General features: G+C 52.6%; 54 protein-coding genes, 2 tRNA genes, 1 other RNA gene and 1 other annotated feature (2 of these 58 only partly in view). Of the genes, 30 read left to right on the forward strand and 27 right to left on the reverse strand.

Features of this window, described 5'->3' with window-relative positions; genetic code table 11:
• From rluB to rnm, 3 genes are all read right to left on the reverse strand, one after another.
• On the reverse strand, positions 1-781 hold the 5' portion of the coding sequence (gene rluB, locus ACLHV9_RS13280) for a 23S rRNA pseudouridine(2605) synthase RluB (RefSeq protein ID WP_008502809.1). Its footprint begins 95 nt before the window's first position; 781 of the gene's 876 nt are visible here — the first part of the coding sequence; the start codon lies at positions 779-781; the stop codon falls past the left edge of the window.
• 96 nt (positions 782-877) lie between these two features.
• The gene (locus tag ACLHV9_RS13285) at positions 878-1,498 is read right to left on the reverse strand and encodes an L-threonylcarbamoyladenylate synthase (RefSeq protein ID WP_003856793.1); all 621 of its coding nucleotides are present in this window, start codon (positions 1,496-1,498) and stop codon (positions 878-880) included.
• Positions 1,495-2,388: an RNase RNM gene (gene rnm / locus ACLHV9_RS13290; RefSeq protein ID WP_407220632.1), complete on the reverse strand. Its 894-nt coding sequence runs from the start codon at positions 2,386-2,388 to the stop codon at positions 1,495-1,497. The genes ACLHV9_RS13285 and rnm overlap by 4 nt, the downstream gene beginning before the upstream one ends.
• A 127-nt stretch (positions 2,389-2,515) precedes the next feature.
• Between rnm and trpL the strand changes: the two genes are divergently transcribed.
• The 11 genes from trpL to uspF all read left to right on the forward strand — a co-directional run bounded on the left by trpL (position 2,516) and on the right by uspF (position 13,254).
• Positions 2,516-2,560 carry a trp operon leader peptide gene (gene trpL / locus ACLHV9_RS13295; RefSeq protein WP_106993556.1) on the forward strand — a complete coding sequence of 15 codons (45 nt, stop codon included), beginning with the start codon at positions 2,516-2,518 and terminating at the stop codon, positions 2,558-2,560.
• Positions 2,537-2,631 (forward strand) — a sequence feature (Trp leader region). (Overlaps the previous gene by 24 nt.)
• A 23-nt stretch (positions 2,632-2,654) precedes the next feature.
• Entirely contained in the window at positions 2,655-4,217 is a 1,563-nt protein-coding gene (locus ACLHV9_RS13300; RefSeq protein WP_407220634.1) for an anthranilate synthase component 1, read from the forward strand.
• The gene (gene trpD / locus ACLHV9_RS13305; RefSeq protein ID WP_028018794.1) at positions 4,217-5,812 is read left to right on the forward strand and encodes a bifunctional anthranilate synthase glutamate amidotransferase component TrpG/anthranilate phosphoribosyltransferase TrpD; all 1,596 of its coding nucleotides are present in this window, start codon (positions 4,217-4,219) and stop codon (positions 5,810-5,812) included. The genes ACLHV9_RS13300 and trpD overlap by 1 nt, the downstream gene beginning before the upstream one ends.
• Before the next feature lie 3 nt (positions 5,813-5,815).
• Positions 5,816-7,174 (forward strand): bifunctional indole-3-glycerol-phosphate synthase TrpC/phosphoribosylanthranilate isomerase TrpF, encoded by a 1,359-nt coding sequence (gene trpCF / locus ACLHV9_RS13310; RefSeq protein WP_129323444.1) that lies wholly within the window; start codon positions 5,816-5,818, stop codon positions 7,172-7,174.
• 10 nt (positions 7,175-7,184) lie between these two features.
• Complete coding sequence (gene trpB, locus ACLHV9_RS13315; RefSeq protein WP_049006888.1) at positions 7,185-8,378, forward strand: tryptophan synthase subunit beta; 1,194 nt, start codon at positions 7,185-7,187, stop codon at positions 8,376-8,378.
• Entirely contained in the window at positions 8,378-9,187 is an 810-nt protein-coding gene (gene trpA / locus ACLHV9_RS13320) for a tryptophan synthase subunit alpha (protein WP_407220637.1), read from the forward strand. The genes trpB and trpA overlap by 1 nt, the downstream gene beginning before the upstream one ends.
• 220 nt (positions 9,188-9,407) lie before the next feature.
• A complete protein-coding gene (locus tag ACLHV9_RS13325; RefSeq protein ID WP_128347583.1) occupies positions 9,408-10,283 on the forward strand; it encodes a transcriptional regulator in 876 nt (291 codons plus the stop codon).
• A gap of 74 nt (positions 10,284-10,357) precedes the next feature.
• Positions 10,358-11,017 carry a DUF1345 domain-containing protein gene (locus ACLHV9_RS13330; protein ID WP_407220639.1) on the forward strand — a complete coding sequence of 220 codons (660 nt, stop codon included), beginning with the start codon at positions 10,358-10,360 and terminating at the stop codon, positions 11,015-11,017.
• 220 nt (positions 11,018-11,237) lie between these two features.
• Positions 11,238-12,449, forward strand: a complete 1,212-nt coding sequence (gene yedE, locus ACLHV9_RS13335; RefSeq protein ID WP_028018788.1) for a selenium metabolism membrane protein YedE/FdhT — start codon at positions 11,238-11,240, stop codon at positions 12,447-12,449.
• Positions 12,446-12,679, forward strand: a complete 234-nt coding sequence (gene yedF / locus ACLHV9_RS13340; RefSeq protein WP_003856774.1) for a sulfurtransferase-like selenium metabolism protein YedF — start codon at positions 12,446-12,448, stop codon at positions 12,677-12,679. The genes yedE and yedF overlap by 4 nt, the downstream gene beginning before the upstream one ends.
• Positions 12,680-12,819: 140 nt before the next feature.
• Positions 12,820-13,254, forward strand: coding sequence for a universal stress protein UspF (gene uspF, locus ACLHV9_RS13345; RefSeq protein WP_028018787.1), 435 nt, complete (start codon positions 12,820-12,822; stop codon positions 13,252-13,254).
• Positions 13,255-13,307: 53 nt separating this feature from the next.
• On the opposite strand, the gene ompW is transcribed toward uspF, so the two are convergent.
• Positions 13,308-13,940 (reverse strand): outer membrane protein OmpW, encoded by a 633-nt coding sequence (ompW, locus tag ACLHV9_RS13350; RefSeq protein WP_028018786.1) that lies wholly within the window; start codon positions 13,938-13,940, stop codon positions 13,308-13,310.
• Between the two features lie 282 nt (positions 13,941-14,222).
• Between ompW and ACLHV9_RS13355 the strand changes: the two genes are divergently transcribed.
• The 4 genes from ACLHV9_RS13355 to yciA all read left to right on the forward strand — a co-directional run bounded on the left by ACLHV9_RS13355 (position 14,223) and on the right by yciA (position 16,493).
• On the forward strand, positions 14,223-14,627 hold the full coding sequence (locus ACLHV9_RS13355; RefSeq protein WP_028018785.1) for a YkgJ family cysteine cluster protein: 405 nt from the start codon (positions 14,223-14,225) through the stop codon (positions 14,625-14,627).
• A 25-nt stretch (positions 14,628-14,652) separates the two neighbouring features.
• Positions 14,653-15,396, forward strand: coding sequence for a YciC family protein (locus tag ACLHV9_RS13360; RefSeq protein WP_108089765.1), 744 nt, complete (start codon positions 14,653-14,655; stop codon positions 15,394-15,396).
• 57 nt (positions 15,397-15,453) lie between these two features.
• Entirely contained in the window at positions 15,454-15,993 is a 540-nt protein-coding gene (locus ACLHV9_RS13365) for a septation protein A (protein WP_028018783.1), read from the forward strand.
• Between the two features lie 104 nt (positions 15,994-16,097).
• Positions 16,098-16,493 (forward strand): acyl-CoA thioester hydrolase YciA, encoded by a 396-nt coding sequence (gene yciA / locus ACLHV9_RS13370; protein ID WP_008502796.1) that lies wholly within the window; start codon positions 16,098-16,100, stop codon positions 16,491-16,493.
• Between the two features lie 38 nt (positions 16,494-16,531).
• Here yciA and tonB read toward each other — a convergent pair whose 3' ends face one another.
• Entirely contained in the window at positions 16,532-17,254 is a 723-nt protein-coding gene (gene tonB, locus ACLHV9_RS13375; protein WP_108089764.1) for a TonB system transport protein TonB, read from the reverse strand.
• A 220-nt stretch (positions 17,255-17,474) separates the two neighbouring features.
• Here tonB and ACLHV9_RS13380 point away from each other — a divergent pair, with 220 nt between their 5' ends.
• On the forward strand, positions 17,475-17,771 hold the full coding sequence (locus tag ACLHV9_RS13380) for a YciI family protein (RefSeq protein WP_028018781.1): 297 nt from the start codon (positions 17,475-17,477) through the stop codon (positions 17,769-17,771).
• A 33-nt stretch (positions 17,772-17,804) separates the two neighbouring features.
• Here the strand turns inward: ACLHV9_RS13380 and ACLHV9_RS13385 are convergent, their stop codons facing one another.
• The 3 genes from ACLHV9_RS13385 to ACLHV9_RS13395 form a co-directional block, all read right to left on the reverse strand.
• On the reverse strand, positions 17,805-18,758 hold the full coding sequence (locus ACLHV9_RS13385) for a helix-turn-helix domain-containing GNAT family N-acetyltransferase (protein WP_028018780.1): 954 nt from the start codon (positions 18,756-18,758) through the stop codon (positions 17,805-17,807).
• Between the two features lie 98 nt (positions 18,759-18,856).
• On the reverse strand, positions 18,857-19,492 hold the full coding sequence (gene leuE / locus ACLHV9_RS13390; protein ID WP_028018779.1) for a leucine efflux protein LeuE: 636 nt from the start codon (positions 19,490-19,492) through the stop codon (positions 18,857-18,859).
• A 107-nt stretch (positions 19,493-19,599) separates the two neighbouring features.
• Positions 19,600-19,773 carry a YciY family protein gene (locus tag ACLHV9_RS13395; protein ID WP_021240326.1) on the reverse strand — a complete coding sequence of 58 codons (174 nt, stop codon included), beginning with the start codon at positions 19,771-19,773 and terminating at the stop codon, positions 19,600-19,602.
• Positions 19,774-19,917: 144 nt separating this feature from the next.
• Between ACLHV9_RS13395 and cls the strand changes: the two genes are divergently transcribed.
• A complete protein-coding gene (cls, locus tag ACLHV9_RS13400; RefSeq protein WP_028018778.1) occupies positions 19,918-21,378 on the forward strand; it encodes a cardiolipin synthase in 1,461 nt (486 codons plus the stop codon).
• 33 nt (positions 21,379-21,411) lie between these two features.
• The gene (locus ACLHV9_RS13405) at positions 21,412-21,741 is read left to right on the forward strand and encodes an HI1450 family dsDNA-mimic protein (RefSeq protein ID WP_006810881.1); all 330 of its coding nucleotides are present in this window, start codon (positions 21,412-21,414) and stop codon (positions 21,739-21,741) included.
• A gap of 31 nt (positions 21,742-21,772) precedes the next feature.
• On the opposite strand, the gene ACLHV9_RS13410 is transcribed toward ACLHV9_RS13405, so the two are convergent.
• The 7 genes from ACLHV9_RS13410 to ACLHV9_RS13440 all read right to left on the reverse strand — a co-directional run bounded on the left by ACLHV9_RS13410 (position 21,773) and on the right by ACLHV9_RS13440 (position 29,659).
• A complete protein-coding gene (locus tag ACLHV9_RS13410; protein ID WP_176691058.1) occupies positions 21,773-22,642 on the reverse strand; it encodes an ion transporter in 870 nt (289 codons plus the stop codon).
• A 14-nt stretch (positions 22,643-22,656) separates the two neighbouring features.
• Positions 22,657-23,661 carry a murein tripeptide/oligopeptide ABC transporter ATP-binding protein OppF gene (gene oppF / locus ACLHV9_RS13415; protein WP_028018776.1) on the reverse strand — a complete coding sequence of 335 codons (1,005 nt, stop codon included), beginning with the start codon at positions 23,659-23,661 and terminating at the stop codon, positions 22,657-22,659.
• The gene (locus tag ACLHV9_RS13420) at positions 23,658-24,671 is read right to left on the reverse strand and encodes an ABC transporter ATP-binding protein (protein WP_028018775.1); all 1,014 of its coding nucleotides are present in this window, start codon (positions 24,669-24,671) and stop codon (positions 23,658-23,660) included. The genes oppF and ACLHV9_RS13420 overlap by 4 nt, the downstream gene beginning before the upstream one ends.
• 11 nt (positions 24,672-24,682) lie before the next feature.
• Positions 24,683-25,591 (reverse strand): oligopeptide ABC transporter permease OppC, encoded by a 909-nt coding sequence (oppC, locus tag ACLHV9_RS13425; protein ID WP_108089739.1) that lies wholly within the window; start codon positions 25,589-25,591, stop codon positions 24,683-24,685.
• 12 nt (positions 25,592-25,603) lie between these two features.
• On the reverse strand, positions 25,604-26,524 hold the full coding sequence (gene oppB, locus ACLHV9_RS13430; protein WP_028018773.1) for an oligopeptide ABC transporter permease OppB: 921 nt from the start codon (positions 26,522-26,524) through the stop codon (positions 25,604-25,606).
• An 84-nt stretch (positions 26,525-26,608) separates the two neighbouring features.
• Positions 26,609-28,240: an oligopeptide ABC transporter substrate-binding protein OppA gene (gene oppA / locus ACLHV9_RS13435; RefSeq protein ID WP_407220642.1), complete on the reverse strand. Its 1,632-nt coding sequence runs from the start codon at positions 28,238-28,240 to the stop codon at positions 26,609-26,611.
• A 771-nt stretch (positions 28,241-29,011) separates the two neighbouring features.
• On the reverse strand, positions 29,012-29,659 hold the full coding sequence (locus ACLHV9_RS13440; RefSeq protein WP_021240330.1) for a YchE family NAAT transporter: 648 nt from the start codon (positions 29,657-29,659) through the stop codon (positions 29,012-29,014).
• A gap of 477 nt (positions 29,660-30,136) precedes the next feature.
• Between ACLHV9_RS13440 and adhE the strand changes: the two genes are divergently transcribed.
• Entirely contained in the window at positions 30,137-32,815 is a 2,679-nt protein-coding gene (gene adhE, locus ACLHV9_RS13445) for a bifunctional acetaldehyde-CoA/alcohol dehydrogenase (RefSeq protein WP_028018771.1), read from the forward strand.
• A gap of 64 nt (positions 32,816-32,879) precedes the next feature.
• Here the strand turns inward: adhE and tdk are convergent, their stop codons facing one another.
• On the reverse strand, positions 32,880-33,494 hold the full coding sequence (gene tdk, locus ACLHV9_RS13450) for a thymidine kinase (protein ID WP_049006865.1): 615 nt from the start codon (positions 33,492-33,494) through the stop codon (positions 32,880-32,882).
• A gap of 223 nt (positions 33,495-33,717) precedes the next feature.
• A protein-coding gene (locus ACLHV9_RS13455; RefSeq protein WP_370610343.1) for an IS1-like element IS1A family transposase occupies positions 33,718-34,414 on the reverse strand; the annotation gives its coding sequence in 2 pieces (ribosomal slippage) (positions 33,718-34,162 and positions 34,161-34,414; 699 coding nt in all).
• Between the two features lie 406 nt (positions 34,415-34,820).
• Here ACLHV9_RS13455 and hns point away from each other — a divergent pair.
• Complete coding sequence (gene hns, locus ACLHV9_RS13460) at positions 34,821-35,234, forward strand: histone-like nucleoid-structuring protein H-NS (RefSeq protein ID WP_008502781.1); 414 nt, start codon at positions 34,821-34,823, stop codon at positions 35,232-35,234.
• 199 nt (positions 35,235-35,433) lie between these two features.
• On the opposite strand, the gene galU is transcribed toward hns, so the two are convergent.
• The 3 genes from galU to rssA all read right to left on the reverse strand — a co-directional run bounded on the left by galU (position 35,434) and on the right by rssA (position 38,550).
• Positions 35,434-36,342 (reverse strand): UTP--glucose-1-phosphate uridylyltransferase GalU, encoded by a 909-nt coding sequence (gene galU, locus ACLHV9_RS13465; RefSeq protein ID WP_108089737.1) that lies wholly within the window; start codon positions 36,340-36,342, stop codon positions 35,434-35,436.
• Positions 36,343-36,542: 200 nt separating this feature from the next.
• Complete coding sequence (gene rssB, locus ACLHV9_RS13470) at positions 36,543-37,556, reverse strand: two-component system response regulator RssB (protein WP_028018768.1); 1,014 nt, start codon at positions 37,554-37,556, stop codon at positions 36,543-36,545.
• 91 nt (positions 37,557-37,647) lie between these two features.
• Positions 37,648-38,550: a patatin-like phospholipase RssA gene (rssA, locus tag ACLHV9_RS13475; RefSeq protein ID WP_108089736.1), complete on the reverse strand. Its 903-nt coding sequence runs from the start codon at positions 38,548-38,550 to the stop codon at positions 37,648-37,650.
• A gap of 114 nt (positions 38,551-38,664) precedes the next feature.
• On the opposite strand from rssA, the gene ACLHV9_RS13480 reads away from it, so the two are divergent.
• From ACLHV9_RS13480 to ACLHV9_RS13500, 5 genes are all read left to right on the forward strand, one after another.
• The gene (locus ACLHV9_RS13480) at positions 38,665-39,123 is read left to right on the forward strand and encodes a YchJ family protein (RefSeq protein ID WP_128347578.1); all 459 of its coding nucleotides are present in this window, start codon (positions 38,665-38,667) and stop codon (positions 39,121-39,123) included.
• A gap of 48 nt (positions 39,124-39,171) precedes the next feature.
• A complete protein-coding gene (gene purU / locus ACLHV9_RS13485) occupies positions 39,172-40,014 on the forward strand; it encodes a formyltetrahydrofolate deformylase (protein ID WP_023335983.1) in 843 nt (280 codons plus the stop codon).
• Positions 40,015-40,171: 157 nt separating this feature from the next.
• A tRNA-Tyr gene (locus ACLHV9_RS13490) sits at positions 40,172-40,256 on the forward strand.
• A gap of 35 nt (positions 40,257-40,291) precedes the next feature.
• Positions 40,292-40,376: transfer RNA gene (locus tag ACLHV9_RS13495), tRNA-Tyr, on the forward strand.
• Positions 40,377-40,421: 45 nt separating this feature from the next.
• Positions 40,422-40,552, forward strand: a non-coding RNA gene (locus ACLHV9_RS13500) — RtT sRNA.
• Positions 40,553-40,603: 51 nt separating this feature from the next.
• Here ACLHV9_RS13500 and ACLHV9_RS13505 read toward each other — a convergent pair.
• Entirely contained in the window at positions 40,604-41,047 is a 444-nt protein-coding gene (locus tag ACLHV9_RS13505; protein WP_028018764.1) for an Lrp/AsnC family transcriptional regulator, read from the reverse strand.
• Positions 41,048-41,155: 108 nt separating this feature from the next.
• Here ACLHV9_RS13505 and ACLHV9_RS13510 point away from each other — a divergent pair, with 108 nt between their 5' ends.
• Complete coding sequence (locus tag ACLHV9_RS13510) at positions 41,156-42,052, forward strand: DMT family transporter (protein ID WP_407221185.1); 897 nt, start codon at positions 41,156-41,158, stop codon at positions 42,050-42,052.
• Here the strand turns inward: ACLHV9_RS13510 and narI are convergent.
• The 5 genes from narI to ACLHV9_RS13535 form a co-directional block, all read right to left on the reverse strand.
• Positions 42,049-42,726, reverse strand: coding sequence for a respiratory nitrate reductase subunit gamma (gene narI / locus ACLHV9_RS13515; protein ID WP_108089734.1), 678 nt, complete (start codon positions 42,724-42,726; stop codon positions 42,049-42,051). The genes ACLHV9_RS13510 and narI overlap by 4 nt on opposite strands.
• Positions 42,726-43,436 (reverse strand): nitrate reductase molybdenum cofactor assembly chaperone, encoded by a 711-nt coding sequence (narJ, locus tag ACLHV9_RS13520; RefSeq protein WP_028018761.1) that lies wholly within the window; start codon positions 43,434-43,436, stop codon positions 42,726-42,728. Before narJ ends, narI begins: the two co-directional genes overlap by 1 nt.
• Entirely contained in the window at positions 43,433-44,968 is a 1,536-nt protein-coding gene (narH, locus tag ACLHV9_RS13525; protein WP_028018760.1) for a nitrate reductase subunit beta, read from the reverse strand. Before narH ends, narJ begins: the two co-directional genes overlap by 4 nt.
• Positions 44,965-48,708: a nitrate reductase subunit alpha gene (locus ACLHV9_RS13530; protein ID WP_410375980.1), complete on the reverse strand. Its 3,744-nt coding sequence runs from the start codon at positions 48,706-48,708 to the stop codon at positions 44,965-44,967. The genes narH and ACLHV9_RS13530 overlap by 4 nt, the downstream gene beginning before the upstream one ends.
• A 380-nt stretch (positions 48,709-49,088) precedes the next feature.
• Positions 49,089-50,486 (reverse strand): NarK family nitrate/nitrite MFS transporter, encoded by a 1,398-nt coding sequence (locus ACLHV9_RS13535; protein ID WP_049005094.1) that lies wholly within the window; start codon positions 50,484-50,486, stop codon positions 49,089-49,091.
• Positions 50,487-50,795: 309 nt separating this feature from the next.
• Here ACLHV9_RS13535 and narX point away from each other — a divergent pair, with 309 nt between their 5' ends.
• Positions 50,796-52,592 (forward strand): nitrate/nitrite two-component system sensor histidine kinase NarX, encoded by a 1,797-nt coding sequence (gene narX / locus ACLHV9_RS13540; protein ID WP_407220646.1) that lies wholly within the window; start codon positions 50,796-50,798, stop codon positions 52,590-52,592.
• A complete protein-coding gene (gene narL, locus ACLHV9_RS13545) occupies positions 52,585-53,235 on the forward strand; it encodes a two-component system response regulator NarL (protein ID WP_028018756.1) in 651 nt (216 codons plus the stop codon). The genes narX and narL overlap by 8 nt, the downstream gene beginning before the upstream one ends.
• Before the next feature lie 3 nt (positions 53,236-53,238).
• Here the strand turns inward: narL and ACLHV9_RS13550 are convergent, their stop codons facing one another.
• The gene (locus ACLHV9_RS13550; protein ID WP_407220647.1) at positions 53,239-54,645 is read right to left on the reverse strand and encodes a YchO/YchP family invasin; all 1,407 of its coding nucleotides are present in this window, start codon (positions 54,643-54,645) and stop codon (positions 53,239-53,241) included.
• A gap of 177 nt (positions 54,646-54,822) precedes the next feature.
• Between ACLHV9_RS13550 and ACLHV9_RS13555 the strand changes: the two genes are divergently transcribed.
• Both ACLHV9_RS13555 and ACLHV9_RS13560 read left to right on the forward strand, forming a co-directional pair.
• Entirely contained in the window at positions 54,823-55,176 is a 354-nt protein-coding gene (locus ACLHV9_RS13555) for a DsrE/DsrF/TusD sulfur relay family protein (RefSeq protein WP_049005091.1), read from the forward strand.
• A 106-nt stretch (positions 55,177-55,282) separates the two neighbouring features.
• Positions 55,283-56,597 carry the 5' portion of a methyl-accepting chemotaxis protein gene (locus ACLHV9_RS13560; RefSeq protein ID WP_410375981.1) on the forward strand. Its footprint extends 470 nt past the window's final position, so 1,315 of the gene's 1,785 nt are visible here — the first part of the coding sequence; it begins with the start codon at positions 55,283-55,285; its stop codon lies beyond the right edge, outside the window.

Genomic DNA, 56,597 nt, shown 5'->3' on the forward strand with positions numbered 1-56,597 from the left:
GACGATCTTTCTCTACTGCCACTTTAGAGGTGGTTTCTGGCGTCAGACCAACCAGCTCGCGCAGATAGTTAGTTTGCGTCAGATCCAGTTCGGTATAACCGCCACGCGGCAGACCTTTTGGCAGCAGAATGTCGCCGTAACGGACGCGGATCAAGCGGCTCACCTGAACGCCGACGGCTTCCCACAGACGACGTACTTCGCGGTTACGGCCCTCGGTCAGCGTTACGTTGTACCACTGGTTAATACCTTCACCACCGGTAAATTTGATGGTTTTGAACGCAGCAGGACCGTCTTCCAGCTGAACGCCGCGCGACAGATCGCGCAGTTTATTCTCATCAACCTGACCAAAGACGCGCACAGCGTATTCACGTTCCACTTCACGGCTTGGGTGCATCAGACGGTTTGCCAGTTCACCATCGGTGGTAAACAGCAGCAGACCGCAGGTATTCACGTCCAGACGACCTACTGCAATCCAGCGAGCGCCACGCAGTTTAGGCAGACGGTCAAACACCGTCGGGCGACCTTCCGGGTCGTTGCGGGTACACAGTTCGCCTTCCGGCTTGTAGTAAGCCAGCACGCGGCAAATCTGTTCAGCGGACTCTTTTACGGAGATAAGATGACCGTCAATACGGATCTTCAGCCCCGGTACAATTTCTACGCGGTCGCCCAGCGTGGCGATTTTACCGTCCACACTCACGCGGCCCGCTTCAATAATGGCTTCGATTTCACGGCGTGAACCGTGGCCGGCGCGCGCCAGCACTTTCTGTAACTTCTCGCTCATTGAGCTTCCTCAGGTGTCGCCTTCACAGGCGTCGAATCAGGTCAAAACAGGGTCGGGCCCTGCTTTGATGGCCGCGTAGTATATCTGCTTATACCTTTACAAGAAAGGCTTTACATCGCCCACGCCTTCACGAATCACTTCCGGGGCGTCTTCGGTTAAGTCGACGACGGTGGTCGGCTGCTGGCCGAGATAGCCGCCGTGAATAATCAGCTCGACCACCTTCTCGAGACGATCTTTGATCTCTTCCGGATCGGATTCGGTAAACTCGCTCCCCGGCAGCATCAGCGAGGTCGAGAGCATCGGTTCGCCGAGGGTTTCCAGCAGCGCCTGCGCAATCGGGTTCGACGGTACGCGCATGCCGATGGTTTTACGTTTCTCCTGCAGCAGACGACGCGGTACTTCCTTCGTGCCCTTCAGGATAAAGGTGTAGTTACCCGGCGTATTGTTCTTAATCAGGCGAAACGCCACGTTATCCACATAAGCATAGGTCGACAACTCAGAGAGATCGCGACACATCAGGGTAAAGTTATGGCCGTCCGGCAGCTGGCGAATACGGCAAATGCGTTCCATCGCCCCTTTGTCTTCAATTTTGCAGCCCAGCGCATAGCCAGAATCGGTCGGATAGACAATGACACCGCCTTTGCGAACGATCTCTACGGCCTGGTTAATCAGGCGTGGCTGCGGGTTATCCGGATGGATATAGAAAAATTGACTCATACTTCCCTCTCTTCAATTTGCTGCGGCTGTTCCCAGAGCTGCCAGACGGGTTCAACACCTGCGGGTAGCCAGAGCTTGCGCCCCAGTTCGATCCAGGCGCAAGGCTGATGGAAATCAGACCCTTGTGACCCAAGCAGGCCGAACTGACGGGCATAAGTTGCGAGCTGCGCGCGCTCATTGGGCGCCTGCTGACACTGGGCGACTTCCATCGCCTCACCACCGCATTCGGCAAAGTGTGCCAGCAGTCTTTTCAGCCATTTAGCAGAAAGATTATATCGCCCCGGATGGGCCAGCACGGCCTTGCCACCAGAATGATGAATCACATCAATAGCTTGTTTTATTGTACACCACTGTGGCGGAACGTATCCGGTTTTCCCGCGAGCAAGATACTTTTTAAAAACATCCGCCATTGTCGTCGCTTTGCCTGCTTCAACCAGAAAGCGGGCGAAATGACCGCGCGTGACCGCCCCGCCGTTCGCCAGCTTTTGAGCACCTTCCAGCGCGTCTGGGATATGCGCCTTTTCCAGACGTTCACCAATCATCTCTGCGCGCTGGTTGCGGCGCGTTTTTTGTTCTTGCAAAAAGGCCCGAAGTGCCGGATGGTCTATATCGATATTCAGGCCAACAATATGAATTTCATGGTTTTCCCAGACGGTGGAGATTTCGACACCGGACACCAGATTAAGCGCCAGCCCGCTGCGGGCGATTTCGGCGCGAGCCGCCGGAATGGCATCTGTCGTATCGTGATCGGTTATCGCCAGCGTACCGACGCGCATTTCAACGGCACGATGAACCAGGTCCTCGGGTGTCAGCAGGCCATCAGAGGCCTGTGTATGGCTGTGTAAATCATAAATAATCGCGTAGGTGGTATCGCTCAAAGCACTTCCCATAGCAGGTTGGAGACATCCGAAACCGCCATGATACCGACTTAACGTGAAATTCTGAAATCAAGGGTTGACAACTTGCCACTGAACTAGTTAACTAGTACGCAAGTTCACACGAGAAAGGTATCTGAAAATGACAGCACATTTCACTCTGCACGGTTGGTGGCGCACTTCCTGATCATCGGGCAGTGTCACGCGTCTGCGAAATGCAAACAGATACCCAGCCCGCTACTAAGCGGGCTTTTTTGAACAGAATAAATGAGAACAACATCATGCAAACAGCCAAACCACACCTCGAACTGCTAACCTGCGAGGCGGCCTATCGCCACAACCCCACCGCGCTGTTTCATCAGGTGTGCGGTGCTCGCCCGGCAACGTTGCTGCTGGAATCTGCGGATATCGACAGCAAAGACGATCTCAAGAGCCTGCTGCTGGTTGACAGCGCGTTGCGCATTACCGCTTTAGGTGACACCGTCACCATTAAGGCACTGTCAGAAAATGGCGCGTCGTTGCTGCCGCTGTTGGATGCCGCCCTGCCTGCCGCAATTGAAAATGAACGTCATCCGGAAATGCGGGTTCTGCATTTCCCGCCGGTCAGCCAGTTGCTGGATGAAGACGCGCGTCTCTGTTCTCTGTCCGTTTTCGATGCTTTCCGCCTGCTGCAAAACCTGGTGTCCGTACCTGAAAATGAGCGTGAGGCGATGTTCTTCGGCGGGCTGTTTGCGTATGACCTGGTAGCGGGTTTTGAAGATTTGCCGGAAACAGAACAAGGCAACCGCTGCCCTGACTACTGCTTCTACCTTGCGGAAACCTTGCTGGTGATCGACCATCAGAAAAAATATACCCGCATTCAGGCGAGCCTGTTCACGCCGTCTGTGTCTGAGAAACACCGCCTTGAACACCGCATCTCGCAGCTGCAGCAGCAAATGACAGAAGCACCGCCTGCGCTTCCGGTGCAGCGCGTGGAGAAGATGGCGTGCGACGTCAACCAGACTGACGATCAGTACGGCGCCGTTGTTCGCCAGATGCAAAAAGCGATTCGTGCCGGTGAAATTTTCCAGGTTGTCCCTTCCCGTCGCTTCTCTCTGCCCTGCCCGTCTCCGCTGGCGGCCTACGACGTGCTGAAGAAAAGCAACCCGAGTCCGTACATGTTCTTTATGCAGGACAACGATTTCACCCTGTTTGGCGCGTCACCAGAAAGCTCACTGAAATACGATGCCACCAGCCGCCAGATTGAGATCTACCCCATTGCCGGGACGCGTCCGCGCGGTCGTCGTGCTGATGGTTCACTGGATCGCGATCTCGACAGCCGCATCGAACTCGAAATGCGTACCGACCACAAGGAGCTTTCCGAGCACCTGATGCTGGTCGATCTGGCGCGTAACGACCTGGCACGCATTTGTACTCCGGGTAGCCGTTACGTCGCTGACCTCACCAAAGTCGACCGTTATTCATTTGTGATGCACCTGGTTTCCCGAGTGGTCGGTGAACTGCGCAGCGACCTCGACGTGCTGCACGCCTATCGCGCCTGCATGAACATGGGAACCCTGAGCGGTGCGCCAAAAGTCCGCGCCATGCAGTTGATTGCCGGTGCCGAAGGCCGTCGTCGCGGTAGTTACGGCGGTGCGGTGGGTTACTTCACCGCCCACGGCGATCTTGATACCTGTATCGTAATCCGTTCTGCCTATGTCGAAGACGGTATTGCCACCGTCCAGGCGGGCGCAGGCATTGTTCTTGATTCTGTTCCGCAGTCTGAAGCTGACGAAACACGCAGTAAAGCGCGTGCGGTACTTCGCGCCATTGCTACCGCACACCATGCACAGGAGATTTTCTGATGGCTGACATTCTGCTGCTCGATAATATCGACTCCTTTACTTATAACCTTGCAGATCAGCTACGTGCGAATGGTCATAACGTCGTTATCTACCGCAACCACGTGCCGGCACAGACGCTGATTGACCGACTGGCCACCATGCAAAACCCAGTGTTGATGCTCTCACCAGGACCTGGTGCCCCGAGTGAAGCTGGATGTATGCCAGAACTGCTGACGCGTATGCGCGGAAAGCTGCCGATTATCGGTATCTGTCTCGGCCACCAGGCCATTGTGGAAGCCTATGGCGGCTACGTCGGCCAGGCGGGCGAAATTCTGCACGGTAAAGCGTCCAGCATCGAACATGACGGTCAGGCGATGTTTGCCGGGTTGCCTAACCCACTCCCGGTGGCGCGCTACCACTCGCTGGTGGGGAGCAATATTCCAGCCGGACTGACCATTAATGCCTCGTTTGAAGGGATGGTGATGGCGGTGCGTCATGATGCGGATCGCGTCTGCGGTATGCAGTTCCACCCGGAATCGATTCTGACCTCTAACGGAGCCCGTCTGCTGGAACAAACTCTCGACTGGGCATTACAGAAGCTGGAACAGACTAATACCCTGCAGCCGATTCTGGAAAAACTGTACCAGGCGCAGACCCTGAGCCAGCAGGAAAGCCACCAGCTCTTCTCCGCCGTGGTTCGCGGCGAGCTGAAACCTGAACAGCTTGCTGCTGCACTGGTGAGCATGAAAGTGCGCGGTGAAAGCCCGCAGGAGATCGCCGGTGCCGCCACGGCCCTGCTGGAAAATGCCGCTCCGTTCCCGCGCCCGGACTATCCGTTTGCCGATATTGTTGGCACCGGCGGTGACGGCAGCAACAGCATCAACATCTCCACAGCCAGCGCCTTCGTGGCGGCGGCGTGTGGTTTGAAAGTCGCGAAACACGGTAACCGCAGCGTTTCCAGCCGGTCAGGCTCTTCCGATTTGCTCGCCGCATTCGGTATTAATCTCGATATGAACGCCGAGCGTTCCCGTGAAGCGCTGGATGACCTGGGTGTCTGTTTCCTGTTTGCGCCGAAGTACCACACCGGTTTCCGCCACGCGATGCCGGTTCGTCAGCAGCTCAAAACCCGTACGCTGTTTAACGTACTGGGGCCACTTATCAACCCGGCTCATCCGCCGCTGGCGCTGATTGGTGTCTATAGCCCTGAACTGGTGCTGCCGATTGCTGAGACACTGCGTGTTCTGGGATATCAACGTGCCGCCGTGGTCCACAGTGGAGGAATGGATGAGGTGTCGCTGCATGCGCCAACGCTGGTAGCCGAACTGCGCGACGGCGAGATCCTGAGCTATCAGCTGGAAGCCGCCGACTTCGGTTTAGCACCGTATCACCAGGAAGCGCTGGCAGGCGGTACGCCGGAAGAAAACCGTGACATTCTGACGCGCTTATTACAAGGTAAAGGAGAGGTCGCTCATGAGGCCGCCGTTGCTGCCAACGTCGCCATGCTGATGCGTTTGCACGGTGAGGAAGACCTGAAGGCCAACGTTCAAAAAGTTCTGGATGTACTGCGCTCTGGTGCAGCTTACGATCGCGTTACCGCACTTGCGGCAAGAGGGTAAAGAATGCAGACCGTTTTAGCGAAAATCGTTGCCGATAAGGCCATCTGGGTGGAAGCACGCAAGCAACAACAGCCGCTTGCCAGTTTCCAGAATGACGTCGTTCCAAGTAGCCGTCGTTTCTATGATGCCCTGCAGGGTGCACGCACTGCGTTTATCCTTGAGTGCAAAAAGGCGTCCCCGTCTAAAGGCGTTATCCGTGACGATTTCGACCCAGCGCGTATCGCTGGTATTTATAAGCATCATGCGTCCGCCATTTCTGTGCTGACGGATGAGAAATATTTCCAGGGCAGCTTTGATTTTCTGCCCATCGTCAGCGGCATCGCACCACAGCCGATTCTGTGCAAAGACTTTATTATCGACCCGTATCAAATCTGGCTGGCGCGCTTTTACCAGGCTGACGCCTGCCTGCTGATGCTCTCGGTGCTAGACGACGAACAGTATCGCCAGCTTTCTGCCGTGGCACACAGTCTGAACATGGGCGTGCTGACAGAAGTCAGTAATGAAGAAGAACTGGAACGCGCGATTGCGCTGGAAGCCAGAGTGGTCGGCATTAACAACCGCGATCTTCGCGACCTGTCGATCGACCTCAACCGCACCCGCCAGCTCGCGCCGCGTCTGGGCTCCGGTGTGACGGTGATCAGCGAGTCCGGTATTAACAGCTACGCGCAGGTACGTGAGTTGAGCCACTTCGCCAACGGTTTCCTGATTGGCTCCGCCATGATGGAACATGACGACCTCAACGCTGCGGTGCGCCGGGTGTTGCTGGGTGAAAACAAAGTGTGCGGTTTGACCCGCGAACAGGATGCCCGGGCTGCGTATGACGCGGGGGCGATTTACGGCGGGCTGATTTTTGTCGATTCATCTCCACGAGTTGTCAGCGTAGAACAGGCACGCGAGGTGATAGCGGCAGCGCCGCTCAGCTATGTCGGCGTTTTCCGCAATGCGGATATCACGGACGTGGCGGCAAAAGCCGACGCTTTATCCCTGAGCGCGGTCCAGCTCCACGGTGATGAAGATCAGGCGTATATAGACGCTCTGCGTACCGCGCTGGCACCGCAGGTGCAGATCTGGAAAGCACAGACCGTAGGCGACACCCTGCCAGCGCGTAATCTTAATCATGTTGATAAATACGTGCTGGATAACGGCCAGGGCGGCACCGGTCAGCGTTTTGACTGGTCGCTGCTGAATGGTGAAAAGCTGGATAACGTCCTGCTGGCGGGCGGATTAAGTCCGGATAACTGCGTGGAAGCCGCGAAAACGGGCTGCGCAGGCCTCGATTTCAATTCAGGCGTAGAGTCGCAACCGGGTATCAAAGATGCCAGCAAGCTGGCCTCGGTATTTAAAACTCTGCGTGCATATTAAGGAAGAGAAGATGACGACATTACTAAACCCTTATTTTGGTGAGTTCGGTGGGATGTACGTCCCGCAAATCCTGATGCCCGCTCTGCGCCAGCTGGAAGAGGCGTTTGTCAGCGCGCAGAAGGATCCGGCATTTCAGGCTGAATTTACCGACCTGCTGAAAAACTACGCTGGTCGTCCAACGGCACTGACCAAGTGTCGCAACCTGACCGAAGGCACCAAAACCACGCTGTACCTTAAGCGCGAAGATTTGCTGCACGGCGGCGCACACAAAACTAACCAGGTGTTGGGTCAGGCGCTGCTCGCCAAACGTATGGGTAAAACCGAAATCATCGCCGAGACCGGCGCGGGTCAACACGGTGTGGCATCGGCACTGGCCAGTGCCCTGCTCGGCCTGAAATGCCGCATTTATATGGGCGCAAAAGACGTTGAACGTCAGTCGCCGAACGTGTTCCGTATGCGCCTGATGGGTGCAGAAGTGATCCCGGTTCACAGTGGTTCAGCCACGCTGAAAGATGCCTGTAACGAAGCGCTGCGCGACTGGTCTGGCAGCTATGAAACCGCGCACTATATGCTCGGTACCGCTGCGGGTCCTCACCCGTTCCCGACTATCGTACGTGAATTCCAGCGCATGATTGGTGAAGAGACCAAAGCGCAGATCCTTGAAAAAGAGGGTCGTCTGCCGGATGCGGTGATCGCCTGCGTCGGCGGTGGATCTAACGCTATCGGCATGTTTGCCGATTTCATCGACGACACCCGCGTTGGCCTGATTGGCGTTGAGCCTGCTGGTCATGGAATTGAAACGGGTGAGCATGGTGCGCCACTGAAGCATGGCCGCGTTGGGATCTACTTCGGTATGAAGTCCCCGATGATGCAGACCGACGAAGGCCAGATTGAAGAATCATACTCTATCTCAGCGGGCCTGGATTTCCCGTCGGTTGGGCCACAGCATGCGTACCTGAACAGCATTGGTCGTGCGGATTATGTTTCCATTACCGATGATGAAGCGCTGGAAGCATTTAAAACATTGTGTCGTAGCGAAGGGATTATCCCGGCGCTGGAGTCTTCTCACGCACTGGCACACGCGCTGAAAATGATGAAAGAAAACCCGGAGAAAGAGCAGCTGCTGGTGGTTAACCTTTCCGGTCGCGGTGACAAAGATATCTTCACCGTTCACGATATTCTGAAAGCACGAGGGGAAATCTGATGGAACGCTACGATAACGCATTTGCAGAACTGAAATCCCGCCAGGAAGGCGCGTTCGTTCCCTTCGTTACCCTGGGCGACCCGGGCCCGGAACAGTCGCTGAAGATTATTGATGCCCTGATTGAAGCCGGTGCCGATGCGCTGGAGCTGGGTATCCCGTTCTCTGACCCGCTGGCGGATGGCCCAACCATTCAGAATGCGACGCTGCGCGCCTTTGCGGCGGGCATAACGCCAACCCAGTGCTTTGAGATGCTGGCCGCCATTCGACAGAAACACCCGACAATCCCAATCGGCCTGCTAATGTACGCCAACCTGGTGTTTAACCGCGGGATCGATGAGTTCTATGCCGAGTGCGCACGCGTAGGTGTTGATTCTGTACTGGTGGCGGATGTGCCGGTTGAGGAATCTGCACCGTTCCGCCAGGCAGCAATGCGCCACAACGTTGCCCCGATTTTCATCTGCCCACCGAATGCTGATGACGAGCTGCTGCGCCAGATTGCCTCTTACGGTCGCGGGTATACCTACCTGCTCTCCCGTGCGGGCGTGACCGGTGCCGAAAATAAAGCCGCACTGCCGCTGCATCATCTGGTAGAAAAGCTGGCTGAATACCATGCCGCACCGCCGCTGCAGGGATTCGGGATTTCCTCTCCTGAACAGGTCTCGGCAGCGATTGAAGCAAAAGCAGCAGGGGCGATTTCCGGCTCGGCTATTGTCAAAATCATCGAGAAGAACGTTGATAAGCCCGAGCAGATGCTGGCCGAACTGAAAACATTCGTAAGCGCAATGAAAGCCGCAACCCGAAGAGCATAACCCCTTCGCCGTCTGGCAACTCCGCCAGACGGTTCCCTTCTTCTTTTTATACTCCCTCTTCACTTTACAGCATTAATATCAACTGCAATAAATAGCAAACTAATAATTAATTACCCACTTCACTAAACAGGCAGTCAACAATATCGTTTTGTCGATTTACTTATTATAAGGAAAGTATAATGTATGCGCATGTTTGCTATTGTAATAATATTTTGACAACATGTTGAGAAATTTCATTTTTGGCTGGGAAGAGTGTGACCTGAGTATTTACCGTCAGGCATATGCTACTTATGGCGGTAGTGTATGCACACATCCGGATGTGCTAACTTACCTTTCGAGCAAACGAAATAAAGAAATCAAGTTCTTTTGCAGAAAAAAAGATGGCATTGTCGTTTCATCAATTTACTCTATTAATGGGTCACTGAATCTCTACTCAAAATCACATCCTTTTGTTTTTGAGGATATAATTTTACCCAGCGCCACCCATTCAAAATCCTTTCTTCCCGTCAGGACGAAAAAACTTTCACCACTACAGAAAAGTTCATTCATCAACTCCTTCAGCAGTAAAATGCTGAATGATGAGATATGTCACATGAAACCGCTATTTTCTACAAAAACGGTTAGAAAAAGAAATGGGGAAAGGAGTCGTTTTCTCAAGCTTGGAGGTGAAATACTGGATGTGAACAATCTTTCCACTGACGAGATTTGCGACAGTTACATAGACTTGTTTAATGTTCGCTGGCGCGGCAAAGTATCGCCCTACCCAAGAGAAAATCTACTGGATGCCATTAATAGCTTGAGACATATGATTTTTGGATCCGCACTCGCAATCAATAAGAAAATCATAGCCATTGATTTAATATTTAAAACCGAATGCCCCGGGTGGATTTACTTCGACGACATCAATGGAGGATACGACCCTCAATACAATAATATTGGTGCGGGAAGCATCTTGCTTTGGGAAAATTATAATCGAGCCAGAGAACTGTGTGAGCAGAATGAGAAAAAAATCATTTTCTCTCTTGGGAAATACTTCAGCGGAATGGAGTATAAAAAACAGTGGTGCAACATTAGTCCATTGAGGTGTGTATTTTAATTACGTTTTGATGAAAAACCTCACGCTCACCTACTATAGTTAATCTATTGTCCCTTCACAAACACACTCACATTATGCTCTTTTCTGTCAGATCTTATTTTCACGGGCGCATGCGGTTAATGCTCGCCATTTTGGCCGGAGTAACCTGCTTTGTAGCCCTTCCCCCTGATCTGGGATATCTGCAACGGTTGCTGATAGGCTGGAATGTGCTGGCGTGGCTATATCTGTGCTTTATGTGGTTTCGTATGTTACGTACTGATGTGCGGGATATTCCGCATATAGCCAAAATGCAGGATGAGAGCGCGGGGCTGGTGCTGGGCATGGTGATATTCGGCTGCCTGGCCAGCATTCTGGCGATCCTGATTGAGCTAACCTCACTCAAGCACCTCACCGGATCGCCGCGCGTGCTGCATCTGCTGTTGACGGGCACCACGCTGGCCGTTTCCTGGGCCTTACTGCCCACCTCATTTGCGATGCATTACGCTCATCACCATTACCTGCACCGAACTAAAGACGTCATACCCATGATTTTTCCAGAAAAACCGGAGGAACCCGGTTACTGGGATTTTCTTTATTTTTCTTTCACCATCGCGGTAGCGTCACAAACTGCCGATGTGGCGACCGGTACCACCGACATGCGGCAAATTACGTTGCTCCAGTCGGTGATTTCTTTTGTTTTCAATCTGGCGATTCTGGGTCTGTCAGTAAACGTTGGAGCCGGGCTACTGAGCTAAACCCATCTGAATTTCCGCATCGAAGAAACAACTCAGTATAACCGGTGTTCAGTGCTATCTCTGTTCCGAAGTCGTGCTGCCGTTGGGTGAGCAGCACGGTTTAATGATTGAGGTCATAAAAACAGGCAGTATTTTGGAGAGCAGTTTTGGAGAAACAAAAAACGTTATATATTCCAGTCCGTTAAATCAACATACTCCTTCTGAGTTCAGAGGCTTTCTCATGTCATGGCAATACTTTAAACAGACTTACCTGGTTAAGTTCTGGTCACCTGTACCGGCCGTTATCGCGGCGGGGATCCTTTCTACCTACTATTTCGGCATTACCGGCACCTTCTGGGCCGTCACCGGCGAGTTCACGCGCTGGGGTGGACAACTGCTACAACTGGCTGGGGTACATACCGAAGAGTGGGGTTACTTTAAACTCATTCATCTGGACGGCACACCGCTCACCCGCATCGATGGGATGATGATCATGGGTATGTTCGGCGGATGTTTAGCTGCGGCGCTATGGGCAAATAACGTCAAGCTGAGGCTGCCTAAAAGCCGAATCCGTATTCTGCAGGCGATTGTCGGCGGCATGATTGCCGGCTTCGGCGCGCGTCTGGCGATGGGGTGCAACCTTGCCGCCTTCTTCACTGGTATTCCTCAGTTTTCACTGCATGCCTGGTTCTTTGCCGTCGCCACGGCTATCGGCTCTTACTTTGGCGCAAAATTTACCCTTCTCCCGCTGTTCCGTATTCCGGTCAAAATGGTCAAGGTGAGTGCAGCTTCTCCACTGACGCAAAAGCCCTCTCAGGCCCGTCGCCGCTTCCGCCTGGGTATGTTGGTCTTTTTCGCCATGCTGGCGTGGGCGCTGTGTACAGCCCTGAACCAGCCGAAACTCGGTCTGGCGATGCTGTTTGGCGTGGGTTTTGGCCTTCTCATTGAACGCGCACAGATCTGCTTTACTTCGGCGTTTCGCGATATGTGGATCACCGGCCGCACGATGATGGCGAAAGCGATTATCGCCGGGATGGCGGTCAGTGCCATCGGCATCTTCAGCTATGTCCAGTTAGGTGTCGAACCGAAAATCATGTGGGCAGGTCCTAACGCGGTGATTGGCGGTCTGCTGTTTGGCTTCGGGATCGTGCTGGCTGGCGGGTGTGAAACCGGCTGGATGTACCGCGCCGTTGAGGGTCAGGTGCATTACTGGTGGGTGGGTCTGGGAAATGTTATCGGCTCGACGATACTGGCTTACTTCTGGGACGACCTCTCCCCTGTGCTTGCCACCAACTGGGACAAGGTGAACCTGCTGAGCACCTTCGGCCCCCTCGGCGGTCTGCTGGTCACTTATGGTCTGCTGCTGGTAGCCTTTTTACTGGTTGTCGCACAGGAAAAACGTTTCTTCCGCAGAGCCACTGTTAAAACCCAAACGCAGGAGAATGCCGCATGAAAGAGATCGTGCCTGATTATCGCCTGGATATGGTCGGCGAACCCTGCCCCTATCCGGCAGTTGCCACACTTGAAGCGCTTCCGCAGCTCAAAAAAGGTGAAATTCTGGAAGTGGTGAGTGACTGTCCGCAGTCCATCAACAATATTCCGCTGGATGCCAAAAACCACGGTTACACAGTGTTAGATATCCAGCAGGACGGACCGACCATCCGCTATTTAATTCAGAAATAATGCTGTCACGGACGCCCCTATCAGGGGTGTCTCTCCCGCCTCAAAACCTGCCTTATATCCCACTTTGACCGCGAATACAGTGAATGTCATTACAACAGCACTACACTTTAAGTGGATAAAAAACAAACAGGAGGTGTGGCATGTTTAATTCGATTCTTGTTCCTGTCGATATCTCTGAGAGTCGCCTGACCGAACAGGTGATCCCTTATGTACAGGCAAACGCAGCAATCAGTAACGGTAAAGTTCATTTTCTGACGGTCGTTCCCTCTTTCCCCTACTACTCCTCTCTTGGGCTGGCCTATTCTGTTGAAATGCCAAAACTGGCGGAAATACAGCAGGAGGCGCTGGAGAAACTCAATGAAATGGTAAAACAGTTCAATTTGCCCGCAGAACGCGTTCAGACACATGCCATTTCTGGCGCGCCTAAAGACCAGATCCTGAAACTGGCAGACAGTATCAACGCAGACCTGATCATTATTGCCTCTCATCGGCCTGATATTACGACCTATCTGTTAGGCTCAAACGCGGCAGTCGTTGTTCGCCACGCAAAATGTCCGGTGCTGGTTGTGCGCTAGGGGAAATTCTGCAGAAAGACTGGCCGTTTTTTGGCCAGTCTCAGGAGATGAAATCAGAAACGATAACCCGCGGAGAACATAAATACCCACGGATCCAGGCGAGTACTGATACTTTGCTGCTGACCGCCTGCTTTGAAGCGTACGTCAGTATCAATATCCATGTACCAGACAGAGGCGTTAATTAACCAGTCACGGTTAATCAGATAATCAAGACCTACCTGCCCGGCCATGCCCCAGGAATCTTTCAGACTGAGGTCTGACAAACCAGCCTCTTTACCGGTATCGTTAAATTTCTCATCAAAGAAGGTCGTGTAGTTCACACCGGCGCCAATATACGGACGCACTTTGCTGCTGGCATCGCCAAAGTACCACTGCGCCATCAACGTTGGTGGTAAATGGTGAACTGTGGCGATATCGCCTGTCGGCCCAAGGCCTACGCGATGGCGGAATGGCGTTGCAGCCAGAAGCTCAACACCAACGTTATCCGTCGCCATATAGGTGAACGTTAAACCTAACTGGGTGTTATTACTGACGTTAAAACCGCCCATACCCAGCACATTATCGGAACCTTCAGTAGGGCGAACCGTAGCCGAACCGGCACGAATAAAGAATTCGCCTGCTTCATGCGCATATGCGCCGCCAGAGAGACTGCTTAATACAAGGGCTGCCACCGCTAATTTTTTCATATCCGCTCCATCGTTGTGGTTTTAATCGCGGATGAGAATATACTCACAAATGAGTAATAAGTGATCTGCCACAGATCACATTAAAACCAGTAACTTAACATTCATTGATCTGGGTTAATTTTTTGTGGCACATTGAAAAGCAATAAGTTGTTCCCATGTCAATTTTTGGCATTTCACAGTTACAAAATTTTCCCTTTTCCCCCTCTTGCTCTTCCTCTGGTGGCTGGATAATTTATCGCTCTCACAAGTTGATTTGATGCGTTCTTCTTTTGCAGGTGTGCCATGAGTGATACGAACCCGTGCATGACGTGCGGAGCCTGTTGTGCGTATTTTCGAGTCTCTTTCTACTGGGCCGAAGCCAGCGATGGTGGCGGTACCGTTCCGGTTCATCTCACAGAGCCGCTAACGCCTTTTCTGCGCTGCATGAGTGGCACCAACCAAAAACAGGTCCGCTGTGCAGCGCTACAGGGTGAGCCCGGGGTTTCGACCCGATGTTCCATCTATGAGGATCGCCCCAGCCCGTGCCGGGAATTTGCCATGTCTGGGGAAGATGGGCAGGTCAACGAAGCCTGTAACCGCGCACGCGCGCGCGTTGGATTACCGCCGCTTTACAAAGATATGCTTTTCCATACAAGCCTTGATGCTGCCACAGCAGGTGCATCCGGTGTACAATTGCCGGCTAATTAACACCTGCAATACTCAAGGAGAGTGCATGTCTATCACGGCGAAGTCTGTCTACCGTGACACGGGAAACTTTTTCCGCAATCAGTTCATTACCTTTTTACTGATCGCGTTGCTTTGCGCCTTTATCACGGTGGTGCTTGGCCATGCGTTCTCACCGAGTGAAGAACAAATTGCCAGCCTGAGCCAGGGCGACCACCTTGCAGGAAGCGTAGGGTTGTTTGAACTGGTACAAAACATGACGCCTGAGCAGCAACAAATTCTGCTGCGGGCTTCCGCTGCATCCACTTTCTCAGGTCTTATTGGTAACGCGGTGCTGGCCGGTGGCGTTCTGCTAATGATTCAGCTGGTGTCGGCGGGACATCGGGTCAGTGCTTTACGGGCGATTGGAGCCAGCGCACCGGTCTTACCTAAGCTGTTTATCCTAATCTTCTTAACCACCATGCTGGTGCAGATGGGGATTATGCTGGTCGTGGTACCAGGTGTGTTGCTGGCTATCGTGCTCTCTTTTGCCCCTGTGATGGTTGTGCAGGATAAGATGGGGATTATTACCGCAATGCGCAGCAGCATCAGACTGGCATGGGCTAATATGCGTCTGGTGGCCCCCGCCGTGATCGGCTGGCTGCTTGCTAAAACGCTCTTGTTATTGTTTGCGCCGAATTTTGCGGTATTAACGCCTAATGTTGGCGCCGTGGTGGCGAATACGCTGAGCAATCTCATTTCAGCGGTACTGCTCGTCTATCTGTTCCGCCTGTATATGTTAATTCGTCAGTAATCCCGAGGCGGGGGGACATCGCTGTCTCCCGCCCCGCTCAGAAGATGGAATCACAGAATGAAGCAGTTTCTTGATTTTTTACCGCTCGCGGTGTTTTTCGCTGTCTATAAGTTGTACGACATTTTTGCTGCAACAAAAGCACTAATCGTTGTGACCGCCGTTGTGCTGATCTATAGCTGGATTCGCTATCGCAAAGTCGAAAAAATGGCGCTCATCACGTTCATTTTAGTGGCGGTGTTTGGTGGATTGACCATTGCCTTGCATGATGTTGAATTTATTAAGTGGAAGGTTACTGTTATTTATGCGCTGTTTGCAGCAGCGTTACTTTTCAGTCAATGGTTCATGAAAAAGCCCCTTATCCAGAGCATGTTAGGTAAAGAACTAACGCTGCCGCAGGTAGTCTGGTCGCGTCTGAATACTGCCTGGGCAATCTTCTTTATTCTCTGCGGTCTCGCTAATATCTATATCGCCTTCTGGCTGCCGCAGGATATCTGGGTCAACTTTAAGGTCTTTGGCCTGACCGCGCTGACGCTTATCTTCACGCTGTTAAGCGGTGTATACATCTATCGTCATATGCCGCAGGACGACAACCACTGATTAATGACTGACCAGAACGTCAACGACAGGCGTTCTGGTCTATTCTCTCCGCACGCGAATCATAGTAGCATCCCGCCTGAAGTCTTCCGTTACGAGTTAAAACAATGACAACAACTAACGCCCCTCAGGGCGAACTGGTTTTACGCACACTGGCAATGCCCGCTGACACCAATGCCAATGGCGATATTTTTGGCGGCTGGCTGATGTCGCAGATGGATATGGGCGGCGCAATTCTGGCAAAAGAGATCGCCCACGGGCGCGTGGTGACGGTGCGGGTGGACGGCATGACCTTCCTGCGCCCGGTTGCGGTAGGGGATGTGGTCTGCTGCTACGCGCGCTGTGTCAAACGCGGCAACACCTCTATTTCCATCAACATCGAGGTCTGGGTGAAGAAAGTCTCTTCTGAGCCGATTGGACAACGCTATAAGGCCACCGAAGCACTGTTTATTTATGTCGCCGTGGACAGCGAGGGTAAACCGCGTCAGCTTCCGCAGGCCTGATCGACAGGCAAAAAAAAGCCTCCTTTCGGAGGCTTTTTTTATTCCATCTGCGCCCCGCCGTTCAGGCGGAAAACGATATTGACGATCAATCCGCTGCCAGGCTTGCCTGGCTCATAGCGCCATCTGCGCATCGCCGATTTCACTTCGCGCTCAAACATATTAGAAGGTTGAGCAGATAAGATTTCCACGTTATCCACGCGGCCATCCGCAGTGACGTCAAATTTTACCCGTACGCGGCCTTCAATACGTAAGGCCTGCGCACGTGCCGGATACTGAGGCTGGTTGCGACTTACGGCACGCGGGCCCGCTGGTGCGGTAACCGTTGGCTTTGAGGTCGTTGCCGTATTGTTCATCATCGGGCGTGAAGGCGCCGCATTTTCTACTGGCTGGGTCGCGCGCGGTTCTACCGGACGTTCCTCGCGTTTTGGACGCTCCTCGACCTTCTTCACCGGTTTTGGCTTCGGCTTAGGTTTGGGCTTCTGTTCAGGCTTGTGGATCACCACCGGCGCTTCCTTCGGTGGTGCCGGAACAGGCTCGGGCTCTGGCTCAGTTTCAGCCACTGGCTGTGGTGGCGGAGGTGAAACCTGCGGCGGTTCAAGATCCGCTGGTGATACCATCGTCACCGAAATCGGCTGCGCGGGCGCGGGCATTTCAATAACCTGATGAACCGAGGTATACAGCAACCCCGCCACAACAGCACCGTGAATCACGACAGAAAGCAGCGTCGGCCAGGGAAAGCGGCGAGGTAAATCAAGGGTCATCGAAGTCATATTCATCAACGTTAAAAAACCGAACCCTGATTTTAAATGCAAATAGCAATCATATTCAATAAGACACTTTGTTCTGGAGCAACTTTAGCGCATGAGAGGCCAAAAAAGTCGCATTCAGATCAGGGTTTTAACATTGTTTTTATTTTACATTGCAGTCGTTTGCCCTTTCACATAACGTAACTGACACTTTTACCGGTTAAGGAGCTTCGCCGTGTTTTACGTGATTTACTCTGAAGATGTTGCTGATTCGCTCGAAAAACGCCAGGCTGTGCGCCCTGCGCATCTGGCACGTTTGCAGCTGCTCCAGGATGAAGGCCGTTTACTGACCGCCGGCCCTATGCCTGCAGTAGACAGCAATGACCCGGGTGCCGCCGGTTTTGCCGGTTCCACAGTGATTGCTGAGTTTGAATCTCTGGAAGCTGCTCAGGCCTGGGCTGATGCGGACCCATACGTTGCGGCCGGTGTGTATGCGAAGGTGACGGTTCGCCCTTATAAAAAAGTGTTCTGATGTTAAAAGGCTCCAGCAGGGGCCTTTTTTACGTTAGACGTCTTTACACCGGGTAAATTGCTGCTCTGTCATCAGACTTCCCCACTGGTCCCCCTCCCACTCTTTGGCTAATCTGAAACCAAATAATTCATACAGACGTCGTGCGGCGGATAGTTTATTGAATGTCCACAAATGCACAGCAGAAAAGCCCACGTTATCGCAAAAACCTATAGCTTCGGTCAGAAGTTTTTTCCCCACGCCAAATCCGCGACAGCCATCATCAAGAATAAACCAGCGAAGGTGAGCTTCCCCCGGTTCTAAATCTTCACCATCAATAGCCACCGAGCCGACGATTTTATCGTTCAATATTGCCAGCCAGACCTGATTACACGGCTTCTCCAGTCGCCCACTAAACTCGGCCAATCCAGAAGCCACTTTGGCCTCGAAGAAACGGCCAAAATTATGTTCCCGGGAATAATAACTGGCATGCATCTCCGCGATACGGCCAATCATGCCAGGCAGATAGCCCGGCACAATTTTCAGCGCGTCAGATTGAATCTCAACCGGCGTTTCACGGCCAGCCAGCAGCGCCCTGGCATAAAGTGAAAGACCCTGAGATATTGTTTTCTGTTGCAACGGATCCAGTGGTTTTATTGCAGTGAGCACCCGAGCGCTACTGTAGGTATTAATTTGTCTGACGGTTTCCTGCCCTTTTGCCGTCAGTCGTAGATACTTCGTTCTGGCGTCTTCACTGGAAACGACTTCTTCAAGTTCGCCTGCTGCAATAAGGCGTGCCAACATCCGGCTGACGCTGGATTTTTCCAGGCCTAACAGTTGCACCAGTTGACCAGCGGTCATTTCTTTCCGCAAATCAATTTCGACAAGTGTATGAACCGCCGAGGGTGAATAATTCGTTGAGGCCAGCGTCGAGGCCATAAAACCTAATTCGCGCACCATCAAACGAGAGGCGCTACGGATATCGCTGACAAGAGGGGTTTCGATGTGCATGTTATTGTCTCCGCCATTTAGTTGTACTATACAACCAAATGGCGGGAAGTTGTCAAACATTAAAAAGGCTCCCGCAGGAGCCTTTTTGTTTCTTCACATCAATGCAGCGATGCCAACCTTGCCGCAAACCCAACAAACAGCAGCCCTATCAGACCGTTCCCCAGCTTTGCCAGTTTCTTTTTGGTTTTCAGATAACGCGTCACAAACGCGCCAGAGAAGATCAGGAAGCTCATATACACAAAGCTTATTAGCTCCAGCGTTGTCGCGAGGATCAGGAAAGAAGTGCCGGTGCTCTGGGCATTCACATCAATAAACTGAACGAAGAACGATACGTAGAACAAAATCGCTTTGGGATTGGTCAGGCTTAACACCAGCGAGCGTTTCATGATCGTACTGGCAGGTTCGGGCCCGCTCTCATGAGCGTTTTTTTGACGGTTCACCACCGACCAGAGCATTTTGCCCCCCAGCCAGAGCAGATAAAAAGCCCCGAGATAGCGCACGATGTTAAACAGTACCGGCGTGGTCTGGATTAATGCCGCAACACCCGCCCAGGCCAGAAACATCAGTACCGCATCGCCGATAAATACACCTGTCGCGGCGAGGTACCCTTTTTTAACGCCGTGACCAATCCCGGTTTTGAGCACAAACAGGGTATTCGGCCCAGGTACCAGCACGATAAAAAATGCGCCTACAACGTACGTCCAGAAATTCAGTACACCAAACTCCGCAAACACTTCTCCCTCCTTTTGCTAAAAACAACGGGAATATCGCTGCAAAAACGCTATTCCTAAAAATCAGACGCTATAAAATCAGTGGGCACCTTGCGGTGCCCTCATGGTTCTCAGATATCCTGGACTGCGAACAGCAACGCGTTGCGGTGCCGGGTCATTCCACATTTTCTGATGGCGTGAATACGCATATTGCGGCGGGATTGTGCTTCCAGCCAACGTGCCTTGCGACGACTCACCTGTCGCAACATGCGCCAGCGCCCTACTTCAGTTCTACTGCGCTTCATGTCTACAACTCTTTCTCTAACAGAGATGCCATTATAAACCCAACCCTGCAGCAAACCAGCGCTTTTACCTGGCGTTTTTATTTGCCAGATGAATCCTGATGCGTACACTCATAACAATACGCTTTCAAAAGGATTTTTTTACCTATGACAACCTTCTACACCGTGGTGAGTTGGCTGGTCATTCTGGGATACTGGCTGTTAATCGCGGGTGTGACATTACGCATCCTGATGAAGCGCAGAGCCGTACCCTCTGCCATGGCCTGGCTTCTGATAATCTACATCCTCCCGCTGGTAGGGATCATTGCCTATCTCTCTTTCGGTGAGCTTCATCTGGGCAAGCGCCGCGCCGAGCGTGCCCGCGCCATGTGGCCCTCGACCGCGAAGTGGCTTAACGACCTTAAAGCCTGCAAACATATTTTTGCCGAGGAGAACAGCAGTGTTGCCGCGTCGCTGTTTAAACTTTGCGAGCGCCGTCAGGGGATTGGCGGTGTCAAAGGCAATCAGCTCCAGTTGCTGACCACTTCTGACGATGTTATGCAGGCGTTGATCCGCGATATTCAATTGGCTCGCCATAACATTGAGATGGTGTTTTACATCTGGCAGCCCGGTGGTATGGCCGATCAGGTTGCTGAATCCCTGATGGCCGCAGCACGTCGGGGCATTCACTGCCGACTGATGCTGGACTCTGCAGGCAGCGTGGCATTTTTCCGCAGCCCGTGGGCGGGCATGATGCGTAATGCCGGTATCGAAGTGGTTGAGGCGCTGAAGGTTAACCTCCTGCGTGTCTTTTTGCGCCGGATGGATCTCCGCCAGCACCGTAAGATGATCATGATCGATAACTATATTGCCTACACCGGCAGTATGAACATGGTCGACCCACGCTTCTTTAAACAGGATTCGGGAGTTGGGCAATGGGTTGATTTGATGGCAAGAATGGAGGGGCCGATTGCCACCTCTATGGGTATCGTTTACTCATGCGACTGGGAGATTGAGACCGGTAAACGTATTCTGCCACCACCACCGGACGGCAATATTATGCCGTTTGAAGAGGCCAGCGGGCACACCATTCATACGATTGCATCCGGGCCAGGCTTCCCTGAAGATTTGATTCATCAGGCGCTGCTGACGGCAACCTACTCAGCCCGTGAATACCTGATCATGACCACGCCATACTTTGTCCCCAGCGATGACCTGCTGCACGCAATCTGTACGGCGGCGCAACGTGGTGTCGACGTGAGTATCATTTTGCCACGCAAAAATGACTCCCTACTGGTAGGCTGGGCCAGCCGGGCATTCTTTAGCGAACTGTTGGCCGCAGGGGTGAAAATTTATCAGTTTGAAGGCGGATTACTCCATACCAAGAGCGTTCTCGTCGACGGTGAATTAAGCCTGGTGGGCACAGTCAACCTGGATATGCGGAGTCTGTGGCTCAATTTTGAAATCACACTTGTGATTGATGACGCCGGTTTTGGTGGTGACCTGGCGGCGGTGCAGGATGATTATATCTCCCGCTCGCGACTGCTGGATGCCAGACTGTGGGTAAAACGTCCAATGTGGCAGAGAATTGCCGAACGACTGTTTTACTTCTTTAGTCCGTTGCTGTAAAACGTGCCCAACGATGTTAAACAGGTAGTCATCATGGAAATGGATCTGAACAATCGCCTGACCGAAGACGAAACGCTCGAGCAGGCCTATGACATTTTTCTCGAACTGGCGGTTGATAACCTCGATCCCGCAGACGTGATCCTCTTTAATCTGCAGTTCGAAGAGCGCGGCGGTGCCGAATTGTTCGACCCTTCAGAAGACTGGGCTGAGCATGTGGATTTCGACCTTAATCCTGACTTCTTTGCCGAAGTAGTGATTGGGCTGGCCGATGAAGATGGCGGCGAAATAAATGACATCTTCGCCCGCGTCCTGCTGTGCCGCGAGAAAGACCACAAACTGTGCCATATCCTCTGGCGCGAATAGTAAAAAAGGCTGCGATTGCAGCCTTTTTTATTTAATCCGGTAATTCGCTTCCGCAGCGGTTACAAAACCGTGCGCTGTGTTCATGCTCACCCTGATGACAATTCGGGCATTTGCGCTGCTGTTTGCGACTCTGAAAGGCACTGCTCATATGTGTGGTAATGAGCCCTGTCGGGATTGCAATCACCGAATAGCCAATCAGGATCAGCACTGATGCCACAATACGTCCCAATGGGGTATGCGGTGTGATATCACCATAACCCACGGTCGTCACGGTCACGATGGCCCAATAGACCGAGGCATTAAGCGTCGTGAAGCCATATTTTGGCCCTTCTATCAGATACATCAGCGCGCCGAAAACAATCATGACGATGGCAATAAATGAATAGAACAGAATAAGCTGGTGCCGTGCGCTGACTATCGCGCTCCAGAACACGTGCAATGACGGCATAAAACGCAGTAATTTAAGGATACGTAATACCCGAATGACGCGCATCGCTCGCCAGGCAAAGACGTAACTCAGGCTAATTTCCGGCCACAGCCACATCACATAGAGCGGCAGGATGGTCGCTAAATCAATAAATCCCCAAAAGCTGAAAACATATCTGGCCGGGTTGGGCCAGCAAATGACTCTCAGGCAATATTCCGCGGTAAAGACCAGGGTAATCGCCAACTCAAGCCAGACAAAAATATGCCACTCGTCAAACGTCAGGTGGTATTGCGTCCCGACACCAGACTCAATAAAGATCACAACCACGCTGAGCAGCGCAAATAAACCACAGAGGCCTTCGAAGCGTCTCCCGGATACGGTTTCAGGATCGAATAAAAAATGGTAAAGCCGCCGACGGGCGGGCGTGATTAAAAGCGACACAGTAACCTCGCAAAAAATAAGGGCTGACATCATGTCAGCCCTTGCGATTATAACGGGTCTACTTTCAGGCAGGAAACCGCATGTCGGAAACTGCCTTCCAGAACCGGTCGCGTTTTCGCACATTCCGGCCCGGCCATTGGGCATCTCGTACGGAAGACGCAGCCCGACGGCGGGTTAATCGGTGAGGGTAATTCCCCTTCCAGAAGCTGAATCGTTTTATTCTTTTCCAGATCGGGATCGGGGATCGGTACTGCGGACATCAGCGCTTTGGTATAAGGGTGCAACGGGTTGTGGTACACCTCATCATAGGTGCCCAGCTCCACTGCATGGCCTAAGTACATTACCAGTACGCGGTCCGAGATGTGTTTCACCACGGCCAGATCGTGCGCGATAAAAATGAGTGACAGCCCCATTTCACGCTGCAGTTTCTGCAGCAGGTTGACCACCTGTGCCTGAATGGACACGTCCAGCGCGGAGACGGGCTCATCACAGATGATCAGCTTCGGTTCGAGGATCAACGCACGTGCAATACCAATACGCTGACACTGGCCGCCTGAGAATTCGTGCGGGTAGCGGTTGATAAGGTTAGGCAACAGGCCAACTTTCATCATCATCGCCTTCACGCGATCGCGAACTTCCTGACGAGCCATCTTCGGATGATAAGTACGCAGCGGCTCGGCAATAATCTCACCGATGGTCATACGCGGGTTCAATGATGCCAGTGGATCCTGGAAAATCATCTGGATATCACTACGCACGTCACGCCACTCGTCAGGCTTCATCCCCAACAAGTCTTTACCCAGCCAGGCCACTTTGCCGCCGGTGGCTTTTACCAGACCAATAATGGCGCGCGCGAAGGTAGATTTACCGCAGCCAGACTCCCCTACCACGCCCAGGGTTTCGCCTTCGTACAAACGCAGCGTGACACCATCGACCGCTTTCAGGGTCTTAGATGGTTGCCAGAACCACTGTTTACCGTCTTTGATGTCAAAATGCACTTTAAGGTCAGCGATTTCGAGCAGCACATTGCGTTTTTCATCTAATGCGTTCATACCAACTCCTCCTGCGGCTTAAAGCAGGCGCGCAGGCGGCCTGGTGCAAACGCTTCCAGCGGCGGAGCGCTGTTGCAGATTTCCATCGCATGCGGGCAACGCGGCTGGAACGGACAACCTTTCGGCAGACGCAGCAGGTTTGGCGGGTTACCCGGAATGGTGAGCAGAGATTCCCCTTCAGCATCGAGACGCGGTACCGCATTCAACAGACCAATTGAGTACGGGTGGGCTGGGTGATAGAACACATCACGCGCGTTGCCATATTCCATGGTACGGCCGGCATACATCACCAGCACTTTGTCACAGATGCCCGCCACAACGCCAAGGTCGTGGGTGATCATGATGATCGCTGTGTTGAACTCGCGCTTAAGCTCGTTTAACAGGGTCATGATTTGTGCCTGAACGGTGACGTCCAGCGCGGTGGTGGGTTCATCAGCAATCAGCAGTTTTGGCCGGCACAGCAACGCCATCGCAATCATCACACGCTGACGCATGCCACCAGAAAATTCGTGCGGGAACATACGCATGCGCTTACGGGCTTCCGGCATTTTCACCGCATCCAGCATTTTGACTGACTCTTCAAACGCTTCCGCTTTGCCCAGACCTTTGTGCAGCATCAGGACTTCCATCAGCTGCTCGCCAACACGCATGTACGGGTTCAGCGAAGTCATCGGATCCTGGAAAATCATCGAGATCTGCTCGGCACGCAGCTTGTTCAGCTCATGTTCCGGCAGGTTGAGGATTTCACGTCCGTTGAATTTCGCGGAACCTCCGATAACACCGTTTGCAGCCAGCAGTCCCATCAACGCAAATGCAGTCTGGGATTTTCCGGAACCAGATTCACCAACAATCCCCAGCGTTTCACCTGCACGCAGGTCGAAGTTGAGATCGTTAACGGCGGTTACGTCTCCGTCCGGGGTTTTAAAGGTTACACGGAGATCTTTCACATCCAGCAGAAGTTTGCTCTGCTGTTGCGCCTGCGGCGCAGTGGCCGTTTCAATAATTGTCATGACGGCGCTCCTTAACGGTCTTTCGGGTCGAGGGCATCACGCAGGCCATCGCCGATAAAGTTGAAACAAAACAGGGTAACGACCAGGAAACCCGCCGGATAAAGTAGTAACCACGGAGAGACTTCCATGGAGTTTGCACCATCACTCAGGAGTGCACCCCAGCTGCTCAGAGGCTCTTGCGTACCCAGCCCCAGGAAGCTCAGGAAGGATTCAAACAGAATCATGCTTGGTACCAGCAGTGAAGCATAAACCACCACCACGCCCAGCACGTTAGGAACGATATGGCGAACCACAATATTACCGATTGATACGCCACCCACCTGCGCGGCTTCGATAAACTCTTTGCGTTTGAGGCTCAATGTCTGTCCGCGGACAATACGCGCCATATCCAGCCAGGAAACCATCCCGATAGCCACGAAAATCAACAGGATGTTCTGGCCAAAGAAGGTCACCAACAGGATAACGAAGAACATGAACGGGAAGGAGTTCAGGATTTCCAGCAGACGCATCATCACGGAGTCCACTTTACCGCCAAGGTAGCCTGAGAGTGAGCCATAGAGCGTGCCCACAATCACCGCCACCAGTGCAGCAGCGATACCAACCATCAGCGAAATGCGGCCTCCGATAGCCACTCGTACCAGCAGATCGCGTCCGGAGGAATCCGTACCAAAATAGTGTCCGGACACCATATCAGGTGCACTGGACATCATGCCCCAGTCGGTGTCGAAATAGGTAAATTGCGACAGCATCGGCGCCAGGGTCACAAACAGCGCGATGATCACCAGTACGGCCAGACTGGCTACCGCGGCACGGTTGTGCATAAAGCGGCGACGCGCGTCCTGCCAGAGGCTACGACCTTCTACTTCCAGTTTTTCACTGAAGTTTTCCAGCGCCTCGCTGTTTTTCTTACTCAACATCATGGCGTGCTCCAGTTAGTAACGGATTTTCGGGTCGATGACGGCATACAGCACATCGACAATTGCGTTAAAGAGAATGGTCAGCGCACCAACGAGAATGGTCAGGCTCAGTACCAGCGAATAGTCGCGGTTGAGCGCGCCATTTACGAACAGTTGACCAATACCCGGCAGACCGTAGATCGTTTCGATAACCATTGAGCCAGTGATGATACCGACGAATGCCGGCCCCATGTAGGAGAGCACAGGCAACAGCGCCGGTTTGAGCGCGTGGCGGAAGATAATCCGACGCATCGGCAGCCCTTTAGCGCGCGCGGTTCGAATGAAGTTCGAATGCAACACTTCGATCATTGAACCACGGGTGATACGCGCAATACTGGCGATGTACGCCAGAGATAATGCCACCATCGGCAAAATCATGAACTTTAACGCCCCGCCGTTCCAGCCACCGCCAGGTAGCCATTTCAGCGTGATGGCAAATATCATCACCAGTAACGGCGCGACAACGAAGCTGGGTATGACTACCCCGGTCATCGCCACCCCCATTACGGTATAATCCCATTTGGTATTTTGTTTAAGCGCGGCGATAACGCCTGCAGTAACCCCGAGAACAACGGCCAACAAGAATGCCGCAGCACCCAGCTTTGCCGATACAGGGAAGCTGGAAGCCACCAGGTCGTTAACGGAATAGTCTTTATATTTGAATGACGGTCCAAAATCACCGTGAGCCAGCTGCTTCAGATAATTGAAGTATTGGGTGGAGATAGGATCGTTCAGGTGATATTTCGCTTCAATATTCGCCATGACTTCTGGCGGCAACGTACGTTCACCGGTAAATGGACTTCCCGGCGCAAGACGCATCATGAAGAAGGAAATTGTAATCAGAATAAACAGCGTTGGAATCGCTTCAAGACAGCGACGTAGGATAAATTTAAACATTGCCCGTACCTTCTGGCGTGTGCCTATATATTGTGACGTCGGTTAGACACCGTGGGGCGAGCGAACTCGCCCCACTCATTGCCATTAATGCTTGATAATATACAAGTTTTTAACGTAGATATTATCCATCGGGTCTTTACCGGTATAGCCACCTACCCACGGTTTCACCAGACGGGCGTTGACGTAGTAGTAAACCGGAACGATCGCGGAATCTTTATCCAACTGCTGCTCAGCTTTAGAGTACAGTTCAGTACGCTGTGCTTCGTCAGTTGTTTTCAGCGTGTCGCCAATCAGCTTGTCGAATGCCGGGCTCTTATAGTGCGCGGTGTTGTTCGAGCTGTCGCTCAGCATGGTGTTCAGGAAGGAGGTTGGTTCGTTATAATCCGCACACCAGCCAGCACGCGCCACATCGAAGGTGCCCTGATGACGGCTATCCAGGAAGGTCTTCCACTCCTGGTTCTCCAGCTTCACGTTTGCGCCCAGGTTCTTTTTCCAGATCGAGGCGACGGCGATAGCCAGTTTTTTGTGCAGATCGGAGGTGTTATACAGCAGACTGAAGGTCAGCGGCTTATCAGCAGTATAGCCAGCTTCGGCGAGCAGTTTCTTCGCTTCTGCGTTACGCTGCTCTTGCGTCTGTTTGAACCAATCTGGTTCAGTCAGTTTTGCGCCATCAGTGTATGGAGGGGTATAGCTGTATGCTGGCAGATCGCCCTGGTTTTTCACTTTGTTCACGATGATATCGCGATCCAGTGCCAGTTTCAGTGCCGTACGGACACGAACATCGGTGAATGGTGCTTTCTGGTTGTTGATTTCGTAGTAATAGGTGCACAGATACGGATCAACATGCACTTCTTTAGGAATTTCTTTTTTCAGCTTCTGGAACAGTTCAATCGGCATGTTGTTATAGGTCATGTCAATTTCACCACTACGGTAGCGGTTAACGTCAGTCACTTCGGAAGAAATTGGCAGGTACGTCACCTGATTAATCACGGTTTTCGCGTTGTCCCAATATTGCGGGTTACGCTCCAGAACCATACGTTCGTTGACTACCCAGTCTTTCAGTTTGTAGGCACCGTTGGTCACGATATTGGCAGGCTGAGTCCATTTTTCACCAAATTTTTCCACTGCGGATTTTGGAACTGGAGAAACAGACGGGTGAACAAGCAGCTTATAGAAGTACGGAACAGGTTCGCTCAACGTGACTTCAAAGGTATTCGCATCGATCGCTTTCACGCCCAGGTCGGTGACCGGTTTTTTGCCTGCGATGATGTCATCAATATTGGCAATGTGGCCATATTGCAGGTAGCTCGCATACGGAGAGGCAGTATTTGGATTCGCCAGACGCTGCCAGCTATAAACGAAATCTTCGGCGGTAACCGGCGTGCCGTCTGACCATTTCGCATATTTACGCAGATGGAAAGTCCAGACTTTGAAATCTTTATTTTCCCATTTTTCTGCCACACCAGGTGCCGGGTGGCCGTCTACGTCAGTCACCAGCAGACCTTCGAACAGGTCGCGGTTAACGTTTGACTCGGGAACACCTTCAATTTTATGCGGGTCAAGAGACTGAACTTCCGCACCGTTGTTACGAACCAACGTCTGTTTTTCAGCCAGTTGAACACCTGCAGGTACGTCCGCAGCCATTGCAGCGTTGCCCGCGATTAGCGCAGTTAAAATCCCCGCCGCTACCAGATTTTTTTTTGTGATGATGGACATTGTGTTGGTACTCCACTCATTATAATGACTGGCCTTCGCCAGCTGTGTAATCCCCTGTTGGGGCCTGTACAGCGCAGGAGTTTTTTTTGCTGCTGCCAGGTTCTTCTTTTTTACTTCTTGCTATCACCGACTTTTTTATTACTGACCGCTCGTATGGCCGTCTTGCGTCGATTCTTTACAGGCCTCCCCTGTTTGAGACCTGCGCTGGATATCTGAGAAGAGAAGCATATGAAAATAATTCTCATCTACTTGTTTTATGCTGCAAAATAGTAGGCCGGAAAGTATCAAATGGCGTAAACGCACGCCAATACATTTTGCAAATTTGTTAAGCAATTCTCTTTTACGGTGAGAGCCGTATCGTTGAGGGCAGCCCTGCCAGACATCAAACGCCACTAAAAAACATGACATTCAATAAGATAGAGGAAACCTCCTCTACAAGCGCGTCGCTGCGCTATCATCGAGTATTTTTGTACAAAAATTTAACAACTGGTTATTATTTAGCACATTCATCTAGGGGAATGTTGAAATTACTAATATCATTTCGGTTATCTCTCAGCAAGCCCCAGAGTATCATGTGAGTAAAATAACAGAGCGATCGAAGGTTTTCTGCGCAGGTGGGTTGGAAGGAAATTAATAACTTATTGAAATACAAGAGATGAACATTATTAGTAGAATTTATTATGATATGTGAGCATTTCAACTTTAGTTATATGATTTGCTGATAATCACGTAAAAAAACGGAGCTGTAGCTCCGTTCTTTCATATGAAATATTAGTGTAACAAGCCGGGGAAAATGCTTTTAATACCGGTGACAATAAATTCGATCCCTAACGCCATCAACAGCAGGCCCATGATACGCGTTATAACGTTGATGCCCGTCTGCCCCAATAAGCGCACCAGCCAGGGCGCCATACGGAATACTCCCCAGCAGCAGAGCGCGAAAATGGCAATGGCCACGGAAAAGCCAATCAAATGCATCAGGCTATGGTAACGCGTACCCCAGACAATCGTTGAACTGATGGCTCCGGGGCCAGCCATAAGCGGTAACGCCAGCGGTACCACGCCAATGCTTTCACGGATGGCAGTTTCTGACTTCTCCTGTTTGTTCTGTTTATCCTCACCCAGCTTACCGCTGATCATAGACATGGCGATGGTCACAACCAGGATCCCACCCGCAATGCGGAAAGAGTCGATCGAAATCCCGAAGAGCTGAAGAATGGCGTCCCCCAGAAAAAGGGAGGTGAGCAATATGATAGCCACTGACAGGTTGGCGGTGAGGTTGGTCTTGTTCCTGGCCGCCGCCGTCTGGTAACTGGTCATACTAATGAAGACAGGAATGATCCCCACCGGGTTGACCAGGGCAAACAAACCAATAAAAAATTTAAAATACGTTGGAAAATCAAAGAGCGTTTGGATCACGTTTTGCTCCGCTTATGCGCATGCCCGGGACTGACAATTTGTCATGAGAAATCGCGCTGAAGATACCCTTTTTATTAGCATACTTCACTCGAAATCTGTGCCAAAACGTTATCATTTCAGGATGTTAAACATATGTAGAATCAATGATAGCGCCACTTCCAATACTTACGTAATTATTTAACACTGGAAAAATCTCAAAGAAATAACCCTGCTGAAAGGTATCAGCTTGGGGGAAAATTGACGCAGATCATGATTTTCGTACTCAGAAGTGAGTAATCTTGGTTACACCCCAGGGAGGTCACCTGACAAAAAGGAATGATGCTAAGGTAAGGCTCTTTTAGTAAATTAGTGTGCTGGTGTAGAAAGTAACTCTTTGTTTTATTTTGTGTTACGCAAGTCATATCAGCTCTGTCTATACTGTCTGACGTATCGAGCGCTGGTTTACTAAAAGAGTTTAAACATTATCAGGAGAGCATTATGGCTGTTACTAATATCGCTGAACTGAACGCCCTCGTCGAGCGCGTTAAAAAAGCCCAGCGTGAATATGCCAATTTCACCCAAGAACAGGTTGATAAAATCTTCCGCGCGGCCGCTCTGGCTGCTGCAGATGCTCGAATCCCTCTCGCTAAAATGGCCGTTGCCGAATCCGGTATGGGTATCGTTGAAGATAAAGTGATCAAAAACCACTTTGCTTCTGAGTATATCTACAACGCCTATAAAGATGAGAAAACCTGTGGCGTGCTGTCTGAAGACGACACCTTCGGTACTATCACGATTGCAGAACCTATCGGCATCATTTGCGGTATCGTTCCAACCACCAACCCAACGTCTACTGCTATCTTCAAATCACTGATTAGCCTGAAGACCCGTAACGCAATTATCTTCTCTCCGCACCCACGTGCTAAAGATGCAACGAACAAAGCTGCTGATATCGTATTGCAGGCGGCTATCGCTGCAGGCGCACCAAAAGACCTGATCGGCTGGATTGACCAACCTTCTGTTGAACTGTCCAACGCACTGATGCACCACCCAGACATTAACCTGATCCTGGCGACCGGTGGTCCTGGCATGGTTAAAGCAGCGTACAGCTCCGGTAAACCAGCAATCGGCGTAGGCGCAGGTAACACTCCTGTTGTTATCGACGAAACGGCTGATATCAAACGTGCTGTTGCTTCTGTTCTGATGTCCAAAACCTTCGATAACGGCGTTATCTGTGCATCTGAACAGTCCGTTGTTGTTGTAGATTCCGTATATGACGCGGTTCGCGAACGCTTCGCCAGCCACGGCGGCTACATGCTGCAGGGCAAAGAGCTGAAAGCCGTTCAGGACATCATCCTGAAAAATGGCGCACTGAACGCCGCTATCGTTGGGCAGCCAGCGTATAAAATTGCTGAACTCGCAGGTTTCACCGTTCCGGCAACCACTAAGATCCTGATCGGTGAAGTGAAAGTTGTTGATGAGAGCGAGCCATTTGCACACGAAAAACTGTCTCCGACTCTGGCAATGTACCGTGCGAAAGATTTCGACGATGCAGTAGAGAAAGCAGAGAAACTGGTTGCCATGGGCGGTATCGGTCACACCTCTTGCCTGTACACCGACCAGGATAATCAGCCAGAACGTGTTGCTCACTTCGGTCAGAAGATGAAAACTGCACGTATCCTGATTAACACCCCTGCTTCTCAGGGTGGTATCGGTGACCTGTACAACTTCAAACTCGCTCCTTCCCTGACTCTGGGTTGTGGTTCCTGGGGTGGTAACTCCATCTCTGAAAACGTTGGTCCAAAACACCTGATCAACAAGAAAACCGTTGCTAAGCGAGCTGAAAACATGTTGTGGCACAAACTTCCGAAATCTATCTACTTCCGCCGTGGCTCTCTGCCAATTGCGCTGGATGAAGTGATTACTGATGGCCACAAACGTGCGCTCATCGTGACTGACCGTTTCCTGTTCAACAACGGCTACGCTGACCAGATCACCTCTGTTCTGAAAGCAGCTGGCGTCGAAACTGAAGTCTTCTTTGAAGTTGAAGCTGACCCAACCCTGAGCGTTGTTCGCAAAGGTGCTGAACTGGCGAACTCCTTCAAACCAGATGTGATTATCGCACTGGGTGGTGGTTCCCCAATGGACGCCGCGAAAATCATGTGGGTAATGTACGAACATCCGGAAACTCACTTCGAAGAACTGGCGCTGCGCTTTATGGATATCCGTAAACGTATCTACAAGTTCCCGAAAATGGGCGTAAAAGCGAAAATGATCGCCGTTACTACCACTTCCGGTACCGGTTCAGAAGTGACTCCGTTTGCGGTTGTTACTGACGATGCAACAGGTCAGAAATACCCACTGGCTGACTACGCACTGACCCCAGACATGGCGATTGTTGACGCCAACCTGGTCATGGAAATGCCGAAATCACTGTGTGCCTTCGGTGGTCTGGATGCGGTAACTCACGCTCTGGAAGCTTACGTTTCCGTACTGGCGTCTGAGTTCTCTGATGGTCAGGCTCTGCAAGCTCTGAAACTGCTGAAAGAAAACCTGCCAGCGTCCTACAATGAAGGGTCGAAAAACCCTGTAGCACGTGAGCGTGTACACAGTGCAGCAACCATCGCCGGTATCGCGTTTGCTAACGCCTTCCTGGGTGTTTGCCACTCAATGGCGCACAAACTGGGTTCTCAGTTCCACATTCCTCACGGTCTGGCGAACGCCCTGTTGATCAGCAACGTTATCCGTTATAACGCGAATGATAACCCAACCAAGCAGACTGCATTCAGCCAGTACGACCGTCCGCAAGCACGTCGCCGTTACGCTGAAATCGCTGACCATCTGGGTCTGAGCGCTGCGGGTGACCGTACTGCTGCTAAGATTGAGAAACTGCTGGCATGGCTGGAAAGCCTTAAAGCTGAACTGGGTATTCCTAAATCTATCCGTGAAGCTGGCGTTCAGGAAGCTGACTTCCTCGCCCACGTAGATAAACTGTCTGAAGATGCCTTCGATGACCAGTGTACTGGTGCTAACCCGCGCTACCCACTGATCTCCGAGCTGAAACAGATTCTGCTGGATACCTACTACGGTCGTGAGTTCAAAGAAGGTGATGTAGCAGTGGCTAAAGTTGAAGCTCCTGCGGTAAAAGCTGACAAAAAAGCGAAGAAAAGCGCTTAACTGACAGTCTGATAAAAAACCCGCCAATGGCGGGTTTTTTTATGTCTGAAGAACACGGTGAAAATTATTTTCTGTTGTCGTGCTGAATCGCCGTCAGCGAGCCTACAGACAGCGCTTCTTTATAATGCTTACGGCAGACCGAAACATAGCGTTCATTTCCGCCTATCACCACCTGCTCACCATCTGCATAAGGCTTTCCGGCCTGGTCGAGACGAAGCACCATACTGGCTTTCCTGCCGCAAAAGCAGATAGTTTTGAGTTCGACGAGTTTATCTGACCAGGCAAGCAAATACTGGCTCCCTGCGAATAGCTCGCCACGGAAGTCTGTACGCAGCCCATAGCAAAGAACAGGGATATCGAGCTCATCTACCACCTCTGAAAGCGCATGAACCTGCTCACGCGTCAGAAACTGGCTCTCATCAACCAGAACACAATGAATAGGCTGCGTGGCATGCGCTGCGCGAATGTCCTCCAGCAGGTCAGTTTGCGGGTTAAACAGCCTGGCCGGAGACGAAAGGCCTATTCTGGAACTCACCTTCCCTGCACCAAAGCGATCGTCAATTTCAGCCGTATAAACAACAGTACGCATTCCACGTTCCTGGTAATTGTACGAGGATTGAAGCAGTGCTGTGGATTTTCCGGCATTCATTGCCGAATAGTAGAAATAAAGTTGTGCCATTGGCCGTAAAACCCTAATCAATGTGTAATATTCCCGATGATTGATTGTACCATATTTTGTCTGGTCAACAGCGACTCAGCGCACAGACGATGCGGTTCAGAGCGGAGTTAAGCACCCTCAGATTACGAAAATAATCCGTTAAAACAGAGAGTAAACGTAATCAATCAGGTCTATATGTTATAAGGTCAGTCAAACATAACACTTCATTGGTAATGACTCCAACTTATTGATAGTGTTTTATGTTCAGATAATGCCCGATGACTTTGTCATGCAGCTCCACCGATTTTGAGAACGACAGCGACTTCCGTCCCAGCCGTGCCAGGTGCTGCCTCAGATTCAGGTTATGCCGCTCAATTCGCTGCGTATATCGCTTGCTGATTACGTGCAGCTTTCCCTTCAGGCGGGATTCATACAGCGGCCAGCCATCCGTCATCCATATCACCACGTCAAAGGGTGACAGCAGGCTCATAAGACGCCCCAGCGTCGCCATAGTGCGTTCACCGAATACGTGCGCAACAACCGTCTTCCGGAGCCTGTCATACGCGTAAAACAGCCAGCGCTGGCGCGATTTAGCCCCGACATAGCCCCACTGTTCGTCCATTTCCGCGCAGACGATGACGTCACTGCCCGGCTGTATGCGCGAGGTTACCGACTGCGGCCTGAGTTTTTAAGTGACGTAAAATCGTGTTGAGGCCAACGCCCATAATGCGGGCGGTTGCCCGGCATCCAACGCCATTCATGGCCATATCAATGATTTTCTGGTGCGTACCGGGTTGAGAAGCGGTGTAAGTGAACTGCAGTTGCCATGTTTTACGGCAGTGAGAGCAGAGATAGCGCTGATGTCCGGCAGTGCTTTTGCCGTTACGCAACACCCCGTCAGTAGCTGAACAGGAGGGACAGCTGATAGAAACAGAAGCCACTGGAGCACCTCAAAAACACCATCATACACTAAATCAGTAAGTTGGCAGCATCACCCACTTCATTTTATAGTGGAATCAATGTTCATTAAAATTCACTATTTATTAACTATTACTGTCTTAACATCGCTCAATGGAACTAATACAAAAGGCTGATATTTATCCGCAGCAACTATAATTCCTGCGGTAAATGTCACAAAAAAAGATGCAATCGAGCAGGTTGCGCAGGCTTACGCTGATAACAAGCGAGATTCCTGGGAGATGAAATTTAAGTTAGCGTAATTAATAATAGTGGCTTTATTTAGTATTTTTTGAATTCCTTACATTCCTGGCTATTGCACAACTGAATTTATGGCTCTATTATTAGGTCAACAAACCACCCCCCCATTATAAGTTTGAGATTACTACAATGAGCGAAGCACTTAAAATTCTGAACAACATCCGTACTCTTCGTGCGCAGGCTAGAGAATGCACCCTCGAAACGCTTGAAGAAATGCTGGAAAAATTAGAAGTTGTAGTTAATGAACGTCGCGAAGAAGAAAGCGCTGCAGCAGCTGAAATCGAAGAGCGCACTCGTAAACTGCAACAATATCGTGAAATGCTGATTGCTGATGGTATCGATCCAAACGAATTGCTGAACAGCATGGCTGCAGCTAAAACCGGCACCAAAGCAAAACGCGCTGCCCGTCCTGCTAAATATAGCTACGTTGATGAGAATGGCGAAACTAAAACCTGGACTGGCCAGGGTCGTACTCCTGCTGTTATCAAGAAAGCCATGGATGAGCAAGGTAAACAGCTGGATGACTTCCTGATCAAGGATTAATCAAGCCACATTCCATAAAATCCCGCGTAATGCGGGATTTTTTTTAACCACAATTTTATCACCAACATCCCCTTACACTCTGTCATAGAATCTTATTCGGCTATTGCCATCTCTTACATTCAAGCGGGATAACGAGTGTTATGGGCATAAAAAAACCGGTGGGCAACGCCTCACCGGTCTCAAACATTTGCTGCCTTGGTTATTTCTTAATACCCACGCTCTCTTTGAGCCAGGTTTTAAATTCTTCACCCAGGGTATTGTGGCGAATGCCATATTCAACAAATGCCTGCATATAACCGAGCTTATTACCGCAGTCATGGCTCTTACCTTTCATATGGTAAGCCTCAACGGTCTCTTTCTCGATCAGCATATCAATAGCATCGGTCAGTTGGATCTCATCACCCGCTCCTGGAGGCGTTTTAGCAAGCAGAGGCCAGATTTCCGCACTCAGGACATAGCGACCCACCACTGCCAGGTTAGAAGGCGCCGCGTCGGCTTTTGGCTTCTCTACAACGCCAACCATTGGCACGCTTTCGCCAGGCTCAAGGTTAACGCCTTTGCAGTCAACCACACCGTAAGCGGTTACGTCTTCAACTGGCTCAACCATAATCTGGCTGCTACCTGTTTCATCAAAACGCTTGATCATCTCAGCCAAATTATCCTGAGAAAGATCTGATTCGTATTCATCCAGAATAACGTCAGGCAGTATTACCGCCACTGGCTCATCACCGACAACAGGGTGGGCACACATAACCGCATGACCCAGGCCTTTAGCCAGCCCCTGACGAACCTGCATAATAGTCACGTGCGGAGGGCAAATAGACTGCACTTCCTGTAACAACTGACGCTTAACACGCTTTTCCAGCATGGCTTCAAGTTCAAAACTTGTATCGAAATGGTTTTCGATAGAGTTTTTTGATGAATGCGTAACCAGCACAATTTCAGTGATGCCGGCTGCGATACACTCATTAACGACGTACTGGATTAATGGCTTATCAACCAGAGGCAGCATCTCTTTAGGAATCGCCTTAGTTGCTGGTAACATCCTGGTCCCCAATCCCGCTACCGGGATAACGGCCTTTCTGACTTTCGAATTTAGGGCAGCCATTCAAATTCTCCTGAGCTGTTCAAGTTTTGAACTTTTATGCAATAAATAACGCGTTGAGTATATCAGCCTCGCCCCACAGTTCGGGTCTGAAAAGAACGCGTTGCCGATCAATTAGGATAAATACGCATGAATCTGGGCAGGGATAGTAGCACTCCCCACAAAACACAGGTAAAGCAATCTTAAAATTACGATCCAATTGCTTATTCCGTGGACAACATTAATCGTAACCGTCCCCCGGCACCCCAAATTTGGCACTGCCAGGAGGAGCAACGATGGCTAATTTGATTAAGATACGCTGTTCCCAGTGTCCCAAGCGGCACACCGTTGCTTACCTGAATATGATGTTCACCCGTATTCAGTGAGGCGTTGAGGCCCGCTGAAACGAGGATCAGATTCTTTAAACCACTATGGTAATAACCGACCAATAGCGGAAACTGTCCAGGCAAATTGGCCTGACGAAAAAGTTGGTTCACTTGTTTTAGTAAACTGCCCAGTTCCGGAAGCCGTTGCCCCTGATGCGATAGCTGCTCTTGTAAGAGACCATTAAATAGCGCACGAAGTAATAACGCCGCTAATACACCATTATCCCCTGCCCGAGTAACATCCAGGGAATAAAAAGCCAGGTCTGAATCAGACAGCGGTGCAATATCCAACACCAGCCCAGGTTGGTCCGCCGCAACCAGCTGGCGATAGTTTATCCGACAATGTGAAATAGTTTGCTGTACGGGCGGCTGAAGTTCCTGTAACAGTTTAGCCGCGGCAGGTGGATTACTTACCAGGGCATCCCAGTCCTGAAACAGACGTTCCTCTTCCTCTACCCGGGAATTAAACATGTTCGGATAAAGACAAGCTAACACCGTCTCTCGTAACCGGTTCAGGTCTTTGACAGGTTTAAGCAGGATATCCTGAACCCCAATTCGCAGCGCTTTGGCAATATCTGCCATATTCTCTGTGGCAGATATCACCAGAATCGGTGTCTGATTGCCTTCGTTACGCAGATGTTCAACCAGCTTCAGTCCGTTCATACGCGGCATCGCAATGTCACAAATCATCAGGTCCGGGGTGATGCTGACCATTTTTTCCAGTGCGTCTATGCCATCTTCAGCCAGCGAAGTGATTGCTCCCATTGAGGATAACCACGAATCCAGTAGCGATCGGAAAACGGCCTCGTCTTCAACAATCAAAATGTGTTTTCCGGCCAATGGCTGCGTCATGGTTCCTCCCCTGGCTGACAGTAATTAAATAGTGGCATGCTATCAGCACTACCGCCTGTCAGATTTTGCTGAAGTAATCAAAAAAAGGTGCTTAACGTGCTGTTCGCACAAAAGGCAACAGCTCATCCATTTTCTTTTCGACGGCTATCGAGCCCGCTGCGATGGCGGCCTCAGCTCGATGGAAATCAAGGGTAGATATTTGCGGACAGTACGGTTGAATCAGAATATCTGGAGGGTCGCCAGCCATGCGGTTTCGCTTAAGGCGATTCTCAAGAACCTGGATAGAGGTAGTCATAATTTCAATGGCCGTCGGCGCAGTCACAGAGCGTCGTGCGGCCATACGCCCGATTCGTCCACGCAAACGTTCATGCCAGGCCAGTTTCTCGCCTTCGGCATCTTCGCTCTGGAGATTCACCGGCATGAGATCTTGTTGCATCAGGTGGGCGTCATGCTGCAAATCCACGGCAATGACGATGTCGGCCCCCATCGCACGCGTCAGGGAGATAGGGACCGGGTTAACAACGCCACCATCGACAAGCCAGTAACCGTTATGCGGAACAGGAGCCATTAGTCCCGGCATACTGCAGGAGGCACGAACGGCAAGATGAATATCACCTTCAGTAAGCCAAAGCTCGCGTCCCGTGCTGAGGTTCGTCGCAACAGCACCGAAAGGCATCTGACAGTCAGTGAAGTCTTCAAGAGGCATAACCTGGCGGAACTGGTTAAAAACGCGTTCGCCGCGCAACAGCCCACCACGCTGCCATGAGAGGTCCATCAGGCGCAGCACGTCCCAGTAGCTAAAGGAACGTACCCAGGTTTCAAGTTCCGGAAGCTTTCCGCACGCGTAAGCGGAGCCGACAAGCGATCCTATTGAACACCCTGCAACAATATCAACCTCAACACCCATCTGGTTTAAGGCATTAATCACGCCGATGTGTGACCATCCCCGGGCTGCACCTGAGCCCAGCGCCAGTCCAATTTTAACCTTTCTCATTAGCCCTGTTTTACGTCCCCTGGATTCCTGACATGACATCAACGCAACTGCTCAGTTAACATAGTGCTACCCGAAGCGTTTTACGCCCTTATTTTTTGTTCCAGGAAGAGAATCGTGTCTCAACTCTGCCCTTGTGGTAGCGCTCTGGAGTATAGCCTATGTTGCCAGCGATATCTTTCTGGCGATCAGGTTGCACCAGACCCGTCACACCTCATGCGTTCACGGTACACTGCTTTTGTGATCAAAGACGCAGACTATCTGATCAAAACCTGGCACCCGTCTTGCCATGCCGCCGATTTTCGCCAGGACATTGAAGCTGGCTTCGCCAACACGCAGTGGCTTGGACTGACCGTTATTGAAGCATCGGCCGGAAACGACGACAAGGAAGGCTACGTCAGCTTTGTTGCCCGCTTTATCGAGCGCGATAAAACGGCGGCCATTATCGAGCGTTCCCGGTTCTTAAAGGAAAGCGGGCAATGGTATTATATTGACGGAACGCGCCCACAGTTTGGTCGTAACGATCCCTGCCCATGCGGTTCAGGTAAAAAATTTAAAAAGTGTTGCGGGCAGTAATGCCTGACAACCCAGACTTCGCAAATACACAAACAGGATTTCCCGGCGATGCAATCACTACAACGTAAAGTTCTGCGCACCATCTGTCCCGATCAAAAAGGACTGATCGCACGAATTACCAACATTTGTTACAAACATGAACTGAATATCGTGCAGAACAACGAGTTCGTTGACCACCGTACCGGTCGTTTCTTCATGCGTACCGAACTGGAAGGTATTTTCAACGACACGACCCTGCTTGCCGATCTGGATAGCGCGCTGCCGGAAGGTTCCGTTCGCGAACTGACTCCCGCTGGCCGCCGCCGCGTCGTGATTCTGGTGACCAAAGAAGCACACTGTCTTGGCGATCTGTTGATGAAAGCAAACTACGGTGGCCTGGATGTCGAAATTGCTGCCGTGATCGGCAATCACGAGACGCTGCGCACGCTTGTTGAGCGTTTTGATATTCCGTTCGAACTGGTGAGCCACGAAGGTCATACGCGTGAAGAGCACGACGACCTGATGGCGCAGGCCATTGAAGCGCATAATCCCGACTACGTCGTACTGGCGAAATACATGCGCGTGCTGACGCCATCCTTCGTGGCGCGTTTCCCAAACAAGATTATCAACATTCACCACTCGTTCCTGCCAGCCTTTATTGGCGCACGACCTTATCATCAGGCGTACGAGCGTGGCGTGAAGATTATCGGTGCGACTGCGCACTACGTGAATGACAATCTGGATGAAGGTCCAATTATCATGCAGGACGTGATTCACGTGGATCACACCTATACCGCAGAGGACATGATGCGCGCGGGACGTGACGTTGAGAAGAACGTCTTAAGCCGTGCGTTGTATCAGGTGCTTGCCCAGCGCGTCTTCGTCTACGGTAACAGAACTATCATTCTTTAATCTTTCGGAAAATGAATTGATTAGCTTTGCACCTTTACGGATAAAAAGCAGCCAAACAACTTCATTTCCCTAAAGGAATGCTTTACAGGGGCGTCTCATTTGATATGATGCGCCCCGCTTCCGACAGGAAGCAGGCCAGTAAAAAGCATTACCCCGTGGTGGGGTTCCCGAGCGGCCAAAGGGAGCAGACTGTAAATCTGCCGTCATCGACTTCGAAGGTTCGAATCCTTCCCCCACCACCATCTCTCAGCAGTACCTCAAAATTTGAATTACCCCTGGTGGGGTTCCCGAGCGGCCAAAGGGAGCAGACTGTAAATCTGCCGTCATCGACTTCGAAGGTTCGAATCCTTCCCCCACCACCATCACTTTCAAATGACTCCAAATCTTCTGTTCGCACTCAGTATCATGTATTTCCGTAACGGGGAAGGATGAGAAGCTTCGACTAAGGTTCGATTCGAGCGCAGCGAGAAAGCGTTGCCGCAGGCAACGACCCGAAGGGCGAGGCGCAACGCGCCGAGTAATCCTTCCCCCACCACCATCATTTCCCAAAATCATAACAAAACCGAATCGACCACCTGGCGACAAACGACTACATCGGCGGCAAGCGTCTCTTCACCGGCGAACTCTTCACAATCGACGTATTGCACTGGGCATGTTCTGCCAAACCGTCCAGCAACCCATCAAGCTGCTCGATTGAACGCACCACCAGCCTAATCACAAAGCAATCTTCCCCGGTGACTTTGTCGCTCTCAATACACTCCGGCATCGCCTGAATGTATTTATCCACCTTATGCAATAACCCCGGTAAAGGCCGCACACGCACCAGCGCCTGCAGCGTATACCCCAGCGCCGCCAGATTAACTCGTGCGCCATACCCCTGAATCACACCACGCTCTTCCAGCCTTTTCAGCCGCTCTGCCGTGCTGGGTGAGGTCAGACCGATGCGTCCGCTGAGCACCTTCAAAGACATACGCGCATCCTCGACCAGACAGGCCAAAATTTGTCGGTCGATATCATCGAGAAGGAATTCCATCATTTTCACCTAATTTTAAAAAGCCATCACTGCATTTCACCTTATCTCATCCCTGTAAAACCCGACAGCGATTCTCGACAATAGCGTCATACAATCAGGAGGTGGATGATGCGTGATTTACATAAAGGCGTCTGGCAAATGAGCCTGGCGATGTTAATTTCCGGCTCGATTGGCGCGTTTGTTTTACTTTCCGGTCTGCCAGTAACGGAAGTTGTGTTCTGGCGCTGCCTTATCGGAGCCATCGCACTGTTTATTTTTGTTCGGATGAGTCAAAAGCCGTTCAGTCCCCTCACCCGTACAACACTGTTACTGGCCATTCTCGGTGGTGTGGCACTCGTGGTGAACTGGCTCCTGCTCTTCGCTGCCTATGAACGAATCTCTATTGGTCTTTCTACTGTGGTGTATAACACCCAGCCGTTTATGCTGGTGCTGATGGGGATGTTTTTAGGTGAACGAGTCAGCCTGGTGAAATGGGGTTGGCTGTTCCTCGCCTTTGGCGGTGTGGTGATATTGCTTTCCAGTGAGCTGACCGGAGCGCATAGTGCCAACTGGCTGACGGGTATCGGTCTGGCAATCGCGGCAGCCTTCTTCTACGCAGTGACCGCCATTATCGCTCGTAAGCTACGATCCATTGCGCCGCAGCATATTGCCTTTATTCAGGTGCTGACCGGCGTGGTAATGCTTCTGCCTTTTGCCCACATGCTCTCATTATCAGGGGATTTTCCGTGGTCAATTTTGTTGACGCTGGGCATCGTCCATACCGGCATTATGTATCAGTTACTCTATAGCGCGATCCAGAAGCTGCCTACACCCATTACCGGCTCGTTGTCGTTTATCTATCCGGTGGTAGCGATTATTGTCGATAATCTGGTATTCGGACACTCGCTGAACCTGACGCAGCTGGCGGGCGGCGCACTGATATTGTTTGCTGCGGCTGGCAATAACCTGGGCTGGGGCGAAAAAAAACCCCGCGAGTGCGGGGTTGGGATCAAAACAGCAAATTAGCGACGGGCGCGTACAATCTGGTATTTGCGCGTCAGATACTCTACCGGCGCGCTCCAGATATGTACCAGTCGGGAGAACGGGAACAGCACAAACAGCGTCATCCCCAGCACCAGGTGCAGGCGGAAGATAAACGCCACACCGTCCAGATGCGACGACGCACCACCGTGGAAAGTCACCACAGATTGTGCCCAGCCGACCAGCTTCATCATTTCGCTGCCGTCCATATGCTGTGCTGAGAACGGAATGGTCAGCAGGCCCAGCGCGCACTGCACCATCAGCAGGGAAAGGATGAGGATGTCCGCTGCGGTAGTGGTCGCACGCACACGCGGGCTGAACAGACGGCGTTTCAACAGCAGTAAACCACCCACCAGCGTCATCACGCCGCAAGCGCCCCCTGCGATCATCGCCATCTTCTGCTTCACCTCAATGGGCAGCCACGCTTCATACATCCAGTGCGGCGTCAGCATCCCGAGGAAGTGACCGGCAAAAATCCCCAGAATACCGATGTGGAACAGGTTAGAACCCACATGCATCCCTTTCCGATCCAGCATCTGGCTGGAGGCAGCGCGCCAGGTGTACTGACCGTAGTCATAACGCAACCAGCTTCCCACCAGGAACACGGTGCCCGCGATATACGGGTAGATGTCAAAGAAGAACATATTCAGGAAGTGCATTATTGCCGTCCTCCGTTAGAGATATTCAAATATTGCGGGGCCACAGCGCCGGCAAAACGGCGCTGGTGAGCCGAGATTTCAGACTCGCCGCAGCTCTGGTCAGCAAAGAATTTCACCTGTTCTTCTTCCCAGACGGCATCCAGCGCCTGCGGCGTATCGTCGCGGGCTTCATCGGCGATTTTCTCCGCCACTTTTTCACTGTCGACAGATGCGTTAGCCAGTTTCACCAGCAACTCGAACAGTACCGCATAGCGGCTCTCGCGCTGCTGAAGACGCGCGCTGAGCAACGCCAGGATCGGCGCGATGTCCTGGAGACCACCGAGGGCCTCTTCTTTCGGCAACTGCGCCAGATACTCCAGATACAGCGGCAGATGGTCAGGCAGCTCGCGGCTGTCGAGTTGCAGGCCGTGCTGCTCATACTGCGCCATCAGGTCAACCATCGCCTGACCACGGTCACGGGATTCACCGTGAACATGTTCAAACAGCAGTAAAGAGGTTGCGCGACCCCGGTCAAACAGTTGGCTGTAATCCGCCTGCGCATCCAGAAGATCACGCGTTAACAGGTCCCGGAAGAAAATGCCCAATGTCTGGGCATCCTCTTTATCCAGGTTTTCAGATGCTGCGAGTGCATCGAAAAGTTCCTGTTGATGCTGCACAAGCGCAGCATCCGGGTACTCGAGCAAACGAGAAACGATAACAAGTTCAATCATGGGTGCGGCTCCGTTTTACTGGTCACATCCATGGCGTCGATGCGGCGGCTGTTGAACAGGTTGAATTTGCTGTCTGACCCGTGGCAACCGTCGCCAAAGGTAAAGCCGCAGCCGTTTTTCTCCGGGAAGGCTTCACGAGCCAGTTCACGGTGGCTGCTCGGTACTACGAAACGGTCTTCGTAGTTGGCAATGGCCAGATAGCGGTACATCTCCTGCGCCTGCGCTTCACTCAGACCGACCTCTTCCAGCGCACGGGTATCAATAACACCGTCTACCGTTTCCGCACGTTTGAAGTGGCGCATTGCCAGCATCCGCTTGAGTGCCAGCAGTACTGGCTGCGTATCACCGGCAGTCAGCAGGTTCGCCAGGTATTGAACCGGAATACGCAGGCTTTCCACGTCCGGCAGAATGCCGTTGCTGCCCAGCTCGCCCGCATCTGCAGCTGACTGAATCGGCGACAGAGGCGGCACGTACCAGACCATCGGCAGAGTGCGGTATTCCGGATGCAGCGGCAGCGCCAGCTTCCAGTCCATTGCCATTTTGTACACAGGAGACTGCTGTGCGGCGTCGATCACGCTCTGCGGTACGCCATCTTTCAGCGCCTGTTCAATCACTTTTGGATCGTTAGGATCGAGGAACACGTCCAGCTGACGCTGATACAGATCTTTCTCGTGCTCGGTGCTGGCGGCGTTTTCAATCGCGTCCGCGTCATACAGCAGCACGCCGAGGTAGCGAATACGACCTACACAGCTTTCAGAGCAGACGGTCGGCATCCCCGCTTCAATACGTGGATAACAGAAGATGCACTTCTCGGATTTCCCGCTCTTCCAGTTGAAGTAGATTTTTTTGTACGGGCAGCCGGTGATGCACATACGCCAGCCGCGACATTTATCCTGGTCGATCAGCACGATACCGTCTTCTTCACGCTTGTAGATGGCACCGCTCGGGCAGGTCGCCACGCACGCCGGGTTGAGGCAGTGCTCGCACAGGCGCGGCAGATACATCATGAAGGTATTTTCGAACTGGCCGTACATCGCCTTCTGCATGTTCTCGAAGTTCTGGTCTTTGGCGCGTTTCTCGAACTCGCCTCCCAGAATCTCTTCCCAGTTTGGACCGCTGGTGATCTTGTCCATGCGCTGGCCGGTAATCAGCGAGCGAGGACGGGCGATCGGCTGGTGTTTGCCTTCCGGCGCGTTGTGCAGATTCTGGTAGTCGTAGTCAAACGGCTCGTAGTAATCATCGATGCCCGGCAGATGCGGGTTAGCGAAGATTTTTCCCAGAAGCCAAGCGCGGTTACCCATGCGCGGCTGCAGCTTGCCGTTGATTTTACGGATCCAGCCGCCCTTCCACTTCTCCTGGTTTTCCCAGTCGGTCGGGAAGCCGGTGCCCGGCTTGCTTTCCACGTTGTTGAACCAGGCGTATTCCATACCTTCACGGCTGGTCCAGACGTTTTTACAGGTGACCGAGCAGGTATGGCAGCCGATGCATTTATCCAGATTCAGCACCATGCCGACTTGTGAACGAATTTTCATTTTACGCTCTCCTGTACCTGGTCATTACCTTCGCCGTCTAACCAGTTAATATTCTTCATCTTACGTACCACCACGAACTCATCGCGGTTCGATCCTACGGTGCCGTAGTAGTTAAAGCCGTAGGCCAGCTGAGCATAGCCACCGATCATATGGGTCGGCTTCGGCGTAATGCGGGTCACGGAGTTGTGGATCCCGCCGCGCTGCTCGGTAATTTCTGACCCCGGCAGATTAACGATACGTTCCTGCGCGTGGTACATCATGGTCATCCCGGCCGGTACGCGCTGGCTCACCACCGCACGCGCCGTCAGGGCACCGTTGCTGTTGAACACTTCGATCCAGTCGTTATCTTCAATACCCAGATCTTTGGCATCCGTTTCGCTCATCCAGACAATCGGACCGCCGCGCGACAGGGTCAGCATCAGCAGGTTGTCGCTGTAGGTGGAGTGAATACCCCACTTCTGGTGCGGCGTCAGGAAGTTCAGCGCCTTCTCAGGGTTACCGTTCGATTTCGCGCCCATCACGGCTTTCACGGAGCGGGTGTCGATTGGCGGACGGTACACCAGCAGGCTTTCACCGAAGTCGCGCATCCACTGGTGATCCTGATACAGCGACTGGCGGCCTGACAGGGTGCGCCATGGGATCAGCTCGTGAACGTTGGTGTAGCCCGCGTTATAGGACACATGCTCATCTTCCAGGCCTGACCAGGTCGGGCTGGAGATAATCTTGCGCGGCTGGGCCTGAATATCGCGGAAGCGGATTTTCTCTTCCTCTTTATTCGTCGCCAGGTGCGTATGGTCGCGGCCGGTGAACTCGCTCAGTGCCGCCCACGCTTTCACGGCGACGTGGCCGTTGGTTTCCGGCGCCAGGGTCAGGATCATCTCTGCTGCATCAATCGCTGTATTCAGCATTGGCTGACCTTTGGCCGGGCCGTCCGCTTTGGTGTAATTGAGCTTGCGCAGCAGATCCATTTCGCTCTGGGTATTCCAGGCGATCCCTTTCCCGCCGTTACCGATTTTCTCCATCAGTGGGCCGATAGAGGTAAAGCGCTCGTAGGTTGCCGGGTAGTCGCGTTCAACCGCAATAATGTGCGGCGCGGTGACACCCGGGATCAGGTCACATTCACCCTTTTTCCAGTCCTTCACGTCCAGCGGCTGCGCCAGTTCGGCAGCGGAGTCGTGTTGGATTGGCAGCGTCACCACGTCGGTTTCTTTACCCAGATGCCCGACGCAGACTTCGGAGAATTTTTTCGCGATGTCTTTGTAGATATCCCAGTCGCTTTTCGATTCCCACGCAGGGTCAACGGCCGCAGACAGCGGATGAATAAACGGATGCATATCCGAGGTATTCATGTCGTCTTTTTCGTACCAGGTCGCGGTTGGCAACACAATGTCGGAGTACAGGCAGGTGCTGGACAGACGGAAGTCCAGGGTCACCACCAGATCCAGCTTGCCGTCCAGGCCGTTATCTTTCCATTCCACTTCTTCCGGCTTCACGCCGCCCTGCTTGCCCAGATCTTTCCCCTGAATACCGTTCTCGGTGCCCAGCAGATATTTCAGCATGTACTCGTGCCCTTTACCGGACGAGCCCAGCAGGTTGGAGCGCCAGATGAACAGGTTACGCGGATGGTTTTTACCGTTCTCAGGCTGTTCCGCCGCGAAGCGGATTGAGCCATCCTTCAGCGATTTCACGGTGTAATCCACCGGTGACATGCCCGCTTTCTTCGCCGCTTCCGCAATGCGCAGCGGGTTCGTGCCCAGCTGCGGCGCAGACGGCAGCCAGCCCATGCGCTCGGCGCGCACGTTGAAGTCAATCAGATGGCCGCTGTAGCGGGATTTATCCGCCATCGGCGACAGCAGCTCCTGCGCGGTGACCGTCTCGTAGCGCCACTGGCTGGAGTGGTTATAGAAGTAGGATGTGCTGTTCATGTGACGTGCCGGACGCTGCCAGTCGAGGGCAAACGCCAGCGGCTGCCAGCCGGTCTGTGGACGCAGTTTTTCCTGGCCCACGTAGTGCGCCCAGCCACCGCCGCTCTGACCGACACAGCCGCAGAAGATCAGCATATTGATCAGGCCACGATAGTTCATATCGAGGTGATACCAGTGGTTCAGACCGGCACCGACGATGATCATCGAACGGCCGTGCGTCTTGTCAGCATTTTCCGCAAATTCGCGTGCGATACGGGTGATTTGTGCCCGAGGAACGCCAGTGATCTGCTCCGCCCACGCAGGGGTGTAGGCTTTCACCTCGTCGTAGTGAGTTGCGCAGTTTTCGTCGCCCAGACCACGTTCCAGACCATAGTTCGCCATGGTCAGGTCATAAACGGTGGTGACCAGCGCCGTGGAGCCGTCAGCCAGCTGCAGGCGTTTTACCGGCAGCTTATGCATCAGAACGTTCTGCAGCTCGACCTTGTTGAAGTGCTCGGAACCTTCACCACCGAAATACGGGAAGCCCACATCGGCGATCTCGTCCTGACTGCCCAGCATGCTCAGGCGCAGCTCCGTCTCTTCACCGGTCGTGCCATTGCGTTGCTCAAGATTCCACTTACCCTTCTCGCCCCAGCGGAAACCGATAGAGCCGTTCGGCGCCACCAGCTCGCCGTTGCTGGTGTACGCAACGGTTTTCCACTCAGGGTTATTTTCCTGGCCCAGCGCGTCCACCAGATCGGCAGCACGCAGCGTACGGCCCGCAGCGTAGTAGCCATCACGCTCTTCCAGCATGACCAGCATTGGCATGTCAGTGTAACGACGCACGTAGTCGGTGAAGTACTGGCTAGGCTTATCCAGGTGGAATTCACGCAGCATGACGTGGCCCATCGCCATCGCCATCGCGGCATCGGTACCCTGCTTCGGTGCCAGCCACAGATCGCAGAGCTTGGCGATTTCCGCGTAGTCAGGGGTCACTGCTACGGTTTTGGTGCCTTTGTAACGGACTTCGGTAAAGAAGTGCGCATCTGGCGTACGGGTCTGAGGCACGTTAGAGCCCCAGGCGATGATATAGCTGGAGTTATACCAGTCCGCGGATTCCGGCACGTCGGTCTGCTCGCCCCAGGTCTGCGGAGACGCCGGCGGCAGGTCGCAGTACCAGTCGTAGAAGCTCAGGCAGGTACCGCCGATAAGTGACAGATAGCGAGCCCCGGAGGCGTAAGAGACCATCGACATCGCCGGGATGGGTGAGAAGCCCGCTACACGATCCGGACCGTAGGTCTTAACGGTGTAGACGTTAGAGGCAGCAATCAGCTCGTTCACCTCTTTCCAAGAAGAACGCACAAAGCCACCGCGGCCGCGAGCCTGCTTAAAACTTTTCGCTTTGTCAGCGTCTTCGATAATAGACGCCCAGGCATCAACCGGATCGCTGTGCTGAACTTTCGCTTCACGCCACATTTTCATCAGGCGCTTGCGCATCAGCGGGTATTTCAGTCGGTTAGCACTGTAGAGATACCAGGAGTAGCTCGCCCCACGCGGGCAACCGCGCGGCTCATGGTTTGGCATATCCGGGCGAGTGCGCGGATAGTCGGTCTGCTGCATTTCCCAGGTCACCAGACCATTCTTAACGAAAATCTTCCAGCTACATGAGCCAGTGCAGTTCACGCCGTGGGTCGAACGGACGACTTTGTCATGCTGCCAGCGCTGGCGGTAACCGTCTTCCCAATCCCGGTTAGTCTCCAGAACCTGGCCGTGCCCATCGGCAAAGGTTTCGCCCTTCTGCTTGAAGTAGCGAAACCGGTCCAAAAATTTGCTCATCGGGTATCTCCTGTGTGGAGCCTGTGGCTCTCTAAATCGACATTGCTGATTTGCAGCGAAGGTAACGCCCTGAAAGAGGGGGAGAATTGATAACGATCAAGACGACGAGGGACTTTCAGGCGAGGTATTAGAGCGAATACCACCAAAGCGGTAGCTTTTTACTTTTCATATAATTATGATTTATATGAATATTTTTTATTTCGCCATACAAAAAGGCGGAGACGATTTAACATCCCAGGTATTAAGGGGTAGAACCATCTGCAAAGCGATGGCGATCACAGTGTTACCCGCAGATTTCCTCTTCAAACCCATCAGTATGTTGTAACTATTCACGAGCCAAAAAAACGCGGCCCGAAGGCCGCGTAAACGGATAATCAAACTTACTTATTTTTCTTAGTATTACGGCCATATACCAGCCACGTGATCACAACGCAGGCGATATAGAAGACGAGAAAGACTTTCATTGCCCCCGCCGGAGAACCGGTCAGGTCAAGAGAGATACCGAACGCTTTCGGAATAAAGAAGCCGCCAATTGCGCCGATGGCAGAGATAAAGCCCAGCGCTGCCGCTGTGTCCGTCGCCGCTTCACGCATCGCCTGCTCTTCGGTTCCACCCTGCGCTTTTACGCGATCCATGGTCAGTTTACGGAAGATCACGGAAATCATCTGGAAAGTAGAAGCGCTGCCCAGTCCGGCAGTCAGGAACAGCACCATAAACACACCGAAGAAGGCGGTGAAGTTACCCCCCTGTCCGTCAGTTGGCAGCGTCAGGAACAGCAGCGCACAGAAGACAGCCATTACCACAAAGTTCACCAGCGTCACACGCGTCCCGCCCAGACGGTCAGACACCATGCCGCCCAGCGAACGCGCCAGGGCACCAATAAATGGCCCAAAGAAGGCAAACTGTAGGATCTGAATGTCCGGGAACTGCGTTTTCGACAGCATGGCGAAGCCCGCAGAGAATCCGATAAACGAACCGAACGTTGCCAGATACAGCAGCGCCATTACCCACAGATGCCCGCGCTTCAGCACCGGCAACTGCTCGCTCAGTGACGCTTTTGACGCTGACAGATCGTTCATAAAGAACCAGGCTGCCAGAGTGAAGATCACCAGGAACGGAACCCAGATCCAGGAGGCGTTTTGCAGATACAGGGAAGAACCATCCGCTTGCTCAACGCCACCGCCGCCAAACGCTGCGAAAATGGAGACAGAGATCGCCAGCGGTGCAATCAGCTGCATCACGCTCACGCCCATGTTGCCGAGACCGCCGTTAATACCCAGCGCGCCGCCCTGTTTCGCTTTCGGGAAGAAGAAGCTGATGTTTGCCATACTGGAGGCGAAGTTCGCACCCGCAAAGCCACACAGCAGGGAGATAATCACGAACACGCTAAACGGGGTAGACGTATCCTGCACCGCAAAACCGAGCCAGACACATGGCACGATCATGATACCGGTGCTGAATGCCGTCCAGCGACGGCCGCCAAACACCGGAACCATAAACGCGTAAGGCACTCGCAGCAATGCGCCGGATAAAGACGGCAGCGCGGTCAACATAAACAGCTGATCGGTTGTAAAGGTAAAACCGACTTTTGGCAGATTTACCGCCACCGCACTAAACAACATCCAGACGCAAAACGCTAACAACAAGCACGGAACGGAAATCCACAGATTCCGGCTTGCTACACGATGGCCGCGCTGTTGCCAGAACGCCGGATCCTCTGGACGCCAGTCTGTAATAACGGCACCATTTTCCCTTTCGGGAGCGGATGAGTGACTCATAGACACCTCTGATTCTCGAATGATGCTGCAAACATTAGGGTTTTAGAGCGGCGGTAAGTTGATATAAATCAAAGGAAAAGTGGGAGGATTTGCGGCGAAAAAAAAGCTCTCATCCTTAATGAGTAGGTTATTACGGTAAAAAAGATGTGGTTTTTCACGGTACTGACGTTTCCTTGCTACCCCCACCCCCTTCCCGTTACTCCGTTGGCAATTTGGGAGTAATCCTTTATTGGTATGGGTATACTCCAGGGTATGCACCAGAATAGCGCCATTCCTGCAAGCAGGCCACGTCAGGAGCACGGCAACTCTATGTTAAAAAGATGTTTATCTCCGCTGACACTCGTGAATCAGGTCGCGCTGATCGTTTTGCTGTCCACCGCCATCGGCGTGACGGGCATGGCGATCTCCGGCTGGCTGGTACAGGGAGTACAGGGTAACGCGCATGCCATCAATGAGGCAGGCTCGCTACGTATGCAGAGTTACCGTCTGCTGGCATCGGTTCCCCTGACGCAGGACGATCAGCCACTGATCGATGAAATGGAACGCACGGCGTTCAGCCCGGAACTGGAAAACGCCGCCATTCGCGCCGGTCAGCAATCTCAGCTTAAAGCACTCCAGGGTTACTGGCATACCCAACTGCAGCCGGGGCTGAAGCAGGCGCGCAGTCCAGAAGCGGTTGCGCATGACGTTGCAGGTTTCGTATCACGCATTGATGCCCTGGTCTCCTCTTTTGACCAAACCACCGAATTGCGTATTGACCGGGTAGTGATGATGCACCGTGCAATGGCGCTGTGTATGGGGCTATTACTCATCTTCACGATTGTCTGGCTGCGTGCACGGCTGCTGAACCCCTGGAAACAGCTGCTGGCGATGGCCCGCGCGGTCACCGCAAGAGATTTTACTCAACGTACCCATATCAGCGGGCGCAACGAGATGGCGATGCTCGGCCAAGCGCTGAATACCATGTCGGCAGAACTCTCCGAAAGCTACGCGGTGCTGGAGCAACGCGTTCAGGAAAAAACGGCCGGGCTGGAGCAGAAAAACGAGATGCTCTCCTTCCTGTGGCAAGCCAACCGTCGTCTGCATATGCAGGTACCACTCTGCGAGCGTCTCTCGCCGGTACTGAATGGCCTGCAAAATCTGACCCTGCTTCACGACCTGGAGTTGCGGGTCTACGATGTGGAAGACGAAGAAAACCATCAGGAGTTTACCTGCCAGTCCGATATGTCCTGTGATGACAAAGGTTGCCATCTTTGTCCTCGCGGTTTGCCGCCGTTGACGTCAAGCGGCACCACGCTGAAGTGGCGGTTGACGGACAACCACACCCAGTACGGCATTCTGCTGGCAACCCTGCCGGCCGGTCGTCACCTTAGCCACGACCAGCAACAGCTGGTTGATACGCTGGTTGAACAGTTGACGGCCACGCTGGCGCTCGACCGTCATCAGGAAAAACAGCAGCAGCTGATCGTCATGGAAGAGCGCGCAACCATCGCCCGCGAGCTTCACGACTCCATCGCCCAGTCGCTCTCCTGTATGAAAATGCAGGTGAGCTGCCTGCAAATGCAGGATACGGAGATGCCGGAAAGTAATAAACAGCTGCTGAGCCAGATCCGCAACGAACTGAATACCTCCTGGGTGCAACTTCGTGAACTGCTGACCACTTTCCGTCTGCAGCTCACTGAGCCGGGCCTGCGCCCCGCCCTGGAATCCAGCTGTCACGAATTTAGCGCCCGGCTGGGGTTCCCGGTGAAGCTGGATTACCAGTTACCGCCACGGTTTGTTCCGTCGCATCAGGCCATTCATTTACTGCAGATCGCCCGTGAAGCGTTGAGTAACGTGCTCAAACATGCCGGCGCGACGGCGGTAACCGTCACCGTCAGCCAGCACGCTAATCAGGTCAGGCTCACGGTTCATGACAACGGCCGCGGCGTGCCGGAAAATGCCGAACGAACTAACCACTATGGTTTAATCATCATGCGAGACCGCGCCCAAAGCCTGCGCGGTGATTGCCAAATTCGCCGGAGAGAGACAGGTGGCACGGAAGTTGTTGTCACCTTTATTCCCGAGAAACCGCTCACAACTTCTCAAGGAGAAACCCATGACTAATCAGGAACCGGCATCAATTCTGTTGATCGACGACCATCCGATGCTGCGTACTGGCGTGAAACAGCTGGTCAGCATGGCACCCGATATCACCGTCGTAGGCGAAGCCAGCAACGGTGAACAAGGCATTGAGCTTGCCGAAGCGCTTGATCCCGATCTGATCCTGCTTGATCTCAATATGCCCGGCATGAACGGTCTGGAAACCCTCGACAAGCTGCGGGAAAAATCCCTTTCCGGTCGCGTGGTGGTCTTTAGCGTGTCGAACCATGAAGAAGATGTGGTCACAGCGCTGAAGCGTGGCGCGGACGGCTATCTGCTGAAAGATATGGAGCCGGAAGATCTGCTTAAAGCGCTGCAACAGGCTGCCGCAGGTGAGATGGTGCTGAGCGAAGCATTAACGCCGGTACTGGCCGCCAGCCTGCGCGCCAACCGCGCCACCTCCGATCGCGACGTCAGTCAGTTAACGCCACGCGAGCGCGACATTCTCAAGCTGATTGCTCAGGGTCTGCCAAACAAGATGATTGCCCGCCGCCTGGATATCACCGAAAGCACGGTCAAAGTACATGTGAAGCACATGCTGAAGAAAATGAAGTTAAAATCCCGCGTTGAAGCCGCTGTGTGGGTACATCAGGAACGGATTTTTTAAGCATTACTCATCCGGCAGCAGCCTCCAGCGCGGGTCGTCGCTGGGTAATGCGACCAGCGGTTGCACCACAATAAGCGTGATCTCATTGGAAGAGACGCGCTGGCCTTTCTCATCTTCTACCACTGCCGATAAGTGCCAGCGGTTAGTTGCCCCTTCCCGGCTATCCCAGGCAGGCATAATCACACTCCAGCCATCGCCGCTGTTGCTGTTCGCCGGTGATGTCAGGCTCAATGCCTGGGTATCACCCTGCCAGTGGATCTGACGAATACCATGCGTGCTGCGAATTTGTAGCTTCAGCATCACGGTCTCGCCCCCTTTCAGATCCCACGGTGGCGTCGCCAGATACACTGATAACGTTTTGCGCTGGCGGAACTCCATAACCGGCAGGTTGTCCCGCTCAGGCGAGTCGTAGCGGCTCCCGCGCAGGGAGCGCGTGGCGGCGACTTCTCCGGCAGAGATCTGCTTTATAAGCGGTACGCCGAAGCGATAGTTAAGCTTCAGCCCGAGATTATTTTGACTGACGCCACTCTCTCCCTGCTTATGGGCGGCCGTCAATGTGACCAGCGGAATAGGTGTATAGTTGAGCCCCAGATTTACCGCGACAGGGTTGTGATAGCCGGTTCCGGTGTTGAACAGGTCGACGTTATCGCCAAAATATTGCTCGAAGCTAACGCTGGTGTTCAGATGATGGAACCACGGCAACCAGGCTTTGGCGGTGACATCATACCCACGCGCCATGCGCTGCTCCTGTACGTCCGAGCTGTCACGCCAGCTGGCAAACGGCTGATAGTAGTTAGCAGACAGACGTAGATTTTCACCCCACGCTTCCGCGCCCAGCCCGGCACGCTGCAGGTTTTCATCCAGCAGGTTATCGTAAAACGTGTTGTAGCCCACCAACCACTTGCCGGCGATCCAGCGCTGACCTACCCCGGCGTTACTGACCAGGCCATCCGTCTGCTGCGTCACGCCAAACTGGCTCCAGCTCAGGTAACGGTTGTTATCATTCCAGGGGATAAACCAGCTCCCGCTACTGCCGTTAAATTTACCGTCGTCATTCACCAGCAAGTTTACGCTGGCGTTACCCCACGGGGAGAGCCAGGATTCAATCTGCTGGTTCACTTCCCCACTCACCGCATCACGTACCTGACCAAACGCAAACTGGCGCGCCTGCTCGCCCGTGGCCAGACCGTTATCGGTCATACTGGCTTCACCAAACGCTTTTGCCATTTCGGCCAGGTGTTTTTCTCCCTCGCCAGTTGGGAGTGCCATACCGAGATCGGGCAAACTATCCCCGTTGTTATCAAAGGGATTTTCTGCCTGATGCATAAAGGAATTCGGGGCACCGTGAACGGCTCCCGCCGTAAGAAGGGGGAGTAATAACAGAAAGCGAATGCAGGACGATACAGCCATCAACGTCGGGTTTAGCGCCTGGGTTTTGTTAAAGACGCTCTTACCTTAACGCTATTAAGAAAGAATTGCAGCCTTACGGGAAATTTCAGGAATATCCTGAAGTTTATTGTCGGCTGTAGACGGCGTAAACTCGGTAAACCCTATATTATTCGTGCCTTTTTAAGAACAGGAGTCAACATGCAGAAGATAGTGATCATCGCCAACGGTGCGGCTTACGGCAGCGAATCCCTTTTTAACAGCCTGCGTCTGGCTATCGCACTCCGCGATAAAGAGAGCGAACTGGAGTTACGGCTCTTTTTAATGTCGGACGCGGTCACTGCCGGGCTGAAGGGACAGAAACCTGCAGAAGGCTACAACATTCAGCAAATGCTGGAGATCCTCACCGCGCAAAATGTGCCGGTGAAGCTGTGCAAGACCTGCACCGACGGCCGCGGCATTACCGGTCTACCGCTGATTGATGGCGTAGAGATTGGTACGCTGGTTGAGCTGGCCGAGTGGACGCTGTCCGCCGATAAAGTATTAACTTTTTAATAATAAACCCGTAAAAATATTATTTTCTTATGGACGCGGTTTCAGCATCAAGTTTACCTGCAAGGTTGCCGATAGGCATGGAAACAACACAGCAGGTATTTCACTTATGTTCAGATCGATTCGTGCACGCATCATCGCCGCGACGGCAGGCTGTCTGGTCGTCGCCCTTCTCCTTAATACCGTTATCAACTACCAGGTCACGCGTCAGGATAACCAGCAGTCACAGCGCGATATCCTGACCAGCACCAGCGCCAGCCATAACATGGCGATTGCCGACTGGGTAAAAAGCAAAATGACGGTGATCGCCTCCGCTCAGACCGTGGCGCTGAGTGACGATCCGGTTCCGGTATTCAAACAGCTTGCGCAGGCGGGGGGATTCACCAACGTCTATGTTGGCTATGCCAGCAAGACAGCCAAATTCTCTGACCCAGCGGGCGTCCCCGCGGATTATGACCCGACCATTCGCCCCTGGTATCAGCAGGTGGTAAGCCAGGACGCCCCGGTCGTCACCGCACCTTACGTAGATGCCGGTACCGGGAAGCTGGTGGTGACGTTCGCCGTGCCGGTGAAAGAAAATGGCACCCTGAAAGCCGTGGTAGCAGGCGATGTGGCCATGGATAGCGTAGTCGCTAACGTGCGCGGGATCCATCCGACCCCGGCAAGTAGTGGATTACTTCTGACCAGCGATGGCACCGTGATTGCTGCCAATGATCCGGCGCTGACGCTTAAACCGTTTGCCGAGACGATCAAAGGTATCGATTTTGCGGCGCTGAAAAGCGGTAATCCGGTTGACGGCACATTCGATGACAAAGAAAAAACCTTTGTTGCGACGGCCGTGCCAGGCACTAACTGGATGTTAGTTGTCGCCCTCGACAATGGCGATGCGACATCCGGCATGCGTTCCCTGCTTAAAGCGTCGGCTATCTCGCTGGTGATCCTGGCTCTGCTGAGCGCCGCTATTGTTCACTTCCTGATTGCCCGTCTGCTGAAGCGACTGTCTGACATCCGCGACGCGATGCACAACATTGCTAACGGGACTAACGACCTGTCGCAGCGCCTGCCGGATGATGGTGAAGACGAAGTCGCGCAGATTGCACAAGCGTTTAACGCCTTCAGCGATAAACTCTCCGTCGTCATGGTACAGCTCCGTGATGCCAGCGCATCGGTGAAAAATGCCGCGCAGGAAATTGCGGCTGGTAACCAGGATCTTTCCGGACGCACCGAGCAGGCGGCATCCAGCCTGCGCGAGACCGCCAGTGCCGTGGAGCAGATCACCGCCTCCGTGACGCAGTCGAATGAATCGGCAGCAGAAGCCAACGACCAGGCGAGCAAAGCCTCAGCGGCCGCGGCGCGCGGTGGAGAGGTGGTATCGCAGGCAATCAGCACCATGCAGTCCATCGAAGTGGCATCCGCAAAAATTG

The organism is Enterobacter sp. CPE_E890 (assembly GCF_046521475.1).
GTDB classification, from domain to species: domain Bacteria; phylum Pseudomonadota; class Gammaproteobacteria; order Enterobacterales; family Enterobacteriaceae; genus Enterobacter; species Enterobacter adelaidei.

Excerpts from the sequence above, each read along its gene's own strand:
- tdk (WP_049006865.1), bottom strand. The coding sequence starts at position 33,494 with ATGGCACAACTTTATTTCTACTATTCGGCAATGAATGCCGGAAAATCC.
- adhE (WP_028018771.1), top strand. The coding sequence starts at position 30,137 with ATGGCTGTTACTAATATCGCTGAACTGAACGCCCTCGTCGAGCGCGTT.
- ACLHV9_RS13285 (WP_003856793.1), bottom strand. The coding sequence starts at position 1,498 with ATGAGTCAATTTTTCTATATCCATCCGGATAACCCGCAGCCACGCCTG.
- narJ (WP_028018761.1), bottom strand. The coding sequence starts at position 43,436 with ATGATTGAACTTGTTATCGTTTCTCGTTTGCTCGAGTACCCGGATGCT.
- ompW (WP_028018786.1), bottom strand. The coding sequence starts at position 13,940 with ATGAAAAAATTAGCGGTGGCAGCCCTTGTATTAAGCAGTCTCTCTGGC.
- tonB (WP_108089764.1), bottom strand. The coding sequence starts at position 17,254 with ATGACCCTTGATTTACCTCGCCGCTTTCCCTGGCCGACGCTGCTTTCT.
- trpD (WP_028018794.1), top strand. The coding sequence starts at position 4,217 with ATGGCTGACATTCTGCTGCTCGATAATATCGACTCCTTTACTTATAAC.
- ACLHV9_RS13555 (WP_049005091.1), top strand. The coding sequence starts at position 54,823 with ATGCAGAAGATAGTGATCATCGCCAACGGTGCGGCTTACGGCAGCGAA.
- rssB (WP_028018768.1), bottom strand. The coding sequence starts at position 37,556 with ATGACGCAGCCATTGGCCGGAAAACACATTTTGATTGTTGAAGACGAG.
- ACLHV9_RS13360 (WP_108089765.1), top strand. The coding sequence starts at position 14,653 with ATGTCTATCACGGCGAAGTCTGTCTACCGTGACACGGGAAACTTTTTC.
- rnm (WP_407220632.1), bottom strand. The coding sequence starts at position 2,388 with ATGGGAAGTGCTTTGAGCGATACCACCTACGCGATTATTTATGATTTA.
- oppB (WP_028018773.1), bottom strand. The coding sequence starts at position 26,524 with ATGTTTAAATTTATCCTACGTCGCTGTCTTGAAGCGATTCCAACGCTG.
- trpCF (WP_129323444.1), top strand. The coding sequence starts at position 5,816 with ATGCAGACCGTTTTAGCGAAAATCGTTGCCGATAAGGCCATCTGGGTG.
- yedF (WP_003856774.1), top strand. The coding sequence starts at position 12,446 with ATGAAAGAGATCGTGCCTGATTATCGCCTGGATATGGTCGGCGAACCC.
- narL (WP_028018756.1), top strand. The coding sequence starts at position 52,585 with ATGACTAATCAGGAACCGGCATCAATTCTGTTGATCGACGACCATCCG.
- ACLHV9_RS13550 (WP_407220647.1), bottom strand. The coding sequence starts at position 54,645 with ATGGCTGTATCGTCCTGCATTCGCTTTCTGTTATTACTCCCCCTTCTT.
- ACLHV9_RS13510 (WP_407221185.1), top strand. The coding sequence starts at position 41,156 with ATGCGTGATTTACATAAAGGCGTCTGGCAAATGAGCCTGGCGATGTTA.
- ACLHV9_RS13405 (WP_006810881.1), top strand. The coding sequence starts at position 21,412 with ATGGAAATGGATCTGAACAATCGCCTGACCGAAGACGAAACGCTCGAG.
- ACLHV9_RS13420 (WP_028018775.1), bottom strand. The coding sequence starts at position 24,671 with ATGACAATTATTGAAACGGCCACTGCGCCGCAGGCGCAACAGCAGAGC.
- ACLHV9_RS13395 (WP_021240326.1), bottom strand. The coding sequence starts at position 19,773 with ATGAAGCGCAGTAGAACTGAAGTAGGGCGCTGGCGCATGTTGCGACAG.
- galU (WP_108089737.1), bottom strand. The coding sequence starts at position 36,342 with ATGGCTGCCCTAAATTCGAAAGTCAGAAAGGCCGTTATCCCGGTAGCG.
- oppC (WP_108089739.1), bottom strand. The coding sequence starts at position 25,591 with ATGATGTTGAGTAAGAAAAACAGCGAGGCGCTGGAAAACTTCAGTGAA.
- ACLHV9_RS13355 (WP_028018785.1), top strand. The coding sequence starts at position 14,223 with ATGAGTGATACGAACCCGTGCATGACGTGCGGAGCCTGTTGTGCGTAT.
- ACLHV9_RS13535 (WP_049005094.1), bottom strand. The coding sequence starts at position 50,486 with ATGAGTCACTCATCCGCTCCCGAAAGGGAAAATGGTGCCGTTATTACA.
- purU (WP_023335983.1), top strand. The coding sequence starts at position 39,172 with ATGCAATCACTACAACGTAAAGTTCTGCGCACCATCTGTCCCGATCAA.
- yedE (WP_028018788.1), top strand. The coding sequence starts at position 11,238 with ATGTCATGGCAATACTTTAAACAGACTTACCTGGTTAAGTTCTGGTCA.
- oppA (WP_407220642.1), bottom strand. The coding sequence starts at position 28,240 with ATGTCCATCATCACAAAAAAAAATCTGGTAGCGGCGGGGATTTTAACT.
- ACLHV9_RS13530 (WP_410375980.1), bottom strand. The coding sequence starts at position 48,708 with ATGAGCAAATTTTTGGACCGGTTTCGCTACTTCAAGCAGAAGGGCGAA.
- ACLHV9_RS13385 (WP_028018780.1), bottom strand. The coding sequence starts at position 18,758 with ATGCACATCGAAACCCCTCTTGTCAGCGATATCCGTAGCGCCTCTCGT.
- narH (WP_028018760.1), bottom strand. The coding sequence starts at position 44,968 with ATGAAAATTCGTTCACAAGTCGGCATGGTGCTGAATCTGGATAAATGC.
- ACLHV9_RS13505 (WP_028018764.1), bottom strand. The coding sequence starts at position 41,047 with ATGGAATTCCTTCTCGATGATATCGACCGACAAATTTTGGCCTGTCTG.
- trpA (WP_407220637.1), top strand. The coding sequence starts at position 8,378 with ATGGAACGCTACGATAACGCATTTGCAGAACTGAAATCCCGCCAGGAA.
- yciA (WP_008502796.1), top strand. The coding sequence starts at position 16,098 with ATGACAACAACTAACGCCCCTCAGGGCGAACTGGTTTTACGCACACTG.
- oppF (WP_028018776.1), bottom strand. The coding sequence starts at position 23,661 with ATGAACGCATTAGATGAAAAACGCAATGTGCTGCTCGAAATCGCTGAC.
- hns (WP_008502781.1), top strand. The coding sequence starts at position 34,821 with ATGAGCGAAGCACTTAAAATTCTGAACAACATCCGTACTCTTCGTGCG.
- ACLHV9_RS13365 (WP_028018783.1), top strand. The coding sequence starts at position 15,454 with ATGAAGCAGTTTCTTGATTTTTTACCGCTCGCGGTGTTTTTCGCTGTC.
- cls (WP_028018778.1), top strand. The coding sequence starts at position 19,918 with ATGACAACCTTCTACACCGTGGTGAGTTGGCTGGTCATTCTGGGATAC.
- ACLHV9_RS13330 (WP_407220639.1), top strand. The coding sequence starts at position 10,358 with ATGCTCTTTTCTGTCAGATCTTATTTTCACGGGCGCATGCGGTTAATG.
- ACLHV9_RS13325 (WP_128347583.1), top strand. The coding sequence starts at position 9,408 with ATGTTGAGAAATTTCATTTTTGGCTGGGAAGAGTGTGACCTGAGTATT.
- rssA (WP_108089736.1), bottom strand. The coding sequence starts at position 38,550 with ATGAGAAAGGTTAAAATTGGACTGGCGCTGGGCTCAGGTGCAGCCCGG.
- ACLHV9_RS13300 (WP_407220634.1), top strand. The coding sequence starts at position 2,655 with ATGCAAACAGCCAAACCACACCTCGAACTGCTAACCTGCGAGGCGGCC.
- narI (WP_108089734.1), bottom strand. The coding sequence starts at position 42,726 with ATGCACTTCCTGAATATGTTCTTCTTTGACATCTACCCGTATATCGCG.
- uspF (WP_028018787.1), top strand. The coding sequence starts at position 12,820 with ATGTTTAATTCGATTCTTGTTCCTGTCGATATCTCTGAGAGTCGCCTG.
- ACLHV9_RS13410 (WP_176691058.1), bottom strand. The coding sequence starts at position 22,642 with ATGATGTCAGCCCTTATTTTTTGCGAGGTTACTGTGTCGCTTTTAATC.
- narX (WP_407220646.1), top strand. The coding sequence starts at position 50,796 with ATGTTAAAAAGATGTTTATCTCCGCTGACACTCGTGAATCAGGTCGCG.
- trpB (WP_049006888.1), top strand. The coding sequence starts at position 7,185 with ATGACGACATTACTAAACCCTTATTTTGGTGAGTTCGGTGGGATGTAC.